The organism is Streptomyces sp. NPDC001536, from assembly GCF_042894505.1.
GTDB lineage: Bacteria > Actinomycetota > Actinomycetes > Streptomycetales > Streptomycetaceae > Streptomyces.
The window spans coordinates 571,498-629,168 of the sequence record NZ_JBIAVQ010000002.1 but is presented as its reverse complement, the minus strand read 5'-3'; the positions used below and the strand labels follow the sequence as shown (position 1 = coordinate 629,168).

The window sequence follows — 57,671 nt, the reverse complement described above, 5'->3', positions numbered from 1 at the left end:
CCCGAGCGGCCCACCCTCGACGTGACCGGCACGCTGCTGGCGATGGCCGGCATCGGACTCGTCGTGTACCCGCTGATCGGCGCGGACCTGACCGCCCTGTCCGGGTGGAGCTGGGCGGCCATCGCGGCCGGGCTGTGCCTGCTGGTCGTGTTCACCGTGCACCAGCGTGGGGTGGCCGCCGCCGGGCGCAGTCCGCTGGTGGAGCCGAGCCTGTTCGCCCACCGCGGTTTCCCGGCCGCGCTGGTGACGTCCACGGCCTTCTTCGCCGTCACCAACGGGCTGATGATGGTCATCGTGCTCCAGCTCCAACTCGGTCTGGGCACCGACGTGTTGAAGGCCGGTCTGACGCTCGCCCCGTGGTCGGTGGGCCTCGCCGTCGCCTCCTGGGTGGCCGGCGCCCACCTGGTCAAGCGGTACGGCCACCGCATGATGTCCCTCGGCCTCGCGGTCCTGCTGGCCGGCGCGCTCGCGGCCATCGCCGTCTACCACGCGGCCGATCCGCACCGGTACCCGACGCCGCTCCTGTGCGCACTCGGGGTCGTCGGCATCGGCGTGGGCCTCTTCAGCCCCGCCTTCTTCACCCTCGCCCTCGCCCCCCTCCAGCCCCAGGAGATCGGCTCCGCCGCCGGCCTCCTGAACGCCGTCCAGCAACTGGGCGCCACGCTCGGCGTGGCGATCCTCGGCAGCGTGTACCTGAGCAGCGCGGACACCGGCGGCGCCGCGGCCGCCCTGCACGCCGTCCAACTCGCCTTCTGGGTCGCCGCGGCCCTGGTCGTGGTCAGCTTCGTCACCAGCCGGTCGATGGTGGACAGGGACGCGGGGGCAGGTGCGGGGGCGGGTCATTGAGCAGCCCCCTTCACGGGGAGACGTGGGAATACGGGCGGCGGTCTTCGGGCCGCCGCCCCGTGGTGCGCGAGGGTCCGCGGGGATGGCGCCGCCGTGTACGTCCGCCGTCCGGCCCAGCGGGGGTGGCCCCCGAAGCAGCCGTCAGCCTCTGCCCCGGACGTCAGGTTCTGCCCCGGCCGCCCGTCGCACCGGCCCGGCCGTCGATCACCGCTCCCGTCCTGCCCGGTGTCGCGGTGCGTCGGGTGCGTTCCAGTTCTGTGATGATCGGGCTTGCCGCCTTGAGGTTCTGGAGGACCGGGCTGGTTTCCAGGGTGTGGATGGCGTCGAGGGAGCCCAGGCGGCGAGCCAGGTAGTGGTGGAGGTCGGCGGGGTCGCGGCAGAGGGCCTGGGCCACCAGGTTGGTGGGGCCCGTGGTCGCGGCGACGTAGGCCAGTTCGTCGTGGCGGGCCAGGGTCGTCGCCACGTTCTCGATGTGCGCCGGGCTCACCGACATCCACAGCAGCGCACGCGTGTTCGCGCCGAACTGCCCGGTGTCCACCTCGACGTCGAAGAAGACGGCACCGCCCGCCTGCAGATCCGCGAGCCGCCGCGCCACGGTGACCGGGGACCAGCCGGTCGCCTGGGCCAGCTCCGCGTGGGTGGCCCGGCCGTCCTTCTGCAGGGCGACCAGCAGATCGGCGTCGGCGTCGGTGAGGCGGCGCGGCACCGGCACATAAGAGGTGTCGGCCTGTTCGTGCTCGCGCAGCAGCCGCTGCTGGTCCTCGTCCAGCGTGTCCGCGCTGCGCCGCCAGTTCGTCGGCCCACCGAGGTAGGTGTGCAGGATGCAGTGCGCGGAGACCGCGGTGATGTGGTTGGTGCGTGGAATGTCGCGCAGCAGCAGGGAGTTGCCCGCGGCGGCGTCGGTCGGCGTGTGGATGATCGCGACGATCTCGGTGCCGCCGGAAGTGAGCTTCACCCACGAGGTGTCCTGTCGGCGTACGAGCGCGTGCGCCAGGTCCTGCGCGGAGCTCGCCGCCGCGGTGAGCCGCACGAGCCACTGTGTCTGACCCGCTTGATGGGGGTCCGGCAGCCCCACGACCCGTAAGGACGCCTCGGTGCGCAGCCGCCGGTAGCGACGGGCGACGGTCTGCGGTGAGACGTCGAGGGCGGCGGCGATCTGGCTGAAAGGTGCGCGGCCGTCGATGTGCAACGCGTGGATCAGCGCGCGGTCCAGGTCGTCCAGCATGCACACATCCTTCAATGGGGGCCTGCTCCGTGGAATAAAGTTGAAGATAGCGCAGAGCGTGCTACCGACGCAGCCGCGATCCTGCACAGAATTCCATCAGTTCACCGCTCGGGCGGATTTCGACGGACACTGAATCGCGCTGATCCAGCTATGTGGACCCGCGTCTTTTCGTTGAATTGAACTCGTCTTGGGGAGGATTTTATGGTGGAAGTGAAGGCGCCCTCCGTCGGTGTGGGGCAGACCGCGCTGTTCATCGCGTGGATGCGCCAAATGGAAAGCGAACGTCCGGATGCGCTGTTCCGGGACCCCCTCGCCGCCGCGCTGCTCTCCGCGCTCTCCGAGGACCCGGTCCTCGCCGATGTGGCCGAGGTGATCCGCCAGACCCACCACAGCGCACGCGGCTTCCCCACCTACTTCGCGGTCCGGACCAGGTTCTTCGACGAGGAGATCCTGACCGGCGTCCGCGGCGGCGTCCGACAGGTCGTCACCCTCGCCGCCGGCGCGGACGGCCGTACCGTACGCCTCGACCTGCCGGCCGGCGTCCGCTGGTTCGAGGTCGAGCTGCCGGAGATGACGGAGTTCAAGGACGCCCTGATCGCCCACTCCGGGCTGCCGCTCGCCTGTGAGCGCCACGGGGTCGCGGCCGACCTCCGCGAGGACTGGCGGTCCGCCCTGCGAGCTGCGGGTTTCGACCCCGGGCAGCCGACCGTCTGGCTGGTGGAGGGACTGCTCATGTATCTGACGGAAGCGGACGGGGAGGCCCTCCTCGCCGGTGTGGGCGAGCTGTCCGCGCCGGGCAGCCGGCTCATGCTGGAGCACCTCAAGGCGGCCATGCTCGAAGAGGAGGGCAGGCCTGTGCGCGAACGCGTCGAGCAGCAGGGCGCCCGCTGGCTCTCCGCCCGCGACGACCTGGAGGAGTGGCTCGCCGGCCACGGCTGGTCGGCCCGGGTGTACGCGGGCGACGACCCGCGGATCGGCCACGGACGCACGGTGGCACCGCTCCCGGCCTGCTGGCTGGCGACCGCGACACGCGACGCGGCACACCACTGAGGGAAACGGCTCCGGGCTCCGCCGATAATTCGGAATTCCGTATTCCGTCACCGGCTTTTGTGTCCCTCGTCGATAAGTCGGGGTGCCTGGTCCGGACAATTACGCGGCGCGCCGCACAGGTTTGGTGCGGGTGCCGCACGGGGCGGCCGTCGGGTATTTGTCCACCGGTTTTCTCCCCCTCGTAGCGTCGCGATTTGCCGAAACTTTCCGTTCCGCCGCCCGGAACGTGAGATTCCCCCGGAAATCATGGGCTCTCCGATTTCACGAGCGCATCCGGGAAACCTGCTCCGCCACTCGCCTCACGGACAGCAGAGGATTCGCATGTCTGACGACACCGCACACCCGCACGCCCCCGAGGGGCGGCGCCCCCGCGACGGCCACTGCGTGGTGCTCGGGGGCAGCATCGCCGGACTCTTCGCCGCCCGGGTGCTGCACGAGACGTTCGCCCGGGTCACGGTGGTCGACCGGGACACGCTGCCGACGACGGACGAGAACCGGCGCGGAGTGCCGCAGGGACGGCACGCCCACGCGATCCTGCCCGCCGGCACCCGGGGACTGCAGGAGATGTTCCCCGGTCTGCTCGAGTACTTCGAGGCGGCCGGCGTCCCCGTGGTGCGCGAACCCACCGAGATGCACTTCGCACCCGGCGGCCACCTCCTGTGCCAGGAAGGCCGCTACGCCGACCCCACCCCCACCTACCAGCCGACCCGGCCCCAGCTGGAAGGCGGAGTACGGGCCCGGGTACGGGAGTTGCCCGGCGTGGAGATCGTCGACCGGTGCGAGGCCACCGGACTGACCGCCACGCCCGACGGGGCACGCGTCACCGGCGTCCGATTGGTGCGGCGCGACAGCGGGGCGGAGCGCGAGCTCACCGCCGACCTCGTCGTCGACGCGACCGGCCGGGGCGGCCGCACCACCCGCTGGCTCACCGACCTCGGCCACGAACCCCCGCGCGAGGACCGCATCCCCGTCGACATCAAGTACGTCAGCCGCACCCTGCGCCTCGCCCCGGGCGCCCTCGGCCGCCGCAAGGTCGTGATCGTGGGCGCCGAGCCCGGCCGCCCGACCGGCGCGACCTTCCTCCAGCACGAACCCGACCGCTGGATGCTCACCCTGATCGGCTACGGCGGCCACCACCCGCCCACCGACCCCGGCGACTTCCTGGAGTTCGCCAAGCCCATCCTGCCCTCCGACGTCTTCGAGGCCCTGTGCGCCGCCGAACCCCTCGACGACCCGGTCGCCCACCGCTACCCGGCCAGCGTGCGCCGTCGCTACGAGGGACTGGAACGGTTCCCCGACGGACTGCTGGTCTTCGGCGACGCGATCTGCAGCTTCAACCCCGTCTACGGACAGGGCATGTCGGTGGCCGCCCTCCAGGCCGACGCCCTGCGGGAGTGCCTCGGCCACGGACGTGACCGGCTGGCCCACCGCTTCTTCCGGGCGGCCGCCCGCAGGATCGAGGTGGCCTGGCAGATGGCCGTCGGCAGCGACCTGGCCCTGCCTCAGGTCGAGGGGGACCGCCCGCTGCCGGTGCGGCTGAGCAACGCCTTCTTCGGAGCGGTGCTCACCGCCGCCGAGCGGGACCCCGTCGTCGCCCAGGAGTTCGTCAAGGTCAGCTCCCTGCTCTCCGCGCCCCTGATCCTCCTCACCCCCGGCACCCTCGGCCGGGTCGTCCGCGGGAATCTTCGCCGACCCGCTCGTTCGCACTGAGGGAACGGCATTCCGAGAACGTCGCCCGAAAGGACGCCGCGTGGCCTGACCCTGCCCTGCGCGCCACCCCGCCGATACATGCGAGCCGAGAAATGCGAAAGGAATGATCCGGCATGTCGAACAACGCGGTCCCCGTCGATCCGGCCATCCGCGAGAGGCTGATTCCCGACCGTGCGGAACTCGTCGCCCGCGCCGAAGGTCTGCGGGAACTCCTGTGGACGGACGCCGTCGAGTGCGAGCGCGACCGACGCCTTTCCGAGCGAGCCGTGGACGCCATGACCGAGGCCGGACTGCTGCGGCTGCAGACCCCGCGCCGGCTCGGCGGCTACGAGACCGATATGCGCACGCTCCTCGACGTCGCCACGACGCTCGGCAGGGGCTGCCCGTCCGCCGCCTGGATCGCGGGCGTCCTGAACGCCGGCAACTTCATGGCCGCGCTGTTCCCGGCCCGGGCCGGTGACGAGATCTGGGGCGACGACCCCGACGCCCGGTGCGCACTGGTCCTCGGGATGCCCTCGCCGGCCGTCGAGCCGGTCGAGGGCGGGGTGATCGTCAGCGGCGAGTGGGCCTATGTCTCCGGCTGTCTGCACGCCCAGTGGGTCAGCGCCCTGATCGCCGTCCCCACCGACGCGGGCCGCCCCGACGTGCGCTTCGCCCTGATGCCCACCGACGAGGTCGCCGTCAAGGACACCTGGTACTTCGCCGGCATGCGCGGCACCGGCAGCAACACCGTCGTCGCCGACCGGATCTTCGTACCCGAGCACCGGCTGGTGCCCTATCTGCCCGTCCTCAACGGCGAGACCGACGGTGTCGTCGACCCGGCGCTGCCCTACCGCAACAGCCTCACCGGGCTGTTCGCCATCGGACTGATCGGCGCCCTGATCGGCGGTGCCGAAGCGGCCCTCGACTTCGTCCGGGACAAGGGCCCGACCCGGCCGGTGGCCGGCTCCACCTACCGCGACCAGACCCAGTCGCCGACCTTCCAGCTCGACCTCGCCGACGCCACCTCGAAGATCGACACGGCCAAACTGGTGGCCGGCCGGATCGCGGACACCGTCGACGAACTCGCCCGGGCCGGCGTCAACGCCGACCTCACCGTCCGCGCCCGCAACCGACTGGAGTCCGCGCAGGTGGGCCGGCTCTGCCGGGAGGCCGTCGACACCCTCCTCACCGCCCACGGCTCCTCCGCCTTCAACGAGTCCAACCCCCTGCAGCGGCTCTGGCGCGACATCAACGTGGGCAGCCGGCACGCCGGCTTCGGGATGGGCATCCCCGAACAGGTCTACGGCCGGGCCCTCGTCGGCGGCGACCCCCGCGAGATCAGCTTCATCGTCTGATTCCGCCCCCCAACGACCCGCCCCCCCAACGACCCGCCCCCAATCACAGAGGACACCCCCCATGTCTGACCCCCGAATACCCACCGACCAGGCCGAACTGCGCGCCCACAACCGGGCGATCGTCGAGCAGTACATGAACACCCGCGGCGAGGACCGGCTCCGGCGCCACCTGCTCTTCACCGAGGACGGCACCGGCGGTCTGTGGACCACCGAGAGCGGCGAGCCGATCGTCATCCACGGCCGCGACCGGCTGGGCGAGCACGCCGTCTGGTCGCTCAAGTGCTTCCCCGACTGGGCCTGGACCAACGTCGAGATCTTCGACTCCCAGGACCCCGACCGCTTCTGGGTCGAATGCGACGGGGAAGGAAAGATCCTCTTCCCCGGATATCCCGACGGGTACTACCGCAACCACTTCCTGCACTCGTTCCTGTTCGAGAACGGGAAGATAAAACAGCAGCGCGAGTTCATGAACCCGTGCCAGCAGTTCCGGGCCCTGGGAATCGACGTACCGCGCATCGAGCGCGAGGGAATCCCCACCTGACGCGCCGGCCCGCACCCGCGGCCCCGCCATCACCCGAAAGCACATCCTCTCCGCTCCACGGGGGCATTGTCGTGGCACAAGCACTCACCCATATCCAGCGGGCCAAGGCGCTCCAGCAGCCGGAATGGCCCGACCCCGCCCAGGTCCAGCGGGTACGGGAGATCCTCAGCTCCCGGCCGCCGCTGGTTCGCGTCGACGACGTCCACACCCTGAGGTCGCTGCTCGCCTCGGTGGCCGCGGGGGAGGCGCTCGTCGTGCAGGCGGGCGACTGCGCCGAGGACCCGCAGGAGTGCACGGCCGGCCATGTGCGGCGCAAGACCGCCGTGCTCGACCTGCTCGCCAGCACCCTGAAGATGCTCACCGGCAAACCCGTGCTGCGCGTCGGACGGATGGCCGGCCAGTTCGCCAAGCCCCGCTCCAGCGACTTCGAGCAGATCGGCGACCTGGCCCTGCCCGTCTACCGCGGGCACATGGTCAACAGCCCGGTGCCCTGCTCCGAGAGCAGGCGCCCCGACCCGCTGCGCATCCTCACCGGATACATGGCGGCGGGCGACATCATGGAACACCTGGGCTGGCGCGCCCCCGCCCTGCGCACCTGGCCCGGTGTCGAACCCCTGGTGTGGACCAGCCACGAGGCGCTCCTGCTGGACTACGAGGTTCCGATGGTCCGCGACCTCGGCGACGCCACCCGCTGGCTGGGCTCCACGCACTGGCCCTGGATCGGCGAGCGCACCCGGCAACTGGACGGCGCCCACGTGGATCTGCTGGCCGACGTGGTCAACCCGGTGGCCTGCAAGGTCGGCCCGGGCATGACGCCCGAGGAGCTCACCTCGCTGTGCGAGCGCCTCGACCCGCTGCGCGAGCCCGGCCGTCTCACCCTGATCTCCCGCATGGGCGCCGACACCGTCGGTGAGCGCCTGCCGTCCCTGGTGGCGGCGGTCCGTTCCGCGGGCCACCCGGTGATCTGGCTGTGCGACCCGATGCACGGAAACACCATCACCGCCCCCGACGGCCGCAAGACCCGGCTGCTGACCACCATGGCGAGCGAGGTCCAGCGGTTCGGCCTCGCCGTCGCGGCGGCCGGCGGGGTGGCCGGCGGGCTCCATCTGGAGACCACCCCGGACGACGTCACCGAGTGCGCCGCGGACGCCTCGGCCCTCGGCCGGATCGGCGAACGGCACACGACGTTCTGCGACCCGCGCCTCAACTCCCGGCAGGCCGTGTCCCTGGTGACGGCCTGGGCCGACACCCTCTGACCCGCGCCCCGCCACCCCACACGAAGGGAGCCGATCCCATGGCCGGATTACCCCCCGTCGCCTCGTACCCGCTGCCCACCGCCGAGGACCTGCCCGAGAACATCGCGGACTGGACCCCCGACCCGGACCGTGCCGTCCTGCTCGTCCACGACATGCAGCGCTACTTCCTCCAGGCGCTGCCCGATCCCCTCCGGGGCCAACTGGTCGACAACGCCGCCGCGTTGCGCAAACGCGCCGCCGCCCTCGGCGTCCCCGTGGCGTACACGGCCCAGCCCGGCCGGATGACGGACGAACAGCGCGGCCTGCTCAAGGACTTCTGGGGCCCGGGCATGCGCACCGACCCGGCCGATCGCGAGGTGGTGCCGGAACTCGCGCCCGCCGAGGACGACTGGGTGTTCACCAAGTGGCGTTACAGCGCCTTCTTCCGCTCCGACCTGCTGGAGCGGATGCGGGCCGCGGGTCGCGACCAGCTCGTGCTGTGCGGGGTGTACGCCCATGTCGGCGTCCTCGCCACCGCGTTGGAGGCGTTCACCCACGACATCCGTACCTTCCTCGCCGCCGACGCCCTCGGCGACTTCTCCGAGGCCCATCACCGGCTGGCCCTGGACTACGCCGCCGAGCGCTGCGCGGTGGTCCTGCCGTCCGGGGAGGTGTTCATATGAACGCGCCGCACGGATCAGGCCCCCGGACCCCCGGCGACCTCCTCGGCCATGTACTCGACCTCCGGGCGTCCGCCTTCGCCCTGCTGCACCGCCCGGAGAGCGGCGTCCCGGACACCGTGGACGTCCTGGTCGGTGACGTGACCCTGCCGCAGACCCTGGCCGGCATTCCCCTTCCTGACCAGCCCGCGCCCGGCGGCGCCGGGACCGAGCACGACGTCCTGGTCGTGGTGCCCTACCGGCAGATCACCGAACGCGGCTTCACGGCCCCCCAGGACGACGCGCCCCTCCTCGCCCTGTCCGTCACCGGCCAGGACCGCGTCCCGCTGCGCGAACTCCTCCGGCGGCTCCCGGACACACCGACCTCCGTGACGCCCCTCGGCTTCGACATCGACGACGAGGAGTACGCCGAGACGGTCCGCCGGATCGTCACCGACGAGATCGGCACCGGCGAGGGCGCCAACTTCGTCGTCAAACGGTCCTTCCTCGCCGAGATCGACTCCTACTCGGTCCGTGACGCGCTGGTGTTCTTCCGCCGGCTGCTGGAGCGCGAGCAGGGCGCGTACTGGACCTTCGTCATCCACACCGGCGAGCGCACCTTCGTCGGGGCCACCCCCGAACGGCACATCTCGGTGAACGGCGGGACCGCCGTGATGAACCCCATCAGCGGCACCTACCGCTACCCGGCGGCCGGTCCCACGCTGGCCGGCGTCACCGAGTTCCTCGCCGACCGCAAGGAGACCGACGAGCTGTACATGGTCGTCGACGAGGAACTGAAGATGATGGCCCGGATCTGCGAGGGCGGCGGCCGGGTCCTCGGCCCGTACCTCAAGGAGATGGCCCGGCTCGCCCACACCGAGTACTTCATCGAGGGCCGCACCGACCAGGACGTCCGCGCCGTCCTCCACGAGACCCTCTTCGCGCCCACCGTCACCGGGAGCCCGCTGGAGAGCGCGGTACGGATCATCCGCAAGTACGAGCCCGAGGGCCGCGGTTACTACAGCGGGGTGGCCGCCCTCATCGGCCGGGACGGCAACGGCGAGCGCGCCCTCGACTCGGCCATCCTCATCCGCACCGCCGACATCGACCCCGGCGGCCGGGTGCGCATCGGAGTCGGCGCCACACTCGTACGCCACTCCGACCCCTACTCGGAGGTCGCCGAGACCCGGGCCAAGGCCGCCGGTCTCCTCGGCGCCCTGGAGAGCGGCCGCACCCGGCGCTACGGCACCCACCCCGACGTCTGCGCGGCCCTCACCCGGCGCAACAGCGACATCGCCCGGTTCTGGCTGGACGAGGGCGCCGGACGGCGGCCCGCGGTGACCGGCCTTGAGGGGCTGAGCGCCCTGATCATCGACGCGGAGGACACCTTCACCGCGATGATCGGTCTGCAACTCAGGTCTCTGGGACTGAAGGTGACGGTCAGTCAGTTCGACGATCCGTACGCCTTCGGCGGCCACGACCTCGTCGTGATGGGACCGGGCCCCGGCAACCCCAGGGCCGCGGACGACCCCAAGATCCGCAGTCTGCGCTCGGCGATCGACTGCCTGCTGGCCGAGCAACGGCCCTTCCTCGCCGTATGCCTGAGCCACCAGGTGCTCAGTCTGGGCCTCGGGCTGGACCTGGTGCGCCGGGACGTCCCCAACCAGGGTGTGCAGCGGGAGATCGACCTGTTCGGCAGCCGCGAACGCGTGGGCTTCTACAACACGTTCGCCGCCCGCAGTGACGAGGACAAGCAGGACATCGCCGGGATCGGCGCCGTCGAGGTCAGCCGGGACCCGGCCACCGGCGAGGTGCACGCCCTGCGCGGACCGGGCTTCGCCTCGATGCAGTTCCACGCCGAGTCCGTGCTCACCGTCGACGGGCCGCGCATCCTGGGCCGCACCATCCAGGAGGTGCTCGGCCGTGCGGGTTGACATCGCCTGGTGGGACCTGGACGGCACACCGCAGACCATCGACTCCCTCCGGGAGCACCTGCGCGACGGCACGGCAGATGCCTGGCGCGACGTACCGGGACTGCGGCTGAAGTTCTGGATGGCCGACCCGGAGCACAACCGGTGGGGCGCGGTGATGCTCTGGGACACCGACCGCCCCGCCGACCTGCCGCCCAACCGGGCCGCGCGGTTGATCGGCCGCCCGCCCGCCCACCGCACCCGCTTCGACATCGAGGCCGCGGTCGAGGGCGTGCACGTGACGCCTCAACTCGACGGAACCGGGCCTGTGTTCACGACAGCCGCCGCAACCGCCGTACCGAAACCGGGGGATCGCGAACCATGCACGAGTACCTAGTCGTCGACGCCTTCGCCCGCACCCCGCTCGAAGGCAATCCCGTGGCGGTCTTCTTCGACGCCGCCGACCTGACCGCCGAGCTGATGCAGCGCATCGCCCGGGAGATGAACCTCTCGGAGGTCACCTTCGTCCTGCCGCCGGAGCAGGGCGGGGACGCCCGTATCCGCATCTTCACGCCCGTCAACGAGCTGCCGTTCGCCGGCCATCCGCTGCTGGGCACCGCGGTCGCCCTCGGGCGGACCCTCAAGGAGGACCGGCTCCGGCTGGAGACCGCCATGGGCGTCGTCCCGTTCGAACTCGCCGACGACGACGGCGCGTCGTCCGTACGGATGCGGCAGCCCGTGCCCACCTGGGAGCCGTACGAGCACCGCGCCGAACTCCTCGCGGCACTCGGCGTCCAGGACACCGTCGCGCCCGTGGAGATCTACCGCAACGGACCCCGCCACGTCCTCGTGGGACTCGACAGCGTCGCGGCGCTGTCCGCGCTCCGGCCCGACCATCGGGCGCTCGCGGAGTTCCCCGACATGGCCGCCAACTGCTTCGCCGGGACGGGCGTCCACTGGCGGACCCGGATGTTCTCGCCCGCCTACGGAGTCGTCGAGGACGCGGCGACCGGCTCCGCCGCCGGCCCCCTCGCCATTCACCTGGCCCGGCACCGACTCGCCGCCTGGGGACGGCGGTTGGAGATCCTCCAGGGCGTCGAGATGGGCCGGCCGTCCCTCATGCTCGCCACCGCCGAGGGCCGCGGCGAGACGGTCCGCTCGGTCGAGGTCGGCGGCCACGGCGTCGTCGCCGCCCGCGGCACCCTCTACGTCTAGCGAGGAACTCCCGTGAACAGCAGCCGATTCGAAAGCCTCACCGGGGAAGTCGACCTGGACTTCCCCGAGTACGACGACCCGCCGGCCGAACCCCTGGGACTCGTCCGCCAGTGGGTCACCGAGGCGGCCGCCCACGGCGTACGCGAACCACGCGCCCTGGCGCTCGCCACCTCCGACAGCCGGGGACGGGCCTCCAACCGCATCGTCGCCGTCACCGACTTCACCACCCGGGGACTGGTCTTCGCCAGCCACACCACCAGCCAGAAGGGCCGCGAGATCGCCGCCACCGGCTGGGCGTCCGGACTCCTCTACTGGCGCGAGACCGGTCAGCAGCTCATCCTCTCCGGTCCCGTGGCCCAGCTGAGCGACACCGACTCCGACCGCCTCTGGTCCGCCCGGCCGATCCCCATGCACTCCATGTCCGCCGCCTCCCGGCAGAGCGAACCCCTGCGGGACACGGCCGCCCTGCGGGCCGAGGCCGACCGCCTCGCCGCCCCCGGCACCGCGCTGCCGCGCCCCGCCCGCTTCGCCGGCTATCTGCTCGCGCCGGTCACCGTGGAGTTCTGGTGCGCCGACTCGGACCGACTGCACCGCCGGCTGCGCTACGACCGCCACGACCGCGGGTGGCGTACCAGCCGCCTCCAGCCCTGATCCGCCACGACCCGGAGAGTGACACCTCATGGAAGGTACGACCGGCAGCGCCCTGACCCACGCCATGTCCCGGGTGCCCGCACCGGTGACGGTCGTGACGACCGTCGACCCCGCCGGACGGCGCTGGGGGTTCACCGCGACCTCCTTCACGTCCCTGTCGCTGGAGCCGCCACTGATCCTGGTCTGCCTGAACAGGACCGCCAGCACCCACCGGGCGTTCACCGCCGCGGACCGCTTCCTCGTCAACCTCCTCGCGCACGGCCAGGACCAGGTGGCGCGCACCTTCGCCCGCTCCGGCGTCGACCGGTTCGCCGAAGGGGACATGGAGCCCTGCGAAGGGGGCCTGCCCGGTTCCCCGGACGCCTGCGCGCGCGTCGCGTGCGCGCTGCACGCCGTCCTCGACGGGGGAGACCACAGCATCCTCGTGGGCCGTGTCCTGGAGACGTACGTGGACGACGACCGCACCCCGCTCCTCCACTACGACCGGACATTCACCCACCCCGCCTCCGCACTGGACCTGCCCGACCCGCTGCTCTCCCTCCACCTGGCCGACTGGTGAGGGCCGGCATGGACACGGACGTCAAGGTCACCGTCGTCTACTACTCCGCCACCGGCCATGTCGCCGACATCGCGCGCGAGATCGCCGACACCGCGGAGAAGGCCGGCGCCGAGGTCCGGCTGCGCCGGGTCGCGGAACTGGCCCCGCGGGAGACCGTGGAGTCCCAGCCCGCCTGGGCCGCCCACGCTGCCGCGACCGCCGACCTGCCGCTCGCCACCGTCGAGGACGTCGTCTGGGCGGACGCCGTCCTCATGGGCTCCCCGACCCGGTTCGGCAACGTCGCCGCCCAGCTCAAGCAGTTCCTCGACACCCTCGGCGGCGCCTGGAGGAAGGGCGAACTGGCCGACAAGGTCTACAGCGGCTTCACCTCCACCGGCAGCCCGCACGGCGGCAACGAGTCCACCCTGCTCGCCCTCATGCACTCCTTCCACCACTTCGGCGGCATCGTCGTCGCCCCCGGCTTCACCCACCCCGACAAGTTCGTCGACGGCAACCCCTACGGCACCGCCCACCACGACGCCGGCGGCACCCTCCCGGTCGGCGACATCACCCGCAACGCGGCCCGCGTCCAGGCCGACCGCGTGGTGCGCGTCGCCAGAGCCCTCTCCACCGCCACCCTCTGACCACCCCTCCCCCCCCGGCAGGGGCGGAGAGCTCCCACTCCCCTGGGGAGCTCTCCGCCCCGACGCCTCCGACGCCTCCGACGCCCGACGCACGGGAGCCCCCACGCTCCGACGCCCGAGCCCCACCAGCCAGCAGCCGCTGCGACCCAGGGAGAGCCATGTCCCGCCGCCTGTTCACCTCGGAGTCCGTGACCGAGGGACACCCCGACAAGATCGCCGACCGGATCAGCGACACCGTCCTCGACGCACTGATCGCCGAGGACCCGCACTCCCGGGTCGCCGTGGAGACCCTGATCACCACCGGCCAGGTGCACCTCGCAGGCGAGGTCACCACCACCGCGTACGCGGACATCCCCGGCCTGGTCCGGGACACCGTCCTCGACATCGGCTACGACTCCTCCCAGAAGGGCTTCGACGGCCGTTCCTGCGGGGTGTCGGTGTCCCTCGGCGCCCAGTCCCCGGACATCGCGCAGGGCGTCGACACGGGAGGCGCGGGCGACCAGGGCCTGATGTTCGGGTACGCCTGCGACGAGACGCCCGAACTGATGCCGCTGCCCATCCAGTTGGCGCACCGCCTCGCGCACCGGCTGACCGAGGTCCGCAAGGAGGGCGTCGCCCCCTACCTCCGCCCGGACGGCAAGACCCAGGTCACCGTCGAATACCTGGGCAGCCGGGCCGCTCGCCTCGACACGGTCGTCGTCTCCGCGCAGCACGCCGCCGACGTGGACCTGGACTCCCTCCTCACCCCCGACATCCGCGCCCACGTCGTCGAGCACGAACTGAACCGGCTCGCCGACGACGGCATCAAGCTCGACACCGACGGCTACCGCCTCCTCGTCAACCCGACCGGCCGCTTCGAGATCGGCGGCCCGATGGGCGACGCCGGGCTCACCGGCCGGAAGATCATCATCGACACGTACGGCGGCATGGCCCGCCACGGTGGCGGCGCCTTCTCCGGCAAGGACCCCTCCAAGGTGGACCGTTCGGCCGCCTATGCGATGCGCTGGGTCGCCAAGAACGTCGTCGCGGCGGGTCTCGCCCGCCGCTGTGAGGTCCAGGTCGCCTACGCCATCGGCAAGGCCGAGCCGGTCGGGCTGTTCGTCGAGACCTTCGGCACCGCCACCGTGCCGTACCCGGCGATCGAACACGCCGTCCGCCAGGTCTTCGACCTGCGCCCCGCCGCGATCATCCGCGACCTCGACCTGCTCCGCCCGATCTACGCCCGGACCGCCGCCTACGGCCACTTCGGCCGCGAACTACCCGAGTTCACCTGGGAGAAGACGGACCGCGTGGACGCCCTGCGGCAGGCGGCGGGGGCCTGAGATGCGGATCGCCGTCGCCGGCTCCATCGCCACCGACCATCTGATGACCTTCCCCGGCCGCATCACCGACCAGCTCCTCGCCGACCGCCTCGCCCACGTCTCGCTGTCCTTCCTGGTCGACACCCTGGAGATACGCGCCGGGGGAGCGGGCGCCAACATCGCCTACGGCCTGGCCCAACTGGGCCTGAAACCCCTCCTGTTGGGAGCGGCGGGCGCCGACTTCACCCCGTACGGGGAACGGCTCGCCGCACTCGGCGTGGACCTCTCCGGTGTCCACGTCTCCCGCACCCGCCACACCGCCCGCTTCCTGTGCACCACCGACCAGGACGGCAACCAGATCGCCTCCTTCCACCCGGGAGCGATGTCCGAGGCCGCCGACATCGACCTCGCCGAGGTCCTGCACCGGCACGGCGGCGCCGACCTCGTCCTCGTCGGCGCCGACGACCCGGCCGCGATGCTCCGCCACACCCGCGCGTGCCGCACCCACCGCATCCCCTTCGCCGCCGACCCCTCCCAGCAGCTGGCCCGGCTCGACGGCGCCGAGATCCGTGAACTCGTGGACGGCGCCGACCACTTGTTCACCAACGAGTACGAACACGCCCTGCTGGTCGCCAAGACCGGCTGGACCCACACCGACGTCCTGCGCCGGGTCGGCACCTGGGTCACCACCCTCGGCGAGAAGGGCAGCCGCGTCGAACGCGCCGGCGACCCCCCGCTGGACGTCCCCGCCGTCCCGGCCGCCGAGGCCACCGACCCCACCGGAGTGGGCGACGCCTACCGCGCCGGATACCTCGCCGCCCTCGCCGCCGGCCACGACACCGTCCGCCGCGCCCAGTGGGGCTCGTCCCTGGCCACCCTCGCCCTGTCCCACATCGGCACCCAGACCTACACCGCGACAGGAGGCGACCCGTCATGACGGCACCCGCACACCTGACCACGGAAACCAGCCGGGGCCCGGCCGACCTGATCGCGGCCGGCCACCGCTCGTACTCCTTCGAGTTCTTCCCCCCGAAGACCGGCGAGGGCCAACGCGTCCTGTGGAGCGCCCTGCGCCGCGTGGAACCCCTCGACCCGGCCTTCGTATCGGTGACTTACGGCGCGGGCGGCACGTCCCGAGAACGCACCACCGAACTCACCCGCCGTATCGCCGAGGACACCACCCTGCGCGCGGTCGCCCACCTCACCGCCGTCGGACACTCCACCGCCGAGCTGCGCGGCATCATCGGCCGCTACGCCGACGCCGGCATCCGCGACGTCCTGGCCCTGCGCGGCGACCCGCAGGCCCCCTGGCGCCCCCACCCCTACGGCCTGCGCCACGCCGCCGAACTCGTCGAACTCATCCGCCAGTGCGGCACGTTCAGCATCGGGGTCGCCGCCTTTCCCGAACGCCACCCGCGCTCACCCGACTGGGACACCGACATCCGCCACTTCGTCGCCAAGTGCCGAGCGGGCGCCGACTACGCCATCACTCAGATGTTCTTCCGCGCCGAGGACTACCTCCGGCTGCGCGACCGCCTCGCCGCCGCCGGCTGCGACACCCCGGTCGTCCCCGCGATCATGCCCGCCACCCGCTACGCACAGATCGCCCGCTTCGCCCTCCTCAGCAACGCGACCTTCCCCGACGACCTCGCCCTGCGCCTGCGCACCGCCCGGTACCACCCCGGCGAGTCCCACCGCATCGGCGTCGACCACGCCACCGAACTCGCCCAACGCCTCCTCGACGAAGGCGCCCCCGGCCTGCACTACATCACCCTCAACCAGTCCTCCGCCGCCCTCGACATCCACCGCGGCCTGCGCCTGCCCACCCCGCCGGAGGTGCACCGATGAGCAGGTTGCGCTGGCTGACCGCGGGGGAGTCCCACGGCCCCGCACTCGTCGCGACGCTGGAGGGCCTACCGGCCGGCGTGCCGATCACCACGGAGACGGTGGCGGACCACCTCGCCCGGCGCCGCCTCGGCTACGGCCGCGGCGCGCGGATGAGGTTCGAGCGTGACGAGGTCACCTTCCTCGGCGGCGTCCGGCACGGTCTCACCCTCGGTTCCCCGGTCGCGATCATGGTGGGCAACACCGAGTGGCCCAAGTGGGAGCAGGTCATGTCGGCCGACCCGGTCGACGAGGAGATCCTCGCCGGGCTCGCGCGCAACGCGCCGCTGACCCGCCCGCGCCCCGGCCACGCCGACCTCGCCGGCATGCAGAAGTACGGCTTCGACGAGGCCCGCCCGATCCTGGAGCGTGCCTCGGCCCGCGAGACGGCGGCGCGGGTGGCGCTGGATGCGGTGGCCCGGTCGTACCTCAAGGAGACGGCGGGCATCGAGATCGTCAGCCACGTCGTCGAACTGGCCGCGGCGCGGGCGCCGTACGGGATCCGCCCGACTCCGGCGGACACCGGGCGGCTGGACGCCGACCCCGTGCGCTGTCTGGACGCGGACGCGTCGAAGGCGATGGTCGCGGAGATCGACCAGGCCCACAAGGACGGTGACACGCTCGGGGGAGTGGTCGAGGTGCTGGCGTACGGCGTGCCGGTGGGGCTGGGTTCGCATGTGCACTGGGACCGCAGACTGGACGCCCGGCTCGCCGGTGCGCTGATGGGTGTGCAGGCCGTCAAGGGGGTCGAGGTCGGGGACGGCTTCGGGCTGGCGCGGGTGCCGGGGTCGCGGGCGCACGACGAGATCGTCGGGACCGACGTGGGGATACGACGGGCCGGCGGCCGTTCCGGTGGCACCGAGGGCGGTCTGAGCACGGGTGAGCCGCTCAGGGTGCGGGCCGCGATGAAGCCGATCGCGACCGTCCCGCGCCCGTTGCGTACCGTCGACGTGGCCACCGGTGGGCCGGCGCGGGCCCATCACCAGCGCTCGGACGTGTGCGCGGTCCCGGCGGCCGGCATCGTGGCCGAGGCCATGGTGGCCCTGGTGCTGGCGGACGCGGTGGCGGAGAAGTTCGGCGGCGACAGCGTGCCGGAGACCCGCCGTAATGTGCGGTCGTTCCTCGAGCACCTGGCCGTGCGGTGACCGGCCCGCTGGTCGTGTTCGTCGGTCCGATGGGAGTGGGCAAGTCCACTGTCGGGTGGTTGCTGGCGGGACTGCTGGGCGCCGGCTTCCGGGACACCGACGACGACGTCGAGGCCGTCGAGGGCCGGACGATCGCGGAGATCTTCGCGGACGAAGGCGAGCCGGTCTTCCGGGCGATCGAGAAACGGGCGGTGCGCCGGGCGCTGGCCGAGCACGAGGGTGTCCTCGCGCTGGGTGGCGGGGCGATTCTCGACGCGGAGACAAGGGCGCTGCTGGTCGGACAGCGGGTGGTCTGCCTTTCGATGGATGTCGAGGAGGCGGTACGGCGCACCGGCCTCGGCATGACCCGTCCGCTGGTGGCCGTGAATCCGCGGAAGCGGTGGCACGAGCTGATGGAGGCCCGGCGGCACCTGTACGAGGGGACCGCCACGGTGGTCGTCGCCACGGACGGCCGTACCCCCGAAGAGGTCGCCCGAGCCGTCCTGGACGCCTTGTCCGCGCTGGACGAAATCGGCACGGACAGCTCGACGCATGGAAGGAATCCGCGAGTTGACGGCTCCGGCTGGAGCCGTCCCCGGCGCCGCGCCCAGGCTGAACGACGATCGACCGTTGCGACCCGAGGAGAACCGATGAAGATCAACCGTCACCCTGTCGGCGCACCGTGCTGGGCGGACCTCGACACCCCCGACGTCGCCTCCGCCCGCACCTTCTACGGCTCCCTCTTCGGCTGGGAGGGCCTCCAACTCCCCAGCGGATACGTGAACTTCATGCTGCGGGGCGAGAAGGTCGTGGGTGCGGTCGAGCTCCGGGAGGGGCAGGAGCACTCGTCCGGCTGGAGCGCCTACTTCATGTCGGACGACCTCGACGCGACGACGAAGGCGGTGGAGGCGGCCGGGGGCCGGGTCCTGAGCCCGCCCGCGAAGGTCTCGGTGGCCGGCAGCGCCGCGGTGTACGCGGCCCCCGACGGCGCGGTGTTCGGCGCCTGGGAGCCGGACAAGCACCCCGGCTCCGGGCTGGTGCGCGAGCCCGGGGCGCTGTCCTGGTTCGGGCTGAGCACTCCGGACACCGAGGGCGCCAAGGCGTTCTACGCCCAGGTCTTCGGCTGGAGCGCGGCCGTGCCCCCGGCAGGAGGGGCCGCCGCCCATCTGACCTTCGTGGGCGGCGTCGCGGAGTTCGGCGCGGTCACGAGCGCGCCCGGCGGCGAGGCCGGCTGGACCCTGCACTTCGGCGTGGCGGACGTGGACGCGACAGCGGCGGCGGCGACCGCGCTCGGCGGCGGTGTCGTCTCCGGGCCTTCCGAGGCGCCCGGAGTCGGACGCGTCGCGGTCCTGAGCGACCCCGCGGGCGTGAAGTTCGGCGTGGTCCACCACGCCTGACCGACAGCGGCCGCCCCGGCGGGCCCGCGCTCCCCGCCGGGTCGGTTGCCCCGAACAGGATCGGTCCGCAGACCCCCGCAAGCCCGCAAGCCCGCAAGGCCCCAGGTTCCGACACGACGAGGGAGAGGAGGTGGTGTGCCGTGCAGAGCGACCCCCCGAGTCCGCCCGCGCGTACCCCCCCGCCCCGCCCTCGGACCTGCCGTGACGGCCCCGGTACGCGCTCCGGAGGAGGAGAACGTCCCCGCCCCCGCCGTAACAGCGGGAAGAGGGCGCTGCGCGGAACGCCCGGAGCGCCTCAGATGTCCCGGAAGATCTCGATCTGCGCCCCGACCGAGTTGAGACGCTCGGCCAGGTCCTCGTAACCGCGGTTGATGACGTACACGTTGCGCAGCACGGACGTGCCCTCCGCCGCCATCATCGCCAGCAGCACGACCACGGCGGGGCGCAGGGCCGGCGGGCACATCATCTCGGCGGCGCGCCAGCGGGTCGGGCCCTCGACCAGGACGCGGTGCGGGTCCAGCAACTGGAGGCGGCCGCCGAGGCGGTTGAGGTCGGTGAGATAGATCGCGCGGTTGTCGTAGACCCAGTCGTGGATCAGCGTCTTGCCCTGCGCGGAGGCCGCGATGGCCGCGAAGAACGGGACGTTGTCGATGTTGAGGCCCGGGAACGGCATCGGGTGGATCTTGTCGATCGGCGCCTCCAGCTTGGAGGGGCGGACGGTGAGGTCCACCAGGCGCGTACGGCCGTTGTCCGCGACGTACTCAGGCGTACGGTCGTGGTCGAGGCCCATCTCCTCCAGGACCGCCAGCTCGATCTCCAGGAACTCGATCGGCACCCGGCGCACCGTCAGCTCCGACTCCGTCACCACCGCCGCGGCCAGCAGGCTCATCGCCTCGACCGGGTCCTCGGAGGGGGAGTAGTCCACGTCGACGTCGATGGTCGGCATGCCGTGCACGGTGAGCGTGGTGGTGCCGATGCCCTCGACCTTGACGCCGAGCGCCTCCAGGAAGAAGCAGAGGTCCTGGACCATGTAGTTGGAGGACGCGTTGCGGATGACCGTGACGCCGTCATGGCGGGCGGCGGCAAGCAGCGCGTTCTCGGTCACGGTGTCGCCGCGCTCGGTCAGCACGATCGGGCGGTCGGGGGAGATCGAGTGGTCCACCTGCGCGTGGTAGAGCCCCTCGGTCGCGGCGATGTCCAGACCGAACCGGCGCAGCGCGATCATGTGCGGCTCGATGGTCCTCGTACCGAGGTCGCAGCCACCGGCGTAGGGCAGCTTGAAGCTGTCCATGCGGTGCAGCAGCGGGCCGAGGAACATGATGATCGAGCGGGTGCGGCGGGCCGCGTCCGCGTCGATGGCGCCCATGTCCAGCTCGGCCGGCGGCACGATCTCCAGGTCGGTGCCGTCGTTGATCCAGCGGGTGCGCACCCCGATGGAGTTGAGCACCTCCAGAAGGCGGTAGACCTCCTCGATGCGGGCGACGCGGCGCAGCACTGTGCGCCCCTTGTTGAGGAGGGAGGCGCACAGCAGTGCCACGCACGCGTTCTTGCTCGTCTTGACGTCGATGGCGCCGGAGAGCCGGCGGCCGCCGACGACCCGCAGATGCATCGGGCCCGCGTAGCCCAGAGAGACGATCTCGCTCTCCAGGGCTTCACCGATTCGAGCGATCATCTCAAGGCTGATGTTCTGGTTGCCACGCTCGATGCGGTTCACAGCGCTCTGACTGGTACCGAGAGCTTCTGCCAGCTGCGACTGTGTCCAGCCCCGGTGTTGCCGGGCGTCACGGATGAGCTTGCCGATGCGTACGAGGTAATCGTCTGCCATGGGGTTGAGGCTATCTCAGATATGAGATGGCGCATTCCTGGGGGTCCGTCCGGGTGACGGACCTGATGGTGCGTCAATGCCGCCTGGCGTTACGGGTGCGGCGCCATCCGAAAGGTCCGGGCAAATCCACCGATGTCGTACGACGTCCTGTGCTGCTGCTGGTGTGTTTCGGCCCGTGCTTGCCACCGCCGGTGGTGATGGACCAGGAGCGCCGGTTGATGTTCAGCCGGACACCGGGAAGGATCCGGAAACTCTTGCGGAATGTGAGGGGCATCTGTGTCTCCCGTCTGAGTCGCGGAACGTACCTGTCGGTTACCCCGACTTGGCGTACTGATGGCCGAACGCGACGGGCTCTTCGAAGGTGACCGAGGTCACCGGTGCGGTGGTGACGACGTACGGGTGCCGTGACACGGGACCGTCCTCGTCCCGCAACTCCAACACCCCCGCCTCCGGGCACCGCCAGGTGAGCCGGGTGACGTACTCCCCGCCGAGGTTGGCCAGCAGGCTCCACCCCGTCCCGTCGGCGCGCAGCTCGAACTCGGACGCCTCCATCACGCCGTACTCGAAGGGGGAGCTGTCCCAGTGGCCGAGGAGCGCCTCGTCCAGGCCGGTGCGGGGGTTCGAGGCGTCCCGTTCGGCGATCCAGAGGAGGAACGCGGTGTCGGCGCCGCCGACGTCGACGACGCGGGTGCCGTGCAGCAGTACCCCCAGGCCGTGCTCCTCGTCCCGCGGGCACGAGAACTCGACGCCGACATAGGGGACGCGGTCGCGGGAGGCCTGGTGGACGTACACGGCGGCGACGCGCACGGCGTCGTCGAGCGCGGAGGCGGTCGCCAGGTCCTGTGGCTCCAGTGCGCGGACCGCGTGGGCGTGGATCGTCCGGCGGGCGGCGGTCAGCAGGGTGGGGAGATTCTCGACCGCCCAAGTCGCCGACGCGAGCTCGGCCTCGTCCAGGGGGTGGTCCTCCCGGCCCTCGGGGGCGTAGTACAGGGGGAGGGGTCCGGGGGCGGCGGCCCAAGTGCCCGGCGGCAGGGTGATCCGTGCCGTCCAGGCGTACGCGTCCTCGTCCCGCCAGAAGTCGGGCCCGTTCACGCGGTACCGGCGTTCGTGAGGGTCCTGCCCGCGCCGGAGGTCGCGTTCGGCCAGATAATCACCGAGTGAGCCTAGCCGTGTGGGACATCACAAACGGAGGCGGGGCATGACCATCCGGCGCCCGTGTACTAGAGTTATCTCGACATCGAGATATCTGCCTGGGCGCACCGCAGCCGCCCGCATCACCCCCGCGACGGTAAGGGTTACCTAACTTAGCCTGACCTTAGCGGATCGGCCAAGATGCCGTAGCGGCAGGATCGTGGTGAGTACGCGCACATCAATGAAGGAGACTGTCGTGTCGGCGAACAGCTTCGACGCCCGTGCCACGCTGAGCGTGGGCGACGAGTCGTACGAGATCTTCCGGCTGGACCAGGTGGAAGGCTCGGCTCGCCTTCCGTACAGCCTCAAGGTTCTGCTGGAGAACCTGCTCCGTACCGAGGACGGCGCGAACATCACCGCCGACCACATCCGCGCCCTCGGCAACTGGGACTCCCAGGCCCAGCCGTCGCAGGAGATCCAGTTCACGCCCGCCCGCGTGATCATGCAGGACTTCACCGGCGTGCCCTGTGTCGTCGACCTCGCCACCATGCGTGAGGCCGTCAAGGCGCTCGGCGGCGACCCGGCGAAGGTCAACCCGCTCTCCCCGGCCGAGATGGTCATCGACCACTCCGTCATCGCCGACAAGTTCGGCACCAACGACGCCTTCAAGCAGAACGTCGACCTGGAGTACGGCCGCAACAAGGAGCGCTACCAGTTCCTGCGCTGGGGCCAGACCGCCTTCGACGACTTCAAGGTCGTCCCCCCGGGCACCGGCATCGTCCACCAGGTCAACATCGAGCACCTCGCCCGTACGGTCATGGTGCGAGGCGGCCAGGCATACCCCGACACCCTGGTCGGCACCGACTCGCACACCACCATGGTCAACGGCCTCGGTGTGCTGGGCTGGGGCGTCGGCGGCATCGAGGCCGAGGCCGCGATGCTCGGTCAGCCGGTCTCGATGCTCATCCCGCGCGTCGTCGGCTTCAAGCTGACCGGTGAGCTCACCCCCGGCACCACCGCCACCGACCTCGTGCTCACCATCACCGAGATGCTCCGCAAGCACGGTGTGGTCGGCAAGTTCGTCGAGTTCTACGGTGAGGGCGTCGCCGCCACCTCCCTCGCGAACCGCGCCACCATCGGCAACATGTCGCCGGAGTTCGGCTCCACCGCCGCCGTCTTCCCGATCGACGGCGAGACCATCAAGTACCTCAAGCTCACCGGCCGCTCCGAGCAGCAGCTCGCGCTCGTCGAGGCGTACGCCAAGGAGCAGGGCCTCTGGCTGGACCCGCAGGCCGAGCCGGACTTCTCCGAGAAGCTGGAGCTGGACCTGTCGACGGTCGTCCCGTCGATCGCCGGCCCGAAGCGCCCGCAGGACCGTATCGTCCTCGCCAACGCCTCCCAGCAGTTCGCCCAGGACGTGCGCAACTACGTCGTGGACGACTCCGAGGCGGGCAAGGAGTCCTTCCCGGCCTCCGACGCCCCGGCCGTCTCCAACGGCGTCCCGTCCAACCCGGTCACCGTGACCGCCCCCGACGGCTCGACCTACGAGATCGACCACGGCGCGGTGACGGTCGCGGCCATCACCTCCTGCACCAACACCTCGAACCCGTACGTCATGGTCGCCGCTGCGCTCGTCGCGAAGAAGGCCGTGGAGAAGGGCCTGACCCGCAAGCCGTGGGTCAAGACCACCCTCGCCCCGGGCTCCAAGGTCGTCACCGACTACTTCGACAAGGCGGGGCTCACCCCCTACCTCGACAAGGTCGGCTTCAACCTCGTCGGCTACGGCTGCACCACCTGCATCGGCAACTCCGGCCCGCTGCCGGAGGAGGTCTCCAAGGCCGTCAACGACCACGACCTCGCGGTCACCTCGGTCCTCTCGGGCAACCGTAACTTCGAGGGCCGTATCAACCCCGACGTCAAGATGAACTACCTGGCCTCCCCGCCGCTGGTCGTCGCGTACGCCATCGCGGGCTCCATGAAGGTGGACATCACCAAGGACGCCCTCGGTGTCGACCAGGACGGCAAGCCGGTCTACCTGACCGACATCTGGCCGACCGAGGCCGAGGTCAACGACGTCGTGGCCAACGCCATCGGCGAGGACATGTTCAACAAGTCCTACCAGGACGTCTTCGCGGGCGACGCCCAGTGGCAGGCGCTGTCGATCCCGACCGGCAACACCTTCGAGTGGGACCCGCAGTCGACCTACGTCCGCAAGCCCCCGTACTTCGAGGGCATGACGATGGAGACCACCCCGGTCTCCGACATCACGGGCGCCCGCGTCCTGGCCAAGCTGGGCGACTCGGTCACCACCGACCACATCTCCCCGGCCGGTGCCATCAAGGCCGACACCCCGGCCGGCAAGTACCTCACCGAGCACGGTGTGGAGCGTCGTGACTTCAACTCCTACGGCTCCCGCCGAGGCAACCACGAGGTCATGATCCGCGGCACGTTCGCCAACATCCGCCTGCGCAACCAGCTCGCGCCGGGCACCGAGGGCGGCTACACCCGCGACTTCACCCAGCCCGACGGCCCGGTGTCGTTCATCTACGACGCCTCGCGCAACTACATCGAGCAGGGCATCCCGCTGGTCATCCTGGGCGGCAAGGAGTACGGCTCCGGCTCGTCCCGCGACTGGGCCGCCAAGGGCACCGCGCTCCTCGGCGTCAAGGCCGTCATCACCGAGTCGTACGAGCGCATCCACCGCTCGAACCTCATCGGCATGGGCGTCCTGCCGCTCCAGTTCCCGGAGGGCCAGAACGCCGAGTCCCTCGGTCTGACCGGCGAGGAGACCTTCTCCTTCACCGGCGTCGAGGAGCTCAACAACGGCACCACGCCGCGCACGGTCAAGGTCACCACCGACACGGGCGTCGAGTTCGACGCGGTCGTCCGCATCGACACCCCCGGTGAGGCCGACTACTACCGCAACGGCGGCATCATGCAGTACGTGCTGCGCAGCCTGATCCGCGGCTAGTTCTCGCCAGGAGGGCCGCATCCCCGGTGACGGGGGTGCGGCCCTCCGTCGTTCGCTCCTACACCCAGCCGAGCTGCGTCGCCCGTACCCCCAGCTGGAACCGGCTCGCCGCCCCCAGCCGCTCCTGCAGCTCGCTCACCCGCCGCCGCAGGGTCCTGAGGCTCACGCCCAGATGGCGGGCCACCGCCTCGTCCTTCATCCCGGCCGCCAGCAGCCGGATCAACGTCCGCTCGCCCTCGGCGAGTTCACCCTCACCGACCGGCTGTCCGAGCGGTGTCGCCTGCTGCCAGGCCAGGTCGAAGAGCTTCTGGAGCGCCTCGGTGACCCCGGAGTGCCGTACGACCGCGGCGCAGTAGCCGCCCGTGCCGGACGCGGTCAGCGGAACCATCGCCCGACGCCCGTCGACCACCAGTAACTTGACCGGCACCGCGGGCAACACCCGGGCCTGCTCCCCGAGTCCGACCATCCGCCAGGCGTGGAAGAGGACGTCCGGGTCTTCCAGAGCGGTCGCCGCGTAGACCGTGCGGCAGACGATCCCGCGGTCGAGCAGATCGGCCTGGAGGTCCAACTGCGGGGTGAGCGGGGCCAGATACGGGGGAGTGTCGAAGACGCACACCTCGTGCTCGGCGCGCGCGTACAGCTCCTCCAGGCGGGCCGCGTTGGCGCCCTCCCCGGAGACCACCTCGACCAGCCGGGACGGCTCCTCGCGCAGCAGCCCCGCCTCGTACACCGTCGACATCTCCTCGGCGGTGGCGGCGAGCAGCTCGGACTCCGTCTCCCGCCGCCGGATCAGCGCGCGGATCGCCACCCGTGGGTCGACCGCGCGTATCCCGCCCAGGGAGTCCGGCGGTTGCAGCAGGCCGAGCGTGAGCAGCCGGTCGCAGGACGCGCGGACGCGGGCCGGAGCGGCGCCGGTCAGCAGCGCCCAGCCGGCCGTGTCCGCGTCCGGCTGGTGGAGGATCGCCTGGTACACCAGCTCGTCGAAGGCCGAGACCCCCACCGCGGACCAAGGGCTCGCGGCAGGGGCCGGTCTTGCCGTGTCGTGTGCCGTGTCGTGTGCCGTGTTCACCATGTCCCGGCACGGTAGAGGATCTTTGTTAAGGCTTCAGGACCATGGCTTTCGGGTCGTGGCTCAGGGCTATGACTTCAAGCCGAACGCCCGCAGCACGGTCTGGTCGATCGCGTTGCCGTCACGGTCGGTGGCCCGCACCCGCAGGGACACCGTCTCGGCGCCCTTCGCGGGCTTGAACCGGGCCTCGCCGTCCTTGACCTTCACCTCCTTCCAGGACGCGCCGTCGTCGTAGGAGACCCAGGCCTTCAGACCGCGTGCCTTCACGCCGCCCAGCTGGTTCGCCACCGGCAGCGCGACCTCCAACTGCCGCCCGCGCTCGGCCCGGTTGAGCAGATCGAGGCCCTTGGGTGCGATACCGACCGTGAGCAGCGGCAGCGCCGTCTCGGTCGTGGTGTGCGCCGAGGCGAAGGTCCACTCGGTGTGGGTGCTCGTGGAGTACCTGGCCCAGGCCGCCCGGCGCTGGACGTCCAGGTCGAAGCGGTACGACGCCTTGTCCGCCGACACGTCGAAGACGCCGTACCCGCCGAGCGTCGAGTCACCGACCAACTTCCCGTCCGCGTAGAGCTTGCCCTGCGCGGTGCTGGTGGAGCCGTCGATGTACCCGTAGTGACCCGGCGCGGAGTCGCTCAACTCCGCTATGGAGAGGGTGAGTCTGTCACCGGTGCGTTCGGAGAGGCCGTACTCCTCACTGGTGCCGGGGCGCACGACCTGGCGAAGCCAGTTCTCGGTGGGTTCCGTGGCGGGCTTGCCGAAGGTCCGCAGCGGGCTCCACTGGCCCCTGAGCGTGTTCCAGTTCGGCATGACGACGTGCCAGGTCCGGGTGTCGGGGTCGACGTAGTAGTACTCGTCGCGTTCCGTGCCCAGCTCCAGGTACACGCTGCTCTCGATGCCGTAGAGCTGCCAGGGGCGGAAGGTGTACAGGGTGTCCGCACCGATCTCGCCGGCCGTGGCCCCGTGGTAACGGGCCTTCTTCTTCACGGTGTTGGAGCCGTCCAGGCGGTAGGTCTGGTCCGCCGAGATGGCACCGCTCTCCGCGGCGAGCAGGTTGTAGACGTAGGGGCTGACCGGCGTACCGCTCAGCTTCAGCGTGACCTTCTTGCCGGTCTTCAGCAGGTCGGTGAGCGCGGCGCCCTCCTCGCCGGTGGCGATCATCAGCGGGACGGTGGTCGCGCGGTCCACGGCCTCGATCCAGAAGCCGGGGGTCTTGCGGTACACGATGAGGTAACCCGCCCCGGCCTTGGTCGCGTTGTCCAGCGCGTTCTGCGCCCGCTCGGTCGCGCCGACCCCGACCACCGCGACCTTGCCCTTGACGTCGAGCCCCGCGAAGTCGGCCTCGGTACCGCCGCCCGCGTCCACCGCCTGGACCTTGTGGTCGCCGCTGATCTTCAGCGGGAAGTCCTCGTACGTCTGGGAGTAGTAGAGCGAGGACAGGGACGTCTTCTCCGGACTGGTGACGCTCGCCGTCAACTCCGGTGCGTACAACCGGAACTTGGCGGAGAACTCCAGACTGCCCTCGGTGACCTGCTCGGTCGGCGTCACGTAGACGTGCTTGGTCCAGAAGCCCTGGCTGTAGGTGAGCCCCCAGGCGTTGGTCGGTCCCTCCCGGTGCCAGTTGGTGCTGAAGCCCTCGAACTCGGAGGTCTGTTTGGTCTTCGGCTTGATCTCCACCGCCTTGCGGGCGTCGAGGACGACCTCGGTGTCCGCGCCGACCTTGATCTCGGGGTTGCCGACGACCGAGGTGCCGACGGCCAGCCCGCCCGCGTCCCGGTCCGGGATCCAGGTCGCCATGGAGTAGGTGCCGGCCGGAACCCGCCAGGTCCAGCCGGTGCCGATGAATCCGTACGCGTCGGGGATGGCGCCGTTCAGCTCCATGAGCGTGAAGATCGACGCCCCGGTCGACGGCTTGCCGTCGCGGCCCAGGAGCGAGACCTTGAGGGCGTAGGTCTTCGGCGCCTTCTCGAAGCCGACGCCCGTGGTGACCTGGACGCCGTCGGCCCTCGCCGTGATGTGGCCCGAGTACCGGCCCTCGCCCTCCTGCGCGGGGTCGACCCCGACCGGGACCGAGGCGGTGCCGCGGGCGGGCACGGTCAGCGTGTCTGCGCCCGGAGCGACGTCAGGGAGCGACGACGACAGCTTCAACTCCACCGCTGTGTCAGTGGTGTTGGTGTACGTGATGTCCTTGGTGACGACCTCCGAGTCGCCCTCCTCGAACTTGCCGAAGCTCAGTGTCGGGGTCGCGAAGACGTTCTGTGTGACGGCCCGCACGGCGTCGACCCGGCCGTCGCCCTGCTCGAACACCGAGGCGTCGGCATTCGTCTTCGCGGTGCTGGCCAGGGCTTCCTTGATCCGCTGCCCCGTCCAGTCCGGATGCGCCTGTGCGACCAGTGCCGCCGCGCCCGCGACATGCGGGGTCGCCATCGAAGTGCCGTTCGCCGTCGTGTAGTTGTCGTCGACCGGCGTTCCCATCGTGGTGCCGGCCGCACGGGCCGCGGTGATGCTCACGCCCGGCGCCGTGATCTCCGGCTTGACCGCGAAGTCACCGGGGCGGGGGCCACGGCTGGAGAAGGACGCCAGCTGGTCGGACTTGTCGACCGCGCCGACGGTGAGCGCCGAGTCGGCGATGCCCGGGGTGCCCACGGTCTGCGCGCCCGGGCCCGCGTTGCCCGACGCGATGACGAAGAGACTGCCGGTGGACGCGGACAGCTCGTCGACGGTCTCACTGAGCACGTCCGAGGCACCGGACGCCGTACCGCCCAGCGACATCGAGACGATCTTCGCCCCGGAGTTCGCCGCCCACTCCATGCCCGCGATGATCCACGACGATTGGCCGTCGCCCGCGTTGTTCAGCACCTTGCCGACCAGCAGCTCCGCGCCCGGCGCGACCCCCTTGCGGCTGCCGCCCGAGGCCGCGCCCGAGCCGACGATCGTGGACGCCACATGGGTGCCGTGGCCGTGCCCGTCCCGCACCGCCTGGTCGGGCACGAAGCTCTGCGACTCGGCGATCTTCCCGGCGAGGTCCGGGTGCTCGGTGTCCACACCCGTGTCCAGGACCGCGACCTTGACCCCGGCGCCGTCGTAGCCCGACTGCCACACCTCGGGCGCCCCGATCTGCGGCACGCTCACCTCGAGGGAGGCCTTCACCTTGGCGTCCAGCCAGATCTTGTCGATGCCCTCGCCGAGCCGTTTCGCGGCCTTGGTGGTGGGCTCGGTGCCGAGGGCCGGGGCGATGTCCGCCCAGAAGGCGGTGGACTTCCTCGCGCTGAGCGCGGCGCCGTCGATCCCGGGCAGCGCGAGCGTCCGGCGGGCGCCCTCCGGTGTCTCGGCGCCCTTGCTGTAGGTCGCGATCACCGGTGTGGCACCGGTCTTCGCGTCCGAGTAGCCCTGCTTGACCAACGCGGTGACATTGAACAGGGCCGGATCGAGGCGGCCCGCCTGGATCAGCGGGATCGCGTCGGCCGGTATGACGCTGACCTCGCCGTCCTTCTCGCTGGACAGGAAGGTGGCGGCCTCGCGGCCCTTGCCGTGCCGGACGTCGACGGCGTTCTTGCCGTCCGGTCCCGCGGTGAGCGACACCGTGTCGCCGGTGATGAGGGTGACGGTCTGCGGTGCGGTGGTGCGTGAGCCCGTGGGGGATGCGGTGACCGGCGAACCGGCAGCTGCCGTCGCGGGCGGGATCGCCGCCGCGACGAGTCCGGCGGCCGCGGCCCCGGCCCACAGGGCGTGGAGTCTTCGCATGGGTGGACGTCCTCCCCTGAAACGCGTGAAAAGCTCCCGCGGGTGAGCGGAAGCCTGTGCTTCAGCCTGGGCGCCGAGTCACAGCCGGCTCAAGGGAAACCGGTGGCCGATGCGTGCCAATGCCCCCTTCGGTCACGGCAGTTGACTCCCGCACCCCAGCGTGGGAAACCCGGTCGCGCCTGGTGGCAGGCCGTTTCGCACGGCTGTGCCTCAGGTGGAGCACAGGGTTCCCACAGCCCACGGGGACAGGATCGGGACATGACTGGCAGCGCTGGGTACCGAAACGGCCGTGTCCGCGTGCTCATCGTCGACGACGAGCCCGCGCTCACCGACGTGCTCTCCGTGGCCGTCGAGGAGGCGGGCTGGCGCGCCTGTCCGGCGCTCGACGGACAGAGCGCGCTGCGGGCCGCGCGCGGCTGCGCCCCGCACGCCGTCGTCCTCGACGGGATGCTGCCAGACCTGGACGGCCTCCAGGTGCTGCGCCGGCTGCGCTACGAGAACCCGAAGCTGCCCGTCCTCATGCTCACCGCCCGCGACGCCCTGGAACACCGGCTCGACGGCCTGGAGGCGGGCGCCGACGACTACGTCACCAAGCCCTTCTCCCTGGAGGAGGTCGTCCTGCGGCTGCGCGGACTGCTGCGCCGGGCCGGGGCCGGACCCGCCCGCGCCGACGACTCCGTACGCGTCCTCGGCGACCTCGTACTGACCGAGGAGACCCGCGAGGTGCACCGCGCCGGGACGCCGGTCCGGCTCACCGCCAAGGAGTTCGACCTGCTCAGCCTGATGCTGGGCCACCCGCGCCAGGTGCTCAGCAAGGCGCAGATCCTCGACCACGTCTGGAGCACCTCCTTCGACGGCGGCGGCAACCTCGTCGAGGTCTACATCTCCAGCCTCCGCCGGAAGATCGACAGGGGCCGGGCGCCGATGATCCACACCGTGCGCGGCCTCGGCTACGTCATCCGCCCGGTGGAGGACGGCAGATGACCGCCCGCCGACGCCTGCGCTCCCTGCGCACCCGCCTGCTCGTCTTCATCGGCGTCACCCTGGCGGCCGTGTGCGTCGTGATGGCGCTGACCACGGTCTTCGTCCAACGTTCCTACCTGCTGGGCAACTTGGACGACCGCGTCCACAACGCCGCCCAGCGCAGCCTCGGCGGCGCCCGGCTCCACCCCGACCAGGGAAGCAGCCTCGCCTTCCTGATGGAGAGCGGCCACCCGTCCGGCATGCTCGCCGCCCGCCTGGACGAGGACGGCGGCGTCCTCACCGCCGAGGTCGTCAGCCAGGATGCCCCGCCCACGGCCCTGACCGACGCCCAGCGCGCCGCGCTGGAAGGGACCGCGATGAACGGCTCGACGCACACGGTGACGGTGCCCGGCCTCGGGACGTACCGGATCACCGCGGTGGACAGCGACGGCGTACGGGTCCTCGCCGGCCTCCCCATGGACGACGTCCAGCGCCTGATCAACGGCCTGGTCGTGGTCGAGGTGGTCGTGGCGGCGACGGGCCTCGCCGTGGCGGGCTGTGTCTGCGCCGTGGTGATCCGCCGCCAGCTGCGCCCCCTCGGCCGGGTCGCCGCCACCGCCGTCGAGGTCTCCCGCGCACCTCTGGACCGCGGCGAGGTCACCGCCCTCACCCGCGTCCCGGCCGACGACACCGACCCGGGCAGCGAGGCGGGCCAGGTGGGCGCCGCGCTCAACCGCATGATCGACCACGTCGAGTCCTCCCTCTCGGAACGCCGGCGCACCGAGGAACGCATGCGCCGCTTCCTCTCCGACGCGAGCCACGAACTGCGCACCCCTCTGGCCTCCATCGCGGGCTACGCCGAACTGATGAACCGCGGCACCGACCGGATCGAACCGGTACTGGCCTGGCGCCGGGTCTCCGCCGAGTCGGCCCGGATGACAGGCCTCGTCGAGGACCTGCTGCTCCTCGCCCGCCTCGACGAGGGCCGCCCCCTGCGGTCCGCCGAGGTGGACATGGCCGCCCTGGTCGCCGAGGCGGTCTGGGACGCGCGGGCCGCGGGCGGCGGCCACGACTGGCACCTGGAACTGTGCCTCGACGCGGCCCCGTTGGTCGCCGGCGACGAGGCTCGTCTGCACCAGGTGGTCGCCAACCTCCTGGCCAACGCGCGGGTGCACACGCCGGTGGGGACGCGGGTGGTCGCGATCGTGGAGGCACGTGACGACCTGTGCGTCGTCCGCATCCGCGACGACGGCCCCGGCATTCCGCCCGCCCTCCTCCCGACGGTCTTCGAACGCTTCACCCGGGCGGACGTGTCCCGCACCAGGGCCGGTGGGCTGGAGGGCGGTTCCGGACTGGGGCTGGCCATCGTCGCGGCGATCACGGCGGCGCACGGGGGAGGGATCGAGGTGCGGAGTGAGCCGGGGCGCACGGAGTTCCGCATCGAGCTGCCGCTCGCAGGCGACACCGTGGGTGCGCTGAGCCATGTCAACTCGCCAAGAACTGTGAGTACTTGAGCCAACAGATACCCAAGTTGGTTTGTGGGGAGGGCAGTTGGGAACGTCGACGAAGCGGCAACTGGATGTGAGACGCGGCGGTCGCAATGACGTACGGCATATCGACAGATTCGGGTATGGCTGTGGTGGGCTGGGATCATTTACGCTGAACATCTAGTAGCTGTGCGTAGTCTTGTGGGTGCCATGTGTGGTTCTTTGGCTTGACGTTCGGGGGTACTTGCCTGCGGTGGTGCGCGACCGCCCACTAGCATGGATGGGCACTGCCCAGGCGTATCGGGGGAGCAGGAGGGCTGAGGTGGTGCATAGGGGGGAACCCTTGTGGCGCAGGAGCAGCATGTGTGGCAATGAGAACGAGTGTGTGGAGGTCGCCGTGTGTGAGGGCCGGGTACTCGCTCGTGACTCCAAGGAACCCCATCGTTCGCCTCTGCGATTCACCGCTCCCGTCTGGGCACAGTTCCTTTGCGCGGTGAACCAAGGGGCGTTAGAGGGTTCGTGATGTTCTTGAACAGCCATCGGCAGTAGGTAGGGGGCCTGTATGCGTGCCGAGGCATCTGCGATGCGGGATTCGGGGAAGAAGCGGGGGAAACGGGACGCGGTCATCGGCGGCGCCGTGGCTTTCGCGCTCGCTGCCGGTGCGCTGGCGACGCTGGCGGCCGCCCTTGCCTCCCTGCTCGTCGACAGCCTGCTCGCCAAGCGGATCCTGTGGGTGTCCGTGGCGGTCGGGGTGTCCGTCGGGGCGGGAGTGTGGAAGGCCAGTCACGTCATGGTGACGTCATCTGGTTCGGGTCGCCTCCCGGAGGGTTCTGGGACGCGGGCGCCGCGGTAGGGGTGCCGGCCGCCCGGCGGCGCTTGAACCAGCGTGTCAGCCAGCGTGCCACCAGGCCGGTGATTCCGGACGCGCAGACGACCGTGCCCACGGCCGTGCCTATTCGCGACCACGGCAGTTTCAGGTCCCCGGCCGCCTGGACGACCACGAGTACCGCTCCGACCAGCATGGCGAGGGCGATCAGTGCGAGCACGCCGAGCACGGTCATCTGCTTCAGCTTCACGGCGCCGCGAGCGTTCTCGATCTGGACCAGACGGTCCGTCTCGGACTGGTTCTTGATGGCCTGTGCTTTGAGCTCCTCGTCGTTGAGTCCGGCCGCTCCGCCGAGCAGAGTGGTGACGAACTGCTGTAGACCCTGAGATATCGACCTGAAGACCACGTCGGTCCTCCCCCTGGCTCTCACTTCCAGCCATGGGCACCGCGGTTCTAGCGGGCCCTGAGGTCTTGCTTGATGCGATCGATCAGGTCGCGAGACTCGGATTCGCCGAGTGCCAGTTCCGTGATCGTGTGGAAGCACTCCTGGTAACGGGCCAGCAGTTCCAGGTCTTCGCCGCCGGTCATGCTGCCGGCGGCATGCTCCAGGTACAGCAGATCGTCGTCATCGGGGAATCCCAGCAGGACGAAGCTGCCCAGAGTGCTGTAGTGCGCCCCGGCCTCGAACGGCAGGATGCGGATCGTGATGCCGTCCCGGGCGCCGAAGTTCAGCAACTGCTCCAACTGCTCATCGAGAACCTCCCTTCCACCGATCTGCCGTCGTACCGCGGCCTCGTCGAGGATGAACGTGGTCACTGGCTTGCCGGAGCCGTCGAACATCCGCTCCTGCCGTTCCATCCTCAGGCCCACGACCCGCTCGGCCCGTTCGGGCGACAATCCGCGGGGGGCCAGGAGCGCCTTCGCGTATCCGCGGGTCTGCAGATGGCCGGGGACGACGATGGGGTGGTACGTGTGCAGGGATGCGGCGGCGCTCTCGTAGCCCAGGTACTGGGCGAACTGAGGGGTGACCACGTCGTGGTACTTCGACCACCAACTCGCCCCTTTGCTGCCCCTGGCCGCCTGTTCGAGTTCGTGCACCTCGGCAGGGTCGGTGATGCGATAGAGCGTCACCAGCGCGCGCAGATCGCTGACGGACACGCTGACCGTACCTGTCTCCACCCGGATCAGTTTCGACTGGGACCACTCCACCTGTTCGGCTGCCTCGCGCTGAGTCAGACCGGCGCGCTCGCGCGCCTGTCGCAGTGCGAGACGTAGTTTGCGCCGGTTCAGACTGGGGTCCACGGGGGTCATCGCCGCTCCTTCGCCCGTGCACGTACCCTGAACCTGATCGGCCATGCACAGAAAGTTCCTAGCTCTTGGCTCCTCTCATTATGCCTCTAGCAAAGAGGATAGAGCTGAAACGCAGGGCCGGGTTCAGGGCGTGGTGTCGATGGGGCGGCGTCAGCTCCATGAGGACCCTTGAGCTGCGACCGCGCGATCCGGACTGTACGTAGGAGAGAACGCCGGAACGGGTGTTTGTGCTCCGAAGAGGCGTACTCCGGTTCCGAGATCTCGAAGCAATGGAGCTCGCAGGGCGCACGAAATCCCCTCAAGGTGCGCCGAGTTGCGCTCAGCGCGCGAAAACGGCGCTTGAGGTGCACGACGTGACGCCGGGGCAATTCGCGCGCTTCCGGTGAGGTCTTCGAGACGGAAGGCGACTGCTGTCCCCGCCGCCCGAGCCGGCGAGGCCACGGCACGCCCTTGACGGCCACCTCTCTCGCGCCACCCGTTTACAGCCGCCTCCGTTCGCGCTAACTTCCGCAACAGGCGGGGTGGGAGCGCTCCCATGTGGCGGACCGGAACCTGCCCCAAGGAACCCCCCACCCCGCTCATCCGCACACACGCATCCGCACGGCCCGTACCTCAAGGAACGGACTGGACTGTCATGATCCTGACAAAGTCAGCGGCGTCCCCGGGGCGCCGATTAGCGCTCCCCACCCGCGCCAGAGCCCTCTTCCTCGTCCTGGTCTCCCTGCTCGCCACGATCCCGGCCGTCACGCTGGTGATGTCGACCGGCGGCGAGGCGGAGGCCCACGGCACCCCGATGAAGCCCGCCAGCCGCACCTTCCTGTGCTGGCAGGACGGACTGACCGACACCGGCGAGATCAAACCGATCAACCCGGCCTGCAAGAACGCCCAGGCGGTCAGCGGCACCACACCGTTCTACAACTGGTTCTCCGTACTGCGCTCGGACGGTGCGGGCCGCACCCGCGGCTTCGTCCCGGACGGCCAGCTGTGCAGCGGCGGCAACACCAACTTCACCGGCTTCAACGCCCCCCGCAACGACTGGCCGTTGACCCACCTCACCTCGGGCGCGACCGTCGACTTCTCCTACAACGCCTGGGCCGCGCACCCGGGTTGGTTCTACGTCTACGTCACCAAGGACGGCTTCGACGCGACCCGCACCCTCACCTGGGACGACATGGAGGCCCAGCCCTTCCTCTCCGTCGACCACCCGCCGCTCAACGGCAGCCCGGGCACCGTCGAGGCCAACTACTCCTGGACCGGGCAGCTGCCGGCGAACAAGTCGGGCCGCCACATCATCTACATGGTCTGGCAGCGCTCGGACAGCGCGGAGACCTTCTACTCCTGCTCCGACGTCGTCTTCGACGGCGGCAACGGCGAGGTCACCGGCATCCACGAGCCGGGCAACCCCACCGATCCGGTGCCGGGCACCTGCACCGCGACCCGTAGGACGACCGGCAGTTGGTCCGGCGGCTACCAGTCCGAGGTGACCGTCACCAACTCCGGCGACGTCCCGATGCTCGGCTGGATGGTCGACTGGACGCTGCCGAGCGGTCAGAAGGTGAACAACCTCTGGAACGGCAACGCGACGTACAACGGCCAGGCGGTGATGGTCCACAACGCCGACTGGAACGGCTCCCTCGCGCCAGGCGCGAGCGCCACGTTCGGCTACGTCGTCCAAGGCGACGGCGGAGATACGGCAACGACCCTGCCCTGTCGGGTGGGTTGAGCCGAAGCGGACCCGGTGGGCATGAGCCGCTGCCCGCCGGGTCCGCCCACCGGCCCACTTCTCGGGGGGAATTGCCGGCCCCCGCGCCACACCCCGCCGGGACCACCCGCAAAGAGCCGTACGTGATCAAGGCCGACCCGCAGGACAATGACCGGCATGGCGACCTACGACACCCTCGGCGCGACCTACGCCCGTACCCGCCGCCCCGATCCGCGGATCGCCGCGCAGATCCACGCCGCCCTCGGGAACGTCACGGACGTGATCAACGTGGGAGCGGGCACCGGCTCGTACGAACCGGCGCGAACCGTGCTCGCGGTCGAGCCCAGCAAGGTCATGGTCGCCCAGCGCCCAGCGGGGTCCGCGCCCGCCGTACAGGCGGTGGCGGAACACCTGCCCGTGCGCGACGACGCCGCCGACGCGGTCATGGCCCTGCTCACGGTCCACCACTGGACCGACCCGGCGGCCGGGATCGCGGAACTGCGCCGGGTCGCCCGCCGCCGCGTCGTCGTCCTGACCTGGGACCAGCGGGTGTTCCGCGAGCGGTTCTGGCTGGTGAAGGAGTATCTGCCGGAGGCGGCCGCCTTCGACGACACCCGTGCCGTCCCCACCGAGCGGCTGGCCGAACTCCTCGGCGGGGCACGCCAGGAACCGGTCCCGGTGCCCCACGACTGCGCGGACGGCTTCGCCGCCGCGTACTGGCGCCGCCCCCACGCCTATCTCGACCCCCGCGTACGTGCGGGCATCTCCCTGCTGACCCAGCCCGGCGAAACCGCCCTCGCCCCCGGCCTGGCCCGGCTCTCGGACGATCTGGCCGCCGGCCGCTGGCACACCCGCCATGCCGAACTGCTCACCCGCGAGACCTTCGACGTCGGGTACCGGCTGCTGGTGGCCGACCACTGACCCGGCCCCAGGCCGACCCGCCTCACACCGGGTACGACGCCTGGAACCCCAACCGCGCGTCCGCCCCGTCCCCCACCGACGTCAGCAGGTCGTCGAGCTCCAGGAACTCCTCCCACACCGTCCGCCCACCGGCCTCGGCGAGCCTTCTGACCACCAGGTCCTCCAGCTCCGGCACACGCTTGTTCTTCCAGATCTTGTCGGCGAGGCTCACCAGCAGATCCTCGACGCCGAGGCCCGGCAGGGTCCAGGAGGCATGGGTGGCGGCGAAGCGGGCCAGGTGCGGTGCGATGCCGTGGGCCAGGAGCAGTTCACGGCCGGCCTCCTCGTGGGCCGAGCCCGGCCCGGAGAGCTCGGTGACGTGGAGCGTCTTGCCGATGTCGTGCGTGGCCGCGCCGAACAGCACCGCCTCGCGGTCGAGCGGAAGCGCCGGGTGCCGTGGCGACACCCACTCGACGATCTCGTACGCCACGTCGTGCACCGCCCGCAGATGGGCGGCCAGACGCGGCGGCGCGTCGAGCTTCCGCAGCAGCTCCGCCGCGCGGTCCGGCAGGGGGCGCAGCGGTGGATGGCCGGGGTCGTCGAGGGCGCGGAGGAGGAGGCCGGTGGATGTCACCCGGACAGGGTAGGGGCGGGGTGCCCTTCCGAGGGGTGCTTCCGAGGAGCGCTTCGGACGAGTGCTTCGGCGAAGGGGGCCTGAGCCCTGACCGCCGAGTGGCCTGTGCGGACCCGGTGGACACCCCCACCGGGTCCGCGAGCCGGGCAGGCGAACGGGGGGAGTCCCTGCCCGGGTGTCGGTTGGCCTGTGGCGAGCGGTGACGCTACGCCGTCTCGTCGTCGGACAACGTTGTCTAGTGGTCTAAACCTCACTCTACCCTGTCAACGGAAGGCGAAGTCAAGCCAGTTGGAGTTGCCCCGACCGGGTGTCATCCCCGCCCACCGGCCCCGTGGTACGGCTGGCGCACGTGATGTCCCTGATCCTCGCCGCCGCCCTCACCCTCGTCGGCGTCGCCCCCACCGCCCCCGCCGCGCCGCCGGAACTCGTCGACGACCCCACGCCGTACGTCGACCCGCTCATCGGCACCAGCAACGGCGGCAACGTCTTCCCCGGCGCCGTCACCCCCTTCGGCATGCTCTCCTGGAGCCCCGAGAACACCTGGGGCGACGCCACACGCACCGCCGCGCCCGGCGGTTACCACCATGACGCCACCCGCGTCCGGGGCTTCAGCCTCACCCACATGTCCGGCACGGGCTGTGCGGGCGGCAGCGGCGACATCCCGTTCTTCCCGTACGCCGGTGAGGTCACCACCTCGCCCGCGAGCGACACGAAGGACGCGGTGTACGCCGCCGACTTCAGCCACGCCGACGAGAGAGCCGAGCCCGGCCATTACGAGGTGACCCTCGCGTCCGGCGTCACCGCCGACCTCACCGCCACCGCCCGCACCGGCTCGGCCCGCTTCACCTACCCGGAGGACAAGCCGGCCTCGCTGCTGATCCGTACCGCCAACTCCGAGGTGGGCTCGACCGATTCGCGGATCGAGATCGACCCGGCCGGGCGCACGGTCTCCGGGTCCGTCACCTCCGGGAACTTCTGCGGCCACCTCGACCCCGAGGGCCGACGCGCCTACTACACCCTCCACTTCACCGCTCACTTCGACCGCGCCTTCAAGGCGACGGGCACCTGGCAGGACGACCGCCTCGCTCCCGGGTCCCGGAAGGCGTCCGGCGGCACCGGCGGTTTCGCGAACGCGGGGCGGCCCGTCGCGGGCAAGGGGGCGGGCGGCTACGTCGAGTTCGAGCCGGGCGCCGGGCCGGTGAACGTCAAGGTCGGTGTCTCCTACGTCAGCCGCGAGGGCGCCGAGGCGAATCTGGCGGCGGAGAACCCGTCGTACCGCACCTTCGACGACGTACGGAAGGCCGCCCGCGGCGCCTGGCGCGACCGGCTGGACGCGATCCGGGTCGGCGGCGGCACGGACGCCGAGCGCACCACCTTCTACACCGCGCTCTACCACTCCCTCCTCCACCCGAACGTCATCAGTGACGTCGACGGCCGGTACCGCGGCGCCGACGGCGAGGTGCACACCACCGCCCGCCGGGCCCAGTACGGCACCTTCTCCGGCTGGGACGTCTACCGGGACCAGGTGCAGCTGCTCACGCTGCTGGAGCCGGACACCGGCTCCGACATCGCCCAGTCCCTGTACGAACTGGCCGAGCAGAACGGCGGCGTCTGGGACCGCTGGCTGCACGGCGCGAGCGGCACCCATGTCATGAACGGGGATCCGTCGCCCATCGCCCTGGCCGGAATCCACGCCTTCGGCGGCAGGGACTTCGACGTGCGCGGTGCGCTCGCCTCGCTGGTGAAGGCGGCGACCGTGCCGACCGAGAAGGACCTGTCCTCCGCCGGGAGACCGGTGCTGTCGGTCGGCCAACGTCCTTCTTTGGACCGGTACTTGAAGCACCACTACATGCCGTCCGTCTCCAACGCCTGGGGCGGGGCGGCCGAGACGCTGGAGATGTCCGGCGCCGACTTCGCGCTCTCCCAACTGGCCGCAGCGGCGGGGGAGAAGGGCACGGCGGCCGAGTTCGCCCGGCGTTCCCAGTGGTGGCAGAACAACTTCAACCTGGCGGCCGACCCCGGCGGCGGCTACATCGCCGACCGTCACGCCGACGGCAGCTGGGTCACCGGCTTCACCCCGGCGACGGGCAAGGGATTCGTCGAGGGCACGGCGGCGCAGTACACCTGGATGGTCCAGCACAACCCGGCCGGGCTCTTCGCCGCGATGGGCGGCAAGGGTGAGGCGGTGGCTCGGCTCGACGGCTTCTTCCGGAACACGGACGGCAGTTGGGCCCTGACCGGCAGTGGCGGCGAGAAAGCCGAGCTGGACAACGAGCCGTCGATCAACGTCCCCTATCTGTACGCCTACGCGGGCACGCCGTACAAGACGCAGGAGACCGTCCGCGCCGCGATGCGCCGGCTCTGGTCGACACAGCCCGGCGGCATCCCCGGCAACGACGACCTCGGGGCGATGTCGGCCTGGTACGTCTTCTCGGCGCTCGGCATGTATCCGCAGGTCCCCTCTCGGGCCGAACTCGTCCTGGCCTCACCGCTGTTCCCCCGGATCGAGATCGACCGGCCGGGCGGCAACGACATCACCGTCACCGCGGAGGGCGCCGCCGCCGACTCGCCGTACATCCACTCCCTGAAGGTCAACGACCGTACGAGCAACGCCCCTTGGCTCCCGGCCGCCTTCGTGCGGAACGGCGGCCGACTGCACTACACCCTCTCCGGCACCCCGGACCGGTCCTGGGGCGCCGCCCCCGAGGACGCGCCGCCGTCCTTCCGCGAGGGCGAGCAGCCGTACCAGATCGGTGTCGGCCCGACCACGGCGGCGCTCGCACCGGGCGGCAGCACGAAGGTCGGTGTCAAGGCCCTGCCGATGAGCGGGGGCGAGGTGCGGTTCCGCGTGGAGACACCCGAGGGCATCACCGCGACCCCCGCCGAGGGCAGGGTCGTCGAGGGGACACAGGAGATCGTGCTGACCGCCGACCAGGACATCGCGCAGGGCTTCTACGACGTGAAGGTCGCCGTGCCCTCGTACGCCCAACCCGTGGCCCTGACCGTCGCCGCGCCCGGCACTCTCCTCGCCGCCTACAACGGCACCGGCATCTCGGACGACTCCGGTGACCACACCGAGGCCGACTTCGACGGCGGCGGCCGGAGCTACTCCCGTCAGGCCCTGGCCGCGGCGGGGCTGACGCCGAGTGCGCGGGGCAGGGTCGGCGCTCTGGCCTTCACCTGGCCGGACTCGCCGAGCGGACGGCCGGACAACGCCTCGGCCGCGGGGCAGACCCTGCGACTGGACGAGCCGATGAGCCGGTTGTCCCTCATCGGCAGCGCGGTCTTCGGCAACCGGCAGTCGAAGGCCACCGTCACCTACACCGACGGCACGACCGACCCGGTCGACCTCTCCTTCACCGACTGGACGCGCGGCGGTGGCGGCGGCGGCGTCCAGTACGGCAACGAGGTCGTCGCCGAGACCGCCTACCGCAACATCGCGGGTGCCGGACGGGATCCGGTCGCCACGTACGTCTTCGCCACCAAGCCGTTCACCGCGCCCGAGGGGAAGCGCATCGCGAGCGCACGGCTGCCGGACGACACGCGGCTGCGTGTGTTCACCCTGGCCGTCGGCTGACCTACGGTTCGGCGCGGGAGACGAGCTCGAAGGTGACGGGCTCGGACGCGTTCGGACCGATGACGAAGCCCTGGCCCTCCTCCTCGTCCCACGTCCCGTCCGGCTGATCGACGTGGGCCACGACCAGCGTGGCGCGCGGCCGGGGGAGCCGTCCCCGGTCCGCCGGCGGGTCGTGGCGCTGGATGTCGAGGACCCGGAGCAGGGTCTCGGGCACGCCGACGAGGCAGGTGTCCCCGGCCGACAGCTCCCAGGGCTTCGGCTCCGTGTGGAACACGCCCTGCCACCACTCCAGGGAGTCCGGGTCGGTGGGCATCGCCACCTGGCCGTCCCAGCGGGCCCGCGAGTCCGGGTCGATCTCGGCCCACGGCCAGACGATGAAGGCGTACCTCCCCGTGACCCTGTCCACCTGCGCGGGGGTCCACGGGCAGGTCACGCGCAGAATGTCGCCCACGCGGTGCTCGGGGCCCTCGGTCACGGTCTTCTCCACCCGCGCATCGTAGGGCGTCAGCCCTCCGTCAGCGCTCCCAGGTCCGCCGCAGCCAGTCCAGTTGCCGGCGCACCTGCACCGCGTCCCCGCCCTCGTGCCCGTTGTACGGATAGGCGTGGATCTCGGTGCGCGGGTCGGCGCCGGACAACTCGGCGTAGCGGTTGAAGGCGGCGTACGCCCCGCTCGGCGGGCAGACCGTGTCGCGCAGCCCCACTCCGAAGTGGGCCGGGGCGTGGGCGCGGCGGGCGAAGGAGATGCCCTCCATGTAGGCGAGGGTGCGGTGGGCGGCCTGTTCGGAGCCGCGGTGGACGGAGAGGTACGCGGTGATCTCGCCGTAGGGACTCGCGTCGGTGAGGTCCAGGGCACGCCGGATGCCGCACAGGAAGGGCGCGGTCACCAGCGCCGCCGCCAGGTCCGGGACGAGCCCCGCGACGGCCAGCGCGAGGCCGCCGCCCTGGCTGTTGCCGACGGCCGCGACGCGTCCGGCGTCCACGCCGGGCAGCTCACGGACCGCCGCGACCGCGCGTACCGCGTCCGTGATGAGGCGCCGGTAGTGGTAGTCGTGCGGTGCGAGCAGGCCCCGTACCGCCGGGCCCGGGCCGCCGGGCGCCGCCGCGTGCGGGTCGGGGGTGTGGCCGCCGTTGCCGTACTGGTCGCCCTGGCCGCGGCTGTCCATCAGCAGATGGGCGTACCCGGCGTTCACCCAGGTCAGGCGCTCGTGGGGGAGACCGCGGCCGCGACCGTAGCCGGCGAACTCGACCACTGCGGGCAGGGGTTCGTCCCCGCCCGCCGGTCTGCTGAACCAGGCGCGCACCGGGTCGCCCGCGAAGCCCCGGAAGGTCACGTCCCAGGTCCGCGTCAGCCGCAGTCCGGTCTCCACCGGCTGCACCGACACCAACACCTCCGGCTGAGCTGCCCCCTTGAGCGTCTCGTGCCAGAACTCGTCGAAGTCGGCGGGCTCTTCGGGGAGCGGGCGGTGGTGCACCAGTTCCGTCAGCGGCAGGTCGAACGCGGGCACGAGGCACCTCGCAGGAGTCGGACGGAAGAGGGAAACTTGCGGAGATCGCTGGGCCGGACTTCTGTGTTCTACCCCGTGCGCGAGGGATTTCAACTCTGGCCGCCCGCCTCAGAAGCCCGCTGCAGCACCCATTGACAGCGCTTTCCGAGTGCCTTTAGGTTGCCGCGAAGTTACCGGTAAGAGCTCGAAAGTTTCGGTTCAACTCCCCCCTCCTGTGAGGACCGAGCATGAGCACCTCCACCAAGTCGGCCTCTCCGCCGGGCATTCAGGGCCCTGCGGAGCCTGCCCCACCGCCGCCGCCCTCCGCCCGCGTCCCCTGGAGACGGGCGCTGCGCCGCGACTGGCAGCTCTACTCGCTGGCACTGCTGCCGCTGCTGTTCTTCCTGGTCTTCCGCTATCTGCCGATGCTCGGCAACGTGATCGCGTTCCGGCGCTTCCAGCCCGGCGGCTCGATCTTCGGCGAGCAGTGGGTGGGCCTGCGCTACGTCGAGATGTTCCTCAGCGACCCCACCTTCTGGCGGGTGTTCCGCAACACCCTGTGGATCGGCGGGCTCACCCTCGTCTTCTGCTTCCCGATCCCGATCGTGCTGGCCCTGCTCCTGAACGAGGTGCGCAGGCGTTCCCTGAAGCGCTTCGTGCAGTCGGTGTCGTACCTCCCGCACTTCCTGTCGATGGTGATCGTCGCCGGCATCACCATGCAGATGCTCGCCACGGACGGCCCGGTCAATCACGTCCTGGGCTGGTTCGGCCACGACCCGATCCGGTTCATCCAGGAGCCCGAGTGGTTCCGCACGATCTACGTCGGCTCCGAGATCTGGCAGACCGCCGGCTGGGGCACGATCCTCTATCTGGCCGCTCTGACCACGATCGACGAGGACCTGTACGAGGCCGCGCGCATCGACGGTGCCAACCGCTGGCAGCAGATCTGGCACGTCACCCTGCCCGGCATCCGCCCCACCATGATCACGCTGCTGATCCTCAACATCGGCACGTTCCTCGCGGTCGGCTTCGAGAAGGTCCTGCTGCTGTACAACGCGTTGACCTATCCGACCGCCGACGTGATCTCCACCTACGTCTACCGGACCGGTGTGGAGTCCAGCAGCTTCAGCTACGCCGCCGCCATCGGACTGTTCGAGGCGATCATCGGCCTGGTGCTGATCACCACCGCGAACCAGCTGTCGCGCCGCACGGTGGGGACCAGCCTGTGGTGAGGCCGAGCCGTTCCTACCGGGTCTTCCAGGGCGTCAACGGGGTGGTCCTCAGCCTCGTGGTGCTGGTGACCCTGTACCCCTTCGTCAACATCGTCGCCCGGTCCTTCAGCGGGGAGCGGCAGATCCGGGCCGGTGAAGTCACCTTGTGGCCCAAGGGGTTCAACCTCACCACGTACAAGATCGTGTTCCAGGACTCGATGTTCTGGCGCAACTACGGCAACACGGTGTTCTACACGGTCGTGGCGACCGCCGTGGCCATGGTCCTGACGACCTGCTACGCGTACGTCCTGTCGAAGAAGCAGCTCAAGGGGCGTACCGCGCTCGTCGGCATCGCGGTGTTCACCATGTTCTTCACCGGCGGTCTGATCCCGCAGTACGTCCTGATCACCAGCCTCGGTCTGAAGAACAGCGTGTGGGCGATCGCGCTGCCCAACGCGATCAGCGTCTTCAACCTCCTGGTGATGAAGGCCTTCTTCGAGAGCCTGCCGACCGAGTTGGAGGAGGCCGCGCAGATCGACGGCCTGAGCACCTACGGCATTCTGCTCAGGATCGTGCTGCCGCTGTCCAAGGCGGTCGTCGCGACGATGGTGCTCTTCTACTCGGTGTCCTTCTGGAACTCCTGGTTCAGCGCGTTCCTGTACATGGACAGCACCGATCTGATGCCGGTCACCGTCTATCTGCGCAACCTCATCCAGGGCGCCACCGGAGGCTCCAACGCCGGAGCCGGCACCGAACAGCTCAGCCAGGTCGGGGCGAACATCCAGGCGGTCACCATCGTGCTCACCGCGCTGCCGATCCTCTGCGTGTACCCGTTCGTCCAGCGCTACTTCGTCTCGGGCGTGATGCTCGGCGCGGTCAAGGGCTGAAAGCGCTGGGCTGACGCCCGCTCAATTCACTTACGGAACAAGGGAGTATCCGTGATGAACGAAGGACAGCTGTCGCGGCGTCAGATCCTCGCCGCCGCGGGTTTCATCGGGCTCGCCACGCTCACCGGCTGCGGCAGCGGTGACGAGGGAGGCGACAGCAAGGACCTCTCCAAGAAGCAGAACGGCGCCATGAAGGAGTACCGCGCCGGCCAGCAGTTCAAGGCCGCGAAGCCGCTGTCCTTCTCGATGCTGCACAACAACAACCCGGTCTACCCGACGAAGAGCGGCTGGCTGTTCTGGAAGGAGGTCACCCGGCGCACCGGGATCACCATCAAGCCGATCGACGTCCCGCTGGCGGACTACGAGAAGAAGCGCAGCGTCCTCATCGGCGCGGGCGACGCCCCCTTCCTGATCCCGAAGACCTACCACCCGGGCGAGGTCGCCTTCGTGTCCTCCGGCGCGATCCTCCCGGTCAGCGAGTACGTGCACCTGATGCCAAATTTCCAGGACAAGGTGAAGAAGTGGCGGCTCGAACCCGAGCTGGACTCCATACGCCAGTCCGACGGCAAGTACTACCTCCTGCCCGGACTGCACGAGAAGGTCAAGTCCGGCTACTCGCTGTCCTTCCGCACCGACATCCTCGAGAAGCACGGTCTGACCCTGCCCACCAGCTGGGACGAGGTGTACGAGGTGCTCAAGGCGCTGAAGACGGAGTACCCCGGCAAATACCCCTGGACCGACCGCTGGAGCACCAACACCCCCTTCCCGTGCGGGGCGCTGTTCGGCTATCTCGGCCAGGCGTACGGGGTCAAGGCGGGCTGGTCGTACAACAACATCACCTTCGACACCAAGGCGCAGAAGTTCGTCTTCAACGCGGCGACGGACGCCTACCGCCAGATGGTCGAGTACCTGAGGAAGATCGTCGCCGAGAAGCTGCTCGACCCGGAGAGCTTCACCCAGCAGGACGACCAGGCCGTGCAGAAGCTGCTGGCGGAGAAGTCCTATGCGATCAGTGCCAATCCGCAGGAGCTGGTGCAGAACTACCGCTACAACCTGGAGAAGCAGGTCAAGGGCGCGAAGATCGAGATGGTGCCGGTGCCCCTCGGTCCGGCGGGCCCGGTGGTGCTGGGCGGCACCCGGCTGGAGAACGGCATCATGGTCTCCAGCAAGGCGCTCAAGGCCGACACCTTCGTCGCGATGATGCAGTTCGTGGACTGGCTCTGGTACTCCGACGAGGGCCAGAAGTTCTGCAAGTGGGGTGTGGAGGGCACCACTTACACGGAGTCCGGCGGCCAGTACAGGCTGGAGCCCGGCATCTCCCTCATGGGCTCCGACCCGGACGCCCCGAAGGACCTCCAGAAGGACTTCGGCTTCTTCAACGGCGTCTTCACCTACGGCGGCAGCTGGGCCCTGGTCTCCTCCAACTTCAGCCCGGACGAGAAGAAGTTCCAGGACGTCATGGCCCAGCGCACCGAGCTTCCCATCGACCCCGCCCACCCCCTTCAGTCCGTGGAGCAGGAGCAGGCGACGCTCTGGGAGACACCGCTCAAGGACACCGTCATCCAGAACACCCTCCAGTTCGTCCTCGGCAAGCGCCCGCTGTCCGAATGGGACGCCTACGTCAGCGAGTTGAAGTCGAAGAACATGCAGCAGCTCGTCGACCTGCACAACAAGGCGTACGACCGGTTCAGGAAGGAGAACGGGTGATCCGGGGCCTGGACCTGACGCTGAACCGGCACGAGGTGACGCTCGTCGAGGTCAGTGCGGTCGTGGACGAGGCACCGCCCTGGACGGACGAGCGGGGGCTGCTCGGAAGGGAGACGCGATGAGCACCCCGTCCACCGCCTTCGGCATCGGCCCCCTCTCCCGGGCCGCCGCCCTCATCCACACCCTCGTCACGGTCGAGGCCCTCCTCCTGGTCGCGGCCGCCCCCGGCCTGGCCGGCCTCTTCCTGCTCGGCCCCGACCCCTCCAACATCCCCCTCGCCGCCCTCTGCCTGCTCCCGCTCGGCCCCGCCTCCTCCGCCGCCCTCTACGCCCTCCATCACCGCGACCGCGACCTCACCGACCTCCACCCGGCCCGCACCTACTGGCGCGGCTGGCGGCTCAACGCGCTCCCCGCCCTGAAGCTGTGGGCGCCCCTGCTCGGCTGGCTCACGGTCATCGCCTTCACGCTGACCCACTTCTCCGCGACCGGTCTGCCCGGCTGGTGGGCGGGGCTGCTCGCGGCGATCGGCCTCGGCTCCCTCCTGTGGGGAGCCCACGCACTCGTCCTGACCTCCCTCTTCAGTTTCCGCACCCGCGACACCGCCCGCCTCGCCGGGTACTTCCTCTTCCGGCACGGCCGCGCCACCCTCGCCACCGCCTCGCTGCTCGTCCTGACCGCCGCGGGGACCGCCCTGCTCACCGAGGCCCTGCCCGCCCTGCTGGCCGCCCCGCTGCTGCTGTCCCTGCTGCACGGCGGCCGCGCGGTCATCGCCGAGACCCAGGAGGACTTCACCGTATGAGTCGCAAGATCCGGTACGGCGGCGACTACAACCCCGAGCAATGGCCCGAGGACGTGTGGGACGAGGACCACCGCCTCTTCACCCGGGCCGGTATCGACACGCTCACCGTCGGCGTCTTCTCCTGGTCCCTCACCCAACCCGCCGAGGACACCTACGACTTCACCGTCCTGGACCGCGTCCTCGACCGCGCCGCCGCCGAGGGCCGCCGGGTCTGCCTCGCCACCGGCACCGCCGCCGTCCCGCCCTGGCTCGCCAAGAAGTGCCCCGAGGTCAACCGCACCGACTTCGAGGGCCGCCGCCACCGCTACGGACAGCGCCACAACTTCTGCCCCAGCTCACCGGCGTACCGCCGGCTCTCGACGGCGATGGCCGCACGCCTGGCCGAACGGTACGCCGAGCACCCGGCGTTGCTCGCCTGGCACATCAACAACGAGTACGGCGGCGTCTGTTACTGCGAGCACTGCGCCGAGGCCTTCCGGGACTGGCTGCGGACCGAGTACGTCACCCTCGACGCCCTCAACGACGCCTGGTGGACCACCTTCTGGTCCCACCGCTACACCGACTGGACCGAGATCGAACCCCCCAGCGCCCTCACCGAGCACTGGCGCGGCCCCGACCACACCGCCTTCCAGGGCATCACCCTCGACTACTTCCGCTTCACCACCGACGCCCTCCTCGGCTGCTTCCTCGCCGAGAAGGAGGTGATCCGCGCCCATGACCCGCAGACCCCGGTGACCACCAACTTCATGGGCATGTTTCGCCCCCTCGACTACCACCGCTGGGCCCCGCACCTCGACTTCGCCTCCTGGGACAGCTACCCGCCCCTCGACGCCCCGCCGACCTGGCCCGCCCTGGCCCATGACCTGATGCGCGGCCTGAAGGACGGCGCCCCGTTCTGGCTGATGGAACAGACCCCGTCCACGACCGCGTGCCGGGACGTCAACCCCCTGCGACGGCCGGGGGAGTTGCGGCTCGCCACCTTCCAGGCCGTCGCCCACGGCGCCGACGCCGCCCTCTACTTCCAGATGCGCGCTTCCCGCGGCGCCTGCGAGAAGTACCACGGAGCGGTCGTCGGCCACCCGGGCCGCGACGACACCCGGACCTTCCGGGAGGTGGCCGAGCTGGGAGGGGAGCTGGAGGCGCTCGGCGACGCCACGCTCGGCGCCCGCACCCCCGCCCGCACCGCCCTGCTCTTCGACTGGGACAGCTGGTGGGCCCTGGAGATCTCCGACGGCCCCTCCCGGCTGGTCAAGTACCAGGAGGTCGTCCACGCCTACTACCGCGCCGCCCGCGAGGCCGGCGCAGACCTGGACGTCGTCCCGCAGACCGCCGACCTGACCTCCTACGACGTGGTCCTCGCCCCCGTCCTGCACCTGGTCAAGGGCGATCTCGCCGAACGCCTCGAAGCCGTCGCCGCACGCGGCGGCACGGTCCTGACCACCTTCCTCTCGGGCCGCGGCGACGAACATGACCGGGCGTTCCTCACCGACGTACCGGGCCCGCTCGCAGCGCTGATGGGCGTGCGGATCGACGAATGGGACTCACGGCCACCGGAGTTCACCCAGCCGGTACCCGAGCTGGGGTCGCAAGCCCGCCTCGTCTTCGAGATCGTCCAGCTGCGCGGCGCCGAGCCGGTCGCCACCTACGGCACCGACTTCTACGCGGGCACCCCGGCCGTCACCCGCAACGCGTTCGGGGACGGCGAGGCCTGGTACGTCGCCACCGCCCTCGACCAGCCCGGCGTCGACGAGGTGGTCCGCCGTGTCCTCGCCCGTCACGACCTGCTCGGCCCCTACGCCGACCACCCGACCGTCGAGACCGCGACCCGGATCGCCCCCGACGGCACCCGCCTCCTCTTCCTCCTCAACCACACCACCGAGCCGGCCCACTTGACCGCCCACACCACCGCCACCGACCTGCTCACCGGCAAGCGGATGGAGAAGGGCGAACCCCTGACCCTGGACCCGCTGGGCACGGCGATCCTGCGGATCCAGTAGCCGCGGCTAGGGGATCCGGCGCCCCCGGGCGTCGGGCACACCGGACTTCCGGAAGAAGTAGCTGTTGATCTGATCGCGCCACTCGCGGGCGCTGCGGAGCTGCTCCTCGAACCGCTCCGCCACCCGCGCGTGGCGTTCGGCGTCCACCAGGTCCACCAGCGATGCCCACACCCGCCGGGCGGCCTCCGCCTCCTCCACGCCCTCGAAATGCGTGTCGTAGATGTGCTGGATCACCGTCTTGCCGCTGTGCAGCACATGTCCGTACGGCACATGGTGGAAGAACAGCAGCAGCTCGTCCGGGCAGGTCTCCGGCGACTCGTACACCTCGGCCCAGGGTTTGGCGTACTGCGCCGCGTACCCCGTGCCGGTCGCCGCGCTCCGGTCCACGCCGACGCCGTCCCGGTCGGCGAAGTGGTAGGTGCCCCACGGGCTGTACTCGTATCCGTCCACGCTCGGCCCGTAGTGGTGACCGGGCTGCACCATGAAACCGACCCCGAGCGGCGCCGTGTACTTCTCGTACGTGCGCCACGACCCCTCCATCACCGCGCGCACCCCCGCCGCAGGCTCCGGCCCGAAGGTGAGCCGGATCCACTCGTCGAGGATCTCCAGTGGGTCCGCGTCCGGCTGCCAGGCCAGGCGGCCGAAGGTGTAGAGGTTCGCCTGGGCCAGCGGATGACCGGTCCAGAACCGGTCGTCACCGACGTTGGAGACGGCGACCAGGGCATTCGCCAGCTCCGCCACCGGCGTGCCGTCGGGCCGGAACCGCAGCACCTCGCTCCACATCGGCCCCAGCCAGCACACATGCCGCTGCTGCCCGGTGTACTCCTGTGTCGCCTGGAGCTCCACCGCCAGCCGGGTGCCGGGCATCGCGCCGATCAGCGGGGAGACCGGCTCCCGCACCTGGAAGTCCATCGGCCCGTGCTTGACCTGGAGCACGGCGTTCGACGCGAACTGCCCGTCCAGCGGCACGAAATGGTCGTACGCGGCCCGCGCCCGGTCCGTCGTCCGGTCCCGCCAGTCCTGCCGGTGGTCGTAGACGAACGCCCGCCAGTGCACGGTCCCGCCGTACGGCTCCAGCGCGGCGGCCAGCATGTTCGCCCCGTCCGCGTGAGTACGGCCGTACGCGAACGGCCCCGGCTGCTCCTCCGAGTCGGCCTTCACCACGTACCCGCCGAAGTCCGGTATCGCCGCGTACACGCGCCCGGTCACCTCGGCCCACCACGCCCGCACCCCCTCGTCGAGCGGATCGGCCGTCGCGAGCCCGCCGAGCACGACCGGAGCGGCGAAGCTCACCGACAGATGCGTCCGGATCCCGTACTCCCGCAACGCCCCCGCGATCGCGGCGACTTCAGCGATCCGGTCGGTCAGCAGACGCGCCTCGGTCTCGTGCACGTTCACGTTGTTCACGGCCACGGCGTTGATCCCGCACGAGGCGAGCAGCCTGCCGTACGCCATGACCCGCTCCAGGTCCCCGCGCGCCCGCCCGTCCTCCCAGAACAGCGAGCCGCCCGCGTACCCGCGCTCCACCTGACCCATGACCGGGTGCACGGCCACGTTGTCCCAGTGGTCCAGCATGCGCAGCGCCAACTCCGACCGGTGCGACCGACGTTCGCTGGAGCCCTCGAAGGCCGCCGCCCCGAGCCGTACGACATGGAAGAAGCCGTGCAGGAGCCCGGCCCCGCCGGACGCCGTGACGGTCGTGCGGCCGTCACGGCGCTCGTACGTGAACGCCTCGCTCCCGTCCTCGCCGGTCAGCTCCAGCACCAGATCGCTGTCGCCGTGCGGTACGACCCGTCCCCCGAACCGTGCGCAGGCCCGGTCCACTTCACGGCGCACCGTGTCCACCAGCGGACCCGCGCCACGGATGAGGGTCCGCCGGGTGCCGACCTGCCGGAACACCCCGTCCGGCAGCCAAGCGTCGTCGACACCCTGCATGAGACCTCAACTCCCTTGCTCAGGCCAGCAGTTCGACCTCCGACACGGTCGCCTCGCTGTCCAGTACGAGGCGGTACCTCTCGTACGTACCCGGCGACCCCACTGTGAACGCGCGTGTCTGTCTGTCCCAGGCGAAGGACTCACCGGACCGCTTGTCCAGGGTCTGCCACGAGGTCCCGTCGGCCGACCCCTGGAGCACCCAGCCCTTGGGCGCCTTCGAGCGGTCCGAGGGCGAGGTGAGCGTGTACTGCACCGCCTCGGCGCCCTTGGCGACCGGCAACTCGACCTCGGACACCGCGACTTCGGTCGCCGACGTGTTGTCGAAGAGCCCGCCCTCTCCCTTCAGCACGTCCGCCCGAGGCGTCGGCACCTTGTCGTCCTTGGTGATCGACACCGGCGCCGCGTTCTTGCCCGTGCCCCAGGACGAGGGCCGCGGACCCATGTCGAAGGTCAGTGTGCCGCCCTTCGAGATCAGCGAGTGTGGAAGCGAAGTCGACCTCCAGGTCTTCCCGTTGACCTTCAGCCCCTGCACATACACATTGCGGGTGCTGTTCTTCGGAGCCTTCACGACGAGGTCCCGGCCGTTCTCCAGATGCACGGTCGCCTTCGTGAACAACGGGGAGCCGACGGCGTACTCGCCACTGCCCATCACCAGCGGATAGAAGCCCAGCGCGGAGAAGAGGAACCATGCCGACTGCTCGCCGTTGTCCTCGTCACCGTGATAGCCCTGCCCGATCGCACTGCCGGTGTAGAGCCGGGACAGCACCTCACGGACGTTGCGCTGGGTCTTCCACGGCTGACCGGCCGCGTCGTACATGTAGTTCACATGGTGGGCGACCTGGTTGGAGTGTCCGTACATGCCCATGCGGACGTCCCGCGCCTCCGTCATCTCGTGGATGACCCCGCCGTAGGAGCCGACGAAGTCCGGCGAGGCCGTCTCCGGCGTGGCGAAGTACTCGTCGAGCTTCTCGGCGAGCCCGCTCCGGCCGCCGTACAGGTTGGCCAGGCCGCGGCTGTCCTGCGGGGCGGTGAAGGAGTACCCCCACCCGTTGGTCTCCGTGTAGTCGTAGCCCCAGACGCGCGGGTCGTACTTCGACGACTCCACCCGCCAGTCACCGGAGAGGTCCCGCCCCTGGAAGAAGCCGGCCTGGGTATCGAAGAGGTTCACATACTCCCGGGCCCGGTTGAGGAAGTACTCCGACTCCTCCGCGTACCGCGTCTCACCCGTCTTGTCGTACAGCGCCTTGCCCATCCGAGCGATGCCGTAGTCGTTGAGATAGCCCTCAAGCGCCCAGGACAGGCCCTCGTGCGTCTCGGTGCTGGTGTAGCCGAGGAACGGGGAGGTCTCCATCCCCTTGCGGCCCACGCCCGACGTCGGCGGCACGACGGTCGCGTTCTTCACGGCCGCCTCGTACGCCGACTTCGCGTCGAAGTCGACGCCCTTGACGTACGCGTCCGCGAAGGCGACGTCCGAGGAGGTGCCGGTCATCAGGTCCGCGTAACCGGGGGAGGACCAGCGCGAGGTCCAGCCGCCGTCCTTGTACTGCTGCACGAACCCGTCGGCCATCTCGCCCGCCTGAGAGGGCGTCAGAAGCGAGTACGCGGGCCAGGTCGTCCGATAGGTGTCCCAGAAGCCGTTGTTGACGTACACCTTGCCGTCGACGATCTTCGCCCCGGTGTGCGTCGGGGTGTCGGGACCCGGCATCGGCGAGAACGGCGAGGCGTACCGGTACTTCGAACCGACCTTCTCGAAGCCGGAGTTGGGGTACAGGTACAGCCGGTACAGGCTGGAGTACAGCGTGGTCAGCTGGTCCGGCGTGGCGCCTTCGACCTCGACCTTGCCGAGCAGCCGGTCCCACTGCCGTTGCGCGCGGTCCCGAACCGTCTCGAAGTTCGTCCCGTCCGGGATCTCCTGGCGCAGGTTGTCCTTGGCCTGGTCGATGCTGATGAGCGAGGTGGCGAGCCGCAGGGTGACCGTGGAGTCGTCGAACCGCAGATACCCCTTGACCCCGCTGGAGCCGCCCTCGACCACCGGCTTGTCGAAGACCCCGTACACGAACAGCCGCGTCGCCCCCGTCGACAACCCGGACTTCACGTCCGAGTACCCGGTGACGACCCCGGCCGCCTTGTCGAGCGTCAGCCCCGCCTGATCCGTCACGTTGTCGAAGAGGACGCTCGCCTCATCACCCGGATACGTGAACCGCAGCGCCGCCGCGTGGTCGGTCGGTGCCATCTCCGCCTTCAGCCCGTTCTCGAACCGCACGCCGTAGTAGTACGGCCGCGCGGTCTCGTTCTCGTGCCGGAAGGCCAGCTCCCGCGCCTCGCGGCCGGTGTCCGGGACGCCGGCGGCCACGGACGGCATCACCTGGAAGGTCTGCCGGTCGCCCATCCAGGGGCTCGGCTCATGGCTCGCGCTGAACGCCTGGATCGTCGGCAGGTTGTCGTCGTTGTTGGCCCGCGCGTAGTCGTACAGCCAGCTCAGCGATCCGGCGTTGGTCACCGGCGTCCAGAAGTTGAAGCCATGGGGCACGGCCGTCGCGGGGAAGTTGTTGCCGCGCGAGAAGGCTCCGCTGGAGTTGGTGCCCCGGGTCGTCAGCGCGTAGTCGGACAGATGGGCCTTCGGCTTCTCGGGCGCCACGGGCTCGATGCGTACGTCGTCCAGCCAGCCGCGGAACTTCGCCGGGCCGCCGGGGGAGTCGTACGCCACCAGGATCCGGTCGACCGTCTTCCCGGCCGCCACCGACCCGATCCGCGAGGCCACGTCGTTCCACTGGTTGACGTACAGCACCTTCGCGGCGCCCTGCCCCCGCGGCGACAACTCGAAGCCGTGCTGGTCCCGGGCCCCGAGACCGCTCAGATAGGTGCCGTCCGTGAAGGCCAGGTCCACCGCCACGTTCGTCGCCGCGTAGTCCCGGTCGCCGTCCGCCATCGACGGGAAGACGCGGTAGGCCAGCCGGGTGTCCCGGCCGACGGCCACGTTCACGTCGTAGACCTTGTTGTACGAGTACGCCCGCCCGTCCGCCGTGTGCCGCCCGGCGTACCGCAGCGCCCGCTTCCCGGTGAAGCCCGCCCGCGCCTTCGCGGTGGGGGAGCCGTTCGGGCCGCGGTCGACCAGCGAGAGCATGTCGGGCGGTACCGGCCCGTTGCCTCCGCCCGTGGAGAACTGCACGTCGGCGAGTTGCAGGATGTCCGGGGCGCCGTTGTTCGCGGTGACGTCGAGACGGAAGTGCCGGTACTCGGCCGGCTCCGCGAGGTCGTAGGACTTCGTCTGGAAGCGCTCGGGGAAGGACTGGCCGGAGCGGGTGTCGAGGGTCTTCCAGTCCTTGCCGTCCGCCGAGCCCTGGAGGGTCCAGTCCCTGGGGTCGCGCTCGGCGTGGTCGTTGGCCGAGACAAGGGCGTACGTGGCGATCCTGCGGGGTTTGTCCAGGTCGAACTCCGCCCAGCCGGTGGGCTGGAACGCCAGCCACTTGGTGCCCGGCTCGCCGTCGACGAGGTTCTCCTTCACCTCGCCGCCGGAGGTGTTCTCGGCGCTCGCGCGGACGTCCGTGACCCGGTCGGTCACATTGCCCGGGATGCCGCTGCTGTAGCCGCCGTCGACGCCCGAGGCGCGCTCCACCGTGTCGGTCCAGTCCGGAACCGGATCATCCGATTCGAAGGAGGACGCGAACTCCCGGTCGGCGGCGGGTGCCTCCGGCAGGGCGACCGCCGCCCCCTGGGAACCCATGGCCAAAGCGAAGGCGGCCGTGAGAACGACCGCCGGACCTTGTCTGTACCGAGCTCTGTGCCGCATGCGCCAGCACCCTCCTGCCATCGCGGACAACGTTGTCAACTTCGATGCGCAAGGATCAGTTGTGGCCCAAGTGGTGGGCGTTGTCAAGGGTGTTGGGTGTGGCATTCGGGCGCAATACCGGGGATATTTCCGTCAGTCGGTACACAGCCCGCACATATTTCCGTGAGGTCTCAACTCGGAAAAGACCAATGGCCAACCTTGCATTCGATCTTGCTCCGTTGGCGGGAAGTGGACTATACCTGTCGGCGATTCACCCGATCCGTTCGACCCGCGCGGGTCGAGTGTTTCCGTACGATCCGCACTTCCTGCACGACCCAGCGTGACCCGATCGCGGTGCCCGGGAGGATCCGGTACACCGCCTGAGTCCTGGAGAAGGCGAGGACTTGAGCATGGGATCCACTTCCGCCGAGAACAGCAGTAAAGGCTCCGTCGACCGCCGCGATCTGATCAAGCGGTCCGCCGCGCTCGGTCTGATCTCCGTACCCACCATGAGCTTCCTCTCCGCGTGTGCCAGCGGCGGCGGGGACGACAGTTCCGACAACGACACCGAGGGCAAGACGTCCAAGACGAACCCCTTCGGCGTCAAGGACGGCGGCAAGCTCGACGTCGTCATCTTCAAGGGCGGCTACGGCGACGACTACGCCAAGGCCTGGGAGGCGAGCTTCAAGAAGAAGTGGGGCGTCACCTCCGTCCACACCGGCACCCAGGAGATCACCGGCAAGCTCCAGCCCCGCTTCAACGCGGGCAACCCGCCGGACATCGTGGACGACTCCGGCGCCCAGCAGATCCCGATCGACGTGCTGTACAAGAACGGCCAGCTGCTCGACCTCGCCGAGGTCCTGGACGCCCCGTCGATCGACGACCCGGCCAAGAAGGTCCGCGACACCCTGATCCCCGGCACCCTCGACGCGGGCATGCAGGGCGGCAAGGTCGTCGCGTTGAACTACATCTACACGGTGTGGGGCCTGTGGTACTCCGGCAAGCTCTTCAAGGAGAAGGGCTGGACGGAGCCCAAGACCTGGGACGAGTTCCTCGCCATCTGCAAGGACGCCAAGTCCCAGGGCATCGGCGGCCTCGCCCACCAGGGCAAGTACCCGTACTACATCAACGTCGCCATCATGGACCTGATCGCCAAGACCGGTGGTCTGGAGGCCATGAAGGCGATCGACAACCTCGAACCGAACGCGTTCGTGGGCTCCGACGCCGCGAAGGCGGCCGTCGAGGCGATCTACGAGGTCGTCGAGAAGGGCTATCTGATGCCCGGAACGAACGGCCTGACGCACACCGAGTCCCAGACCCGGTGGAACCAGTACAAGGCGGTGTTCATCACCAGCGGCTCGTGGCTGGAGAACGAGCAGCTCAAGACGACGCCGTCCGACTTCGACATGAAGTTCCTGCCGATGCCGCTGCTGCCCGGCAGCAAGCTGCCCTTCCAGGCGATCCGGGCCGGCTCCGGCGAGCCCTTCATCATCCCGGCCAAGGCCAAGAACCTGCCCGCGGCCAAGGAGTTCGTGCGGATGATGCTGTCCAAGGAGTGGTCGACGACGTTCGCCAAGGAGGCGAACTCGCTGACCATCGTCAAGGACGGCGTCGACACCGGGGTCCAGCTGCGGCCGGGCACCCAGTCGACGGTCGAGGCGTCCAAGGCGGCCGGCGACGACACCTTCCGTTACCTGTACACCGAGTGGTACAGCGAGATGGGCACGGCGATCGAGAACGCGTCCAACGAGCTGATGGCCAAGCGGATCCAGCCGGCGGAGTGGCTCAAGCGGGCCCAGGCCGCCGTCGACAAGCAGGCCAAGGACCCGGAGTCGAAGAAGAACCACCGGGACTAGATCACACAGTGCCCCGCGCCCCCGGAAAGGGGCGCGGGCGTACCGCCGGGAGACCAGGGGCAGGAAACGCCAATGCGCAAAGGGCAGTACCGGTTCGTCGCGGGATTTCTGTTCGCTCCCGTGGCGCTCTATGTGATCTTCGTGATCTGGCCGTACATCCAGACCTTCGGATATTCGCTGACCGACTGGAAGGGCCAGTCCCAGACGTTCAAATTCATCGGCCTGGACAACTACAAGGCGCTGTTCCAGGACGACATCTTCATGGGGGCGATCTGGCACAACATCCTGTTCCTGATCTTCATCCCCCTGGTCACCATTCTGCTCGCGCTGTTCTTCGCCTTCATGCTCAACGTGGGCGGGCGGAGCCGGGCCGGCGGGGTCGCGGGGGTCGCCGGATCCAAGTACTACAAGATCATCTACTTCTTCCCGCAGGTGCTGTCGCTGGCGATCATGGCGGTGCTGTTCGGGGCCGTCTACCGCAGTGACGGCGGTGGCATGCTCAACGGGCTCCTCATCAAGCTGGGCCTGGTCGATGCCCAGAGCCCCATCGAGTGGCTCAACGAGCCCGACATCGTGCTGTGGGCCCTGCTCGTGGTGGTCGTCTGGCACGGCGTCGGCTTCTACC

Annotated in this window: 46 protein-coding genes and 1 pseudogene (2 of these 47 only partly in view); 34 read left to right on the top strand and 13 right to left on the bottom strand. The window is 70.3% G+C overall.

Going from position 1 to position 57,671, the window contains the following annotated elements; genetic code table 11:
- A protein-coding gene (locus ACFY0U_RS07905; RefSeq protein ID WP_388631851.1) for an MFS transporter crosses the window boundary here: on the top strand, positions 1–846 show its 3' portion. Its footprint begins 606 nt before the window's first position; only the last 846 of its 1,452 coding nucleotides appear in the window; its start codon lies off the left edge, out of view; the stop codon is at positions 844–846.
- Between the two features lie 160 nt (positions 847–1,006).
- Here ACFY0U_RS07905 and ACFY0U_RS07900 read toward each other — a convergent pair whose 3' ends face one another.
- Complete coding sequence (locus ACFY0U_RS07900; RefSeq protein ID WP_388631848.1) at positions 1,007–2,071, bottom strand: Lrp/AsnC family transcriptional regulator; 1,065 nt, start codon at positions 2,069–2,071, stop codon at positions 1,007–1,009.
- A 201-nt stretch (positions 2,072–2,272) separates the two neighbouring features.
- On the opposite strand from ACFY0U_RS07900, the gene ACFY0U_RS07895 reads away from it, so the two are divergent.
- The 18 genes and pseudogenes from ACFY0U_RS07895 (at position 2,273) to ACFY0U_RS07810 (ending at position 19,267) form a co-directional block, all read left to right on the top strand.
- Positions 2,273–3,121: an SAM-dependent methyltransferase gene (locus ACFY0U_RS07895; protein ID WP_388631845.1), complete on the top strand. Its 849-nt coding sequence runs from the start codon at positions 2,273–2,275 to the stop codon at positions 3,119–3,121.
- 321 nt (positions 3,122–3,442) lie between these two features.
- Positions 3,443–4,831, top strand: a complete 1,389-nt coding sequence (locus ACFY0U_RS07890; protein ID WP_388631843.1) for an FAD-dependent oxidoreductase — start codon at positions 3,443–3,445, stop codon at positions 4,829–4,831.
- Positions 4,832–4,944: 113 nt separating this feature from the next.
- A complete protein-coding gene (locus ACFY0U_RS07885; RefSeq protein WP_388631840.1) occupies positions 4,945–6,168 on the top strand; it encodes an acyl-CoA dehydrogenase family protein in 1,224 nt (407 codons plus the stop codon).
- A 61-nt stretch (positions 6,169–6,229) separates the two neighbouring features.
- Entirely contained in the window at positions 6,230–6,709 is a 480-nt protein-coding gene (locus tag ACFY0U_RS07880) for a PhzA/PhzB family protein (RefSeq protein WP_388631838.1), read from the top strand.
- Positions 6,710–6,780: 71 nt separating this feature from the next.
- Entirely contained in the window at positions 6,781–7,965 is a 1,185-nt protein-coding gene (locus ACFY0U_RS07875; RefSeq protein ID WP_388631836.1) for a 3-deoxy-7-phosphoheptulonate synthase, read from the top strand.
- 38 nt (positions 7,966–8,003) lie between these two features.
- Positions 8,004–8,627: an isochorismatase family protein gene (locus ACFY0U_RS07870; protein ID WP_388631834.1), complete on the top strand. Its 624-nt coding sequence runs from the start codon at positions 8,004–8,006 to the stop codon at positions 8,625–8,627.
- Positions 8,624–10,537 (top strand): anthranilate synthase family protein, encoded by a 1,914-nt coding sequence (locus ACFY0U_RS07865; protein ID WP_388631831.1) that lies wholly within the window; start codon positions 8,624–8,626, stop codon positions 10,535–10,537. The genes ACFY0U_RS07870 and ACFY0U_RS07865 overlap by 4 nt, the downstream gene beginning before the upstream one ends.
- Positions 10,527–10,910, top strand: coding sequence for a hypothetical protein (locus tag ACFY0U_RS07860; protein WP_388631829.1), 384 nt, complete (start codon positions 10,527–10,529; stop codon positions 10,908–10,910). The genes ACFY0U_RS07865 and ACFY0U_RS07860 overlap by 11 nt, the downstream gene beginning before the upstream one ends.
- Positions 10,895–11,728 (top strand): PhzF family phenazine biosynthesis protein, encoded by an 834-nt coding sequence (locus ACFY0U_RS07855; protein ID WP_388631827.1) that lies wholly within the window; start codon positions 10,895–10,897, stop codon positions 11,726–11,728. Before ACFY0U_RS07860 ends, ACFY0U_RS07855 begins: the two co-directional genes overlap by 16 nt.
- Positions 11,729–11,740: 12 nt before the next feature.
- Positions 11,741–12,379 carry a phenazine biosynthesis FMN-dependent oxidase PhzG gene (gene phzG, locus ACFY0U_RS07850; protein WP_388631825.1) on the top strand — a complete coding sequence of 213 codons (639 nt, stop codon included), beginning with the start codon at positions 11,741–11,743 and terminating at the stop codon, positions 12,377–12,379.
- Positions 12,380–12,407: 28 nt separating this feature from the next.
- Entirely contained in the window at positions 12,408–12,938 is a 531-nt protein-coding gene (locus tag ACFY0U_RS07845) for a flavin reductase family protein (RefSeq protein WP_388631822.1), read from the top strand.
- Positions 12,939–12,946: 8 nt separating this feature from the next.
- Positions 12,947–13,561 carry an NAD(P)H:quinone oxidoreductase gene (gene wrbA, locus ACFY0U_RS07840; protein ID WP_388631819.1) on the top strand — a complete coding sequence of 205 codons (615 nt, stop codon included), beginning with the start codon at positions 12,947–12,949 and terminating at the stop codon, positions 13,559–13,561.
- Positions 13,562–13,719: 158 nt separating this feature from the next.
- Positions 13,720–14,883 carry a methionine adenosyltransferase gene (gene metK / locus ACFY0U_RS07835; RefSeq protein WP_388631816.1) on the top strand — a complete coding sequence of 388 codons (1,164 nt, stop codon included), beginning with the start codon at positions 13,720–13,722 and terminating at the stop codon, positions 14,881–14,883.
- 1 nt (position 14,884) lies between these two features.
- The gene (locus ACFY0U_RS07830; protein WP_388631814.1) at positions 14,885–15,799 is read left to right on the top strand and encodes a carbohydrate kinase family protein; all 915 of its coding nucleotides are present in this window, start codon (positions 14,885–14,887) and stop codon (positions 15,797–15,799) included.
- Positions 15,796–16,710: a methylenetetrahydrofolate reductase [NAD(P)H] gene (gene metF / locus ACFY0U_RS07825; RefSeq protein ID WP_388631811.1), complete on the top strand. Its 915-nt coding sequence runs from the start codon at positions 15,796–15,798 to the stop codon at positions 16,708–16,710. Before ACFY0U_RS07830 ends, metF begins: the two co-directional genes overlap by 4 nt.
- Positions 16,707–17,891 carry a chorismate synthase gene (gene aroC, locus ACFY0U_RS07820; protein ID WP_388631808.1) on the top strand — a complete coding sequence of 395 codons (1,185 nt, stop codon included), beginning with the start codon at positions 16,707–16,709 and terminating at the stop codon, positions 17,889–17,891. The genes metF and aroC overlap by 4 nt, the downstream gene beginning before the upstream one ends.
- Positions 17,888–18,385, top strand: a pseudogene (locus tag ACFY0U_RS07815) (shikimate kinase); the annotation flags it as partial. The gene aroC and the pseudogene ACFY0U_RS07815, both read left to right, overlap by 4 nt.
- Before the next feature lie 135 nt (positions 18,386–18,520).
- Positions 18,521–19,267, top strand: a complete 747-nt coding sequence (locus ACFY0U_RS07810; protein WP_388632387.1) for a VOC family protein — start codon at positions 18,521–18,523, stop codon at positions 19,265–19,267.
- Positions 19,268–19,562: 295 nt separating this feature from the next.
- On the opposite strand, the gene ACFY0U_RS07805 is transcribed toward ACFY0U_RS07810, so the two are convergent.
- The 3 genes from ACFY0U_RS07805 to ACFY0U_RS07795 all read right to left on the bottom strand — a co-directional run bounded on the left by ACFY0U_RS07805 (position 19,563) and on the right by ACFY0U_RS07795 (position 22,184).
- A complete protein-coding gene (locus ACFY0U_RS07805) occupies positions 19,563–21,092 on the bottom strand; it encodes a helix-turn-helix domain-containing protein (protein WP_388631806.1) in 1,530 nt (509 codons plus the stop codon).
- A gap of 73 nt (positions 21,093–21,165) precedes the next feature.
- Positions 21,166–21,366 (bottom strand): DUF4236 domain-containing protein, encoded by a 201-nt coding sequence (locus ACFY0U_RS07800; RefSeq protein WP_388631804.1) that lies wholly within the window; start codon positions 21,364–21,366, stop codon positions 21,166–21,168.
- A gap of 38 nt (positions 21,367–21,404) precedes the next feature.
- The gene (locus ACFY0U_RS07795; RefSeq protein WP_388631802.1) at positions 21,405–22,184 is read right to left on the bottom strand and encodes a DUF6985 domain-containing protein; all 780 of its coding nucleotides are present in this window, start codon (positions 22,182–22,184) and stop codon (positions 21,405–21,407) included.
- A gap of 295 nt (positions 22,185–22,479) precedes the next feature.
- Between ACFY0U_RS07795 and acnA the strand changes: the two genes are divergently transcribed.
- Positions 22,480–25,194, top strand: a complete 2,715-nt coding sequence (gene acnA / locus ACFY0U_RS07790; RefSeq protein ID WP_388631799.1) for an aconitate hydratase AcnA — start codon at positions 22,480–22,482, stop codon at positions 25,192–25,194.
- A 58-nt stretch (positions 25,195–25,252) separates the two neighbouring features.
- Here acnA and ACFY0U_RS07785 read toward each other — a convergent pair whose 3' ends face one another.
- Positions 25,253–26,266, bottom strand: coding sequence for a LuxR C-terminal-related transcriptional regulator (locus tag ACFY0U_RS07785; protein WP_388631796.1), 1,014 nt, complete (start codon positions 26,264–26,266; stop codon positions 25,253–25,255).
- Positions 26,267–26,332: 66 nt separating this feature from the next.
- Positions 26,333–30,001, bottom strand: coding sequence for a S8 family serine peptidase (locus ACFY0U_RS07780; RefSeq protein ID WP_388631794.1), 3,669 nt, complete (start codon positions 29,999–30,001; stop codon positions 26,333–26,335).
- Between the two features lie 258 nt (positions 30,002–30,259).
- Here ACFY0U_RS07780 and ACFY0U_RS07775 point away from each other — a divergent pair, with 258 nt between their 5' ends.
- The 3 genes from ACFY0U_RS07775 (at position 30,260) to ACFY0U_RS07765 (ending at position 32,974) form a co-directional block, all read left to right on the top strand.
- Positions 30,260–30,985 carry a response regulator transcription factor gene (locus ACFY0U_RS07775; protein ID WP_388631791.1) on the top strand — a complete coding sequence of 242 codons (726 nt, stop codon included), beginning with the start codon at positions 30,260–30,262 and terminating at the stop codon, positions 30,983–30,985.
- Positions 30,982–32,478, top strand: a complete 1,497-nt coding sequence (locus ACFY0U_RS07770) for an ATP-binding protein (RefSeq protein WP_388631788.1) — start codon at positions 30,982–30,984, stop codon at positions 32,476–32,478. Before ACFY0U_RS07775 ends, ACFY0U_RS07770 begins: the two co-directional genes overlap by 4 nt.
- 253 nt (positions 32,479–32,731) lie before the next feature.
- A complete protein-coding gene (locus ACFY0U_RS07765; protein ID WP_388631786.1) occupies positions 32,732–32,974 on the top strand; it encodes a DUF397 domain-containing protein in 243 nt (80 codons plus the stop codon).
- Positions 32,975–33,239: 265 nt separating this feature from the next.
- Here ACFY0U_RS07765 and ACFY0U_RS07760 read toward each other — a convergent pair whose 3' ends face one another.
- Positions 33,240–33,683: a hypothetical protein gene (locus ACFY0U_RS07760; protein ID WP_388631783.1), complete on the bottom strand. Its 444-nt coding sequence runs from the start codon at positions 33,681–33,683 to the stop codon at positions 33,240–33,242.
- A gap of 47 nt (positions 33,684–33,730) precedes the next feature.
- Complete coding sequence (locus ACFY0U_RS07755; protein ID WP_388631780.1) at positions 33,731–34,588, bottom strand: helix-turn-helix domain-containing protein; 858 nt, start codon at positions 34,586–34,588, stop codon at positions 33,731–33,733.
- A 634-nt stretch (positions 34,589–35,222) separates the two neighbouring features.
- Between ACFY0U_RS07755 and ACFY0U_RS07750 the strand changes: the two genes are divergently transcribed.
- Together ACFY0U_RS07750 and ACFY0U_RS07745 are read left to right on the top strand one after the other, a co-directional pair.
- On the top strand, positions 35,223–36,311 hold the full coding sequence (locus tag ACFY0U_RS07750; protein ID WP_388631777.1) for a lytic polysaccharide monooxygenase: 1,089 nt from the start codon (positions 35,223–35,225) through the stop codon (positions 36,309–36,311).
- Between the two features lie 156 nt (positions 36,312–36,467).
- Positions 36,468–37,211 (top strand): methyltransferase domain-containing protein, encoded by a 744-nt coding sequence (locus tag ACFY0U_RS07745; protein ID WP_388631775.1) that lies wholly within the window; start codon positions 36,468–36,470, stop codon positions 37,209–37,211.
- Positions 37,212–37,233: 22 nt separating this feature from the next.
- Here ACFY0U_RS07745 and ACFY0U_RS07740 read toward each other — a convergent pair whose 3' ends face one another.
- Positions 37,234–37,824, bottom strand: coding sequence for an HD domain-containing protein (locus ACFY0U_RS07740; RefSeq protein WP_388631772.1), 591 nt, complete (start codon positions 37,822–37,824; stop codon positions 37,234–37,236).
- Between the two features lie 352 nt (positions 37,825–38,176).
- Between ACFY0U_RS07740 and ACFY0U_RS07735 the strand changes: the two genes are divergently transcribed.
- On the top strand, positions 38,177–41,401 hold the full coding sequence (locus ACFY0U_RS07735) for a GH92 family glycosyl hydrolase (protein ID WP_388632385.1): 3,225 nt from the start codon (positions 38,177–38,179) through the stop codon (positions 41,399–41,401).
- Position 41,402: 1 nt separating this feature from the next.
- Here the strand turns inward: ACFY0U_RS07735 and ACFY0U_RS07730 are convergent, their stop codons facing one another.
- Both ACFY0U_RS07730 and ACFY0U_RS07725 read right to left on the bottom strand, forming a co-directional pair.
- Positions 41,403–41,888 carry a hypothetical protein gene (locus ACFY0U_RS07730; protein WP_388631770.1) on the bottom strand — a complete coding sequence of 162 codons (486 nt, stop codon included), beginning with the start codon at positions 41,886–41,888 and terminating at the stop codon, positions 41,403–41,405.
- Positions 41,889–41,916: 28 nt separating this feature from the next.
- Positions 41,917–42,906: an acetylxylan esterase gene (locus ACFY0U_RS07725; RefSeq protein WP_388631768.1), complete on the bottom strand. Its 990-nt coding sequence runs from the start codon at positions 42,904–42,906 to the stop codon at positions 41,917–41,919.
- Positions 42,907–43,133: 227 nt separating this feature from the next.
- On the opposite strand from ACFY0U_RS07725, the gene ACFY0U_RS07720 reads away from it, so the two are divergent.
- The 6 genes from ACFY0U_RS07720 to ACFY0U_RS07695 are packed head-to-tail and all read left to right on the top strand — an operon-like array spanning position 43,134 to position 49,486.
- Positions 43,134–44,117 (top strand): ABC transporter permease, encoded by a 984-nt coding sequence (locus ACFY0U_RS07720; RefSeq protein ID WP_388631765.1) that lies wholly within the window; start codon positions 43,134–43,136, stop codon positions 44,115–44,117.
- Positions 44,111–44,983, top strand: a complete 873-nt coding sequence (locus ACFY0U_RS07715; RefSeq protein WP_388631762.1) for a carbohydrate ABC transporter permease — start codon at positions 44,111–44,113, stop codon at positions 44,981–44,983. Before ACFY0U_RS07720 ends, ACFY0U_RS07715 begins: the two co-directional genes overlap by 7 nt.
- 51 nt (positions 44,984–45,034) lie before the next feature.
- The gene (locus tag ACFY0U_RS07710) at positions 45,035–46,690 is read left to right on the top strand and encodes an extracellular solute-binding protein (RefSeq protein ID WP_388631759.1); all 1,656 of its coding nucleotides are present in this window, start codon (positions 45,035–45,037) and stop codon (positions 46,688–46,690) included.
- The gene (locus tag ACFY0U_RS07705; protein ID WP_388631756.1) at positions 46,687–46,812 is read left to right on the top strand and encodes a hypothetical protein; all 126 of its coding nucleotides are present in this window, start codon (positions 46,687–46,689) and stop codon (positions 46,810–46,812) included. Before ACFY0U_RS07710 ends, ACFY0U_RS07705 begins: the two co-directional genes overlap by 4 nt.
- Positions 46,809–47,489: a hypothetical protein gene (locus ACFY0U_RS07700; RefSeq protein WP_388631754.1), complete on the top strand. Its 681-nt coding sequence runs from the start codon at positions 46,809–46,811 to the stop codon at positions 47,487–47,489. The genes ACFY0U_RS07705 and ACFY0U_RS07700 overlap by 4 nt, the downstream gene beginning before the upstream one ends.
- The gene (locus tag ACFY0U_RS07695) at positions 47,486–49,486 is read left to right on the top strand and encodes a beta-galactosidase (RefSeq protein ID WP_388631751.1); all 2,001 of its coding nucleotides are present in this window, start codon (positions 47,486–47,488) and stop codon (positions 49,484–49,486) included. Before ACFY0U_RS07700 ends, ACFY0U_RS07695 begins: the two co-directional genes overlap by 4 nt.
- Positions 49,487–49,492: 6 nt before the next feature.
- Here ACFY0U_RS07695 and ACFY0U_RS07690 read toward each other — a convergent pair whose 3' ends face one another.
- Positions 49,493–51,421: an alpha-glucuronidase gene (locus tag ACFY0U_RS07690; RefSeq protein WP_388631748.1), complete on the bottom strand. Its 1,929-nt coding sequence runs from the start codon at positions 51,419–51,421 to the stop codon at positions 49,493–49,495.
- A 19-nt stretch (positions 51,422–51,440) separates the two neighbouring features.
- Entirely contained in the window at positions 51,441–55,211 is a 3,771-nt protein-coding gene (locus ACFY0U_RS07685) for a GH92 family glycosyl hydrolase (protein ID WP_388631745.1), read from the bottom strand.
- 389 nt (positions 55,212–55,600) lie between these two features.
- On the opposite strand from ACFY0U_RS07685, the gene ngcE reads away from it, so the two are divergent.
- Together ngcE and ACFY0U_RS07675 are read left to right on the top strand one after the other, a co-directional pair.
- Positions 55,601–57,046 (top strand): N-acetylglucosamine/diacetylchitobiose ABC transporter substrate-binding protein, encoded by a 1,446-nt coding sequence (gene ngcE / locus ACFY0U_RS07680; RefSeq protein WP_388631744.1) that lies wholly within the window; start codon positions 55,601–55,603, stop codon positions 57,044–57,046.
- A 72-nt stretch (positions 57,047–57,118) separates the two neighbouring features.
- Positions 57,119–57,671, top strand: the 5' portion of a protein-coding gene (locus ACFY0U_RS07675) for a carbohydrate ABC transporter permease (protein WP_388631741.1). It continues 377 nt past the right edge of the window; 553 of the gene's 930 nt are visible here — the first part of the coding sequence; its start codon is at positions 57,119–57,121; its stop codon lies off the right edge, out of view.

Coding starts and splice junctions, on each gene's coding strand:
- ACFY0U_RS07900 (WP_388631848.1), bottom strand. CDS start 2,071: ATGCTGGACGACCTGGACCGCGCGCTGATCCACGCGTTGCACATCGAC.
- ACFY0U_RS07895 (WP_388631845.1), top strand. CDS start 2,273: ATGGTGGAAGTGAAGGCGCCCTCCGTCGGTGTGGGGCAGACCGCGCTG.
- ACFY0U_RS07890 (WP_388631843.1), top strand. CDS start 3,443: ATGTCTGACGACACCGCACACCCGCACGCCCCCGAGGGGCGGCGCCCC.
- ACFY0U_RS07885 (WP_388631840.1), top strand. CDS start 4,945: ATGTCGAACAACGCGGTCCCCGTCGATCCGGCCATCCGCGAGAGGCTG.
- ACFY0U_RS07880 (WP_388631838.1), top strand. CDS start 6,230: ATGTCTGACCCCCGAATACCCACCGACCAGGCCGAACTGCGCGCCCAC.
- ACFY0U_RS07870 (WP_388631834.1), top strand. CDS start 8,004: ATGGCCGGATTACCCCCCGTCGCCTCGTACCCGCTGCCCACCGCCGAG.
- ACFY0U_RS07865 (WP_388631831.1), top strand. CDS start 8,624: ATGAACGCGCCGCACGGATCAGGCCCCCGGACCCCCGGCGACCTCCTC.
- ACFY0U_RS07855 (WP_388631827.1), top strand. CDS start 10,895: ATGCACGAGTACCTAGTCGTCGACGCCTTCGCCCGCACCCCGCTCGAA.
- ACFY0U_RS07845 (WP_388631822.1), top strand. CDS start 12,408: ATGGAAGGTACGACCGGCAGCGCCCTGACCCACGCCATGTCCCGGGTG.
- wrbA (WP_388631819.1), top strand. CDS start 12,947: ATGGACACGGACGTCAAGGTCACCGTCGTCTACTACTCCGCCACCGGC.
- metK (WP_388631816.1), top strand. CDS start 13,720: ATGTCCCGCCGCCTGTTCACCTCGGAGTCCGTGACCGAGGGACACCCC.
- ACFY0U_RS07830 (WP_388631814.1), top strand. CDS start 14,885: ATGCGGATCGCCGTCGCCGGCTCCATCGCCACCGACCATCTGATGACC.
- metF (WP_388631811.1), top strand. CDS start 15,796: ATGACGGCACCCGCACACCTGACCACGGAAACCAGCCGGGGCCCGGCC.
- aroC (WP_388631808.1), top strand. CDS start 16,707: ATGAGCAGGTTGCGCTGGCTGACCGCGGGGGAGTCCCACGGCCCCGCA.
- ACFY0U_RS07810 (WP_388632387.1), top strand. CDS start 18,521: ATGAAGATCAACCGTCACCCTGTCGGCGCACCGTGCTGGGCGGACCTC.
- ACFY0U_RS07805 (WP_388631806.1), bottom strand. CDS start 21,092: ATGGCAGACGATTACCTCGTACGCATCGGCAAGCTCATCCGTGACGCC.
- ACFY0U_RS07800 (WP_388631804.1), bottom strand. CDS start 21,366: ATGCCCCTCACATTCCGCAAGAGTTTCCGGATCCTTCCCGGTGTCCGG.
- ACFY0U_RS07785 (WP_388631796.1), bottom strand. CDS start 26,266: ATGGTGAACACGGCACACGACACGGCACACGACACGGCAAGACCGGCC.
- ACFY0U_RS07780 (WP_388631794.1), bottom strand. CDS start 30,001: ATGCGAAGACTCCACGCCCTGTGGGCCGGGGCCGCGGCCGCCGGACTC.
- ACFY0U_RS07775 (WP_388631791.1), top strand. CDS start 30,260: ATGACTGGCAGCGCTGGGTACCGAAACGGCCGTGTCCGCGTGCTCATC.
- ACFY0U_RS07770 (WP_388631788.1), top strand. CDS start 30,982: ATGACCGCCCGCCGACGCCTGCGCTCCCTGCGCACCCGCCTGCTCGTC.
- ACFY0U_RS07765 (WP_388631786.1), top strand. CDS start 32,732: ATGGGCACTGCCCAGGCGTATCGGGGGAGCAGGAGGGCTGAGGTGGTG.
- ACFY0U_RS07755 (WP_388631780.1), bottom strand. CDS start 34,588: ATGACCCCCGTGGACCCCAGTCTGAACCGGCGCAAACTACGTCTCGCA.
- ACFY0U_RS07750 (WP_388631777.1), top strand. CDS start 35,223: ATGATCCTGACAAAGTCAGCGGCGTCCCCGGGGCGCCGATTAGCGCTC.
- ACFY0U_RS07745 (WP_388631775.1), top strand. CDS start 36,468: ATGGCGACCTACGACACCCTCGGCGCGACCTACGCCCGTACCCGCCGC.
- ACFY0U_RS07735 (WP_388632385.1), top strand. CDS start 38,177: ATGTCCCTGATCCTCGCCGCCGCCCTCACCCTCGTCGGCGTCGCCCCC.
- ACFY0U_RS07720 (WP_388631765.1), top strand. CDS start 43,134: ATGAGCACCTCCACCAAGTCGGCCTCTCCGCCGGGCATTCAGGGCCCT.
- ACFY0U_RS07700 (WP_388631754.1), top strand. CDS start 46,809: ATGAGCACCCCGTCCACCGCCTTCGGCATCGGCCCCCTCTCCCGGGCC.
- ACFY0U_RS07695 (WP_388631751.1), top strand. CDS start 47,486: ATGAGTCGCAAGATCCGGTACGGCGGCGACTACAACCCCGAGCAATGG.
- ACFY0U_RS07690 (WP_388631748.1), bottom strand. CDS start 51,421: ATGCAGGGTGTCGACGACGCTTGGCTGCCGGACGGGGTGTTCCGGCAG.
- ACFY0U_RS07685 (WP_388631745.1), bottom strand. CDS start 55,211: ATGCGGCACAGAGCTCGGTACAGACAAGGTCCGGCGGTCGTTCTCACG.
- ngcE (WP_388631744.1), top strand. CDS start 55,601: ATGGGATCCACTTCCGCCGAGAACAGCAGTAAAGGCTCCGTCGACCGC.